Origin of the sequence: Nostoc sp. PCC 7524 (assembly GCF_000316645.1) — a bacterium.
In the GTDB taxonomy this organism is placed as follows: Bacteria; Cyanobacteriota; Cyanobacteriia; order Cyanobacteriales; family Nostocaceae; genus Trichormus.
Window position 1 is genome coordinate 3175587 of record NC_019684.1, and the last position, 57671, is coordinate 3233257.

Consider the following 57671-nt stretch of genomic DNA (forward strand, 5'->3'; position numbering starts at 1 on the left):
AATTATTGTTAGCAAGGAATTAGAAGAAATATCTCCCCACACTAAACCTATGAAATTTTTTCATGGTGAAAGACTACTTTTACCAGAGAAAGAGCAATACTTTCCAGAATTAGAAGCGTTACAATGGCATCGCCAAAATTTATTTCAAGCTTAATTACAACACAAGTGGCAATCCTACTTCTTTTGGTTCTACAAACTCACCAGTAAAATTAATTGTTTTATTTTCTACAGTTCTCCCATTAGCTAAAGCCTTGCGAAGTTCAGCCACTTCCATCCGATCCTGAAGTCCACCCAAGATATAAATTAATAACTTAGCAGCTAAATCTTTTCCAGCAACCTGCACCCGCTTTTTATTCGGGTCATATAATACTCCATACCAAAGAGATTGGGGATACTCCATACCACTAAAGCCCCCTTGCTGGTCAAACTTCCGTAACTTCTTAAAAATGTTGCTTAGGGACAAACCCTTTTTAAACACTAAAAATCCTAAAGCTTGCGCTAGAGCCACTTGGGCTACAGGACGAAAAAGTATATTTGCTTCCCCACCTCCTTTTTCAAAGCTAAACCTTCTTAAAACAGGTGTATCCTCATGTTCCAAAATTTTCAGACTAGGTAGGCTAGCCAAATTATCAAAAAGTTTTCTAAATTCCTCAATTCCCTGCTCAATTTCCTCATTTTCTGGACGCATGGGAATTAAACCTTTCTCGAACGGTTTCCAGTGGGGGAACTTTTGACCCAAATATCTCTCAGACATATCTTGTAATGCTTGTAGCGTCGTTAAAACTGTAGAATTCGTCGCCACCGTTGCACTGTTCCAATTAACGCGAGGATTGCGATTTGGTCTTTGTTCTAAAAGCGGATGAGTAACAGCAATTTTTCGCGCCACAATTGCAAAACCATCATCTTCATTTAGCTGTGCTAACTGACCTTTAGTTAACGGTGCAGCCATCAAGTTAACATGAACAAAAACTGATCTCACCCGCCGCCTGGCTTCGTTGCGAGTCTCCCCAGCATTCACTGCACAAATGAATTCAATACCAATTTTTTCCTTGGGTAAGTTATGTAAATAAGTAGGATCTACCTGATATTGGTCTATCAAGTCTGACACTTTGATAAAACTATCATCAGCCGTTTTATCCTTTTTGTATCGCTGGAGTTTACCAGTTTTGATTAACTCCATCAACCCTTGCACCCCCATCAGACGATGTTGACCATCTAGCGCATAAATGGTGACGTTCTCTTCCGAAACATTAAGTAACCCGACCTTACCATCTTTGTCTAGAGGAGTAAAATTAGTCGTAGATGTTTTCGCTCGTCCTTCACTATCCCACTCAGTAGCTTTCTGGTCATCCGCCCAAGGCTGATTAATTACTACCAGCACAGGTGGAAACTTATGATTTCTTCTAGCAGCTAAATACTGAACTAACGGTGCTTGACGCGACCAGTCAAGGGGACGCTGTTGAATTTCATCGATACTATCTGCGTCAATTTCAATATTATCGGTTTCTGGATTGTACTTTTTTTGCAGTAGAGGTAAACCAGAGGCGAAGTGAACCCGACCTGCAAACCATTCTAAAGTTACAGAACCGACATAAGCCTCAGTTCCGCCCATTTCGGTTTTTTGAACCAGAATATGGTCTTTTTTATCTAAAAAGCTGCTTAGAAGTAAAGACAATACTTCTTTCTCCTTATTTTCTCGTTCTAGATACTCTCTAGCAATATCTGAAGTTGGGTTAGATGCACTATCTCTCATATTAATTTTTAAAAACTAAGTGAAAGTATATAGATATATTGCCCAAAAAAGTAGATACTAAGTAAGCAGTTTTTAAAAACTTATTAGCAACCCGGATAGGTAAGTTCTTTATGTTTAGCCGTGAATGACCTTTGCCCGGATAGAAAAAATGAGTTAACGCCCATATGTCCAGAGGTAGGGAGAAATGAGTACAGCACAACAACCAGAAAATAAAGGTCAGCAGACACGTACTGTAGCAGAGTTAGTAGAATACATCCAAGCTCTTACCACTGAAATTCAAGAATTGTATTGTTTGGATGCGATACCCTGGGTTGTGGGCTATTCAGGAGGAAAGGACAGCACGGCGACTTTACAACTGATTTGGAATGCCATCGCCGGACTCCCACCACAAAAAAGACATAAGACAATATATGTGATTACAACAGACACTCTGGTAGAAAATCCTATTGTTGCTATGTGGGTACGCAACTCTCTAGAACAGATGAAAGTAGCTGCCAAAGAGCAAGCAATGCCAATTGAACCTCATTTACTACAACCAGAGATAAAAGAAACTTTTTGGGTAAATTTAATTGGTAAAGGTTATCCAGCGCCAAGAGGAAAATTTCGTTGGTGTACAGACCGTTTGAAGATTTATCCCTCTAACCGCTTTGTCCGTGATGTAGTTAGAGTTAACGGAGAAGTTATTCTGGCTTTAGGTACACGGAGGAATGAAAGCATCAAACGTGCTATCTCAATGGAAAAACATCAAGCAGGTAGTCTTAGGGATCGCCTCAATTCTAATTTAGTTTCACTTAACTCTCTGCTTTACCATAGTTCCAGCCTACCTAATTCTTTAATCTATAGTCCTATCGAAGATTGGCGTACTGATGAAGTTTGGATTTACCTAAATCAATGGCAAAACCCTTGGGGATACAGCAACAAAGATTTATTCACTATGTATCGAGGAGCAACAGCAGATAATGAATGTCCATTAGTTGTTGATACTTCTACTCCTAGTTGTGGTGATTCTCGTTTTGGCTGCTGGGTTTGCACAATAGTTAGCCAGGATAAATCGATGGAGGCAATGATCCAAAATGATGAAGAAAAGGAATGGATGCAGCCTTTATTGGATATCCGTAATGAATTAGATAATCATAGTGACCAAGATAAGAGGGATTTTCGCCGCCTTCGTGGAGTTGTTCAACTGGTTGAGCGTACTAAAGATGGAAAAACCTCTGTTGAACCAATTTCTGGCCCCTATACTAAAAAATGGCGCGAACATTGGCTTAGACGCTTATTAGAAGCAGAAGTCCAAATCCGCCGCACAGCACCAGAACATATGCGTAATATTACCCTCATCTCCATAGAAGAAATGAGTGAAATTCGCCGCATCTGGCTAGAAGAAAAACATGAATTTGACGATAGCTTACCCCGTATTTATCAAGAAGTGACTGGTGAAGAATTCAAAGATCCACGTCCTGGTGCTGATCTTAATCTACTAGGTAGAGATGAATGGGCTGTATTAGAAGAAATCTGTGCAGGTGATGCCATGCACTTGGAACTGATGGCAAAATTGTTAGATACAGAATACCAATTTCGGAAAAAATCAAAGCGAGTCGGTATTTACGATAGCCTAGAAAAATGCTTTGATACCAGTTCCCGTTCTCCTGAAGAAGCCATTAGAAATGCTCATTTAAAACGCGACTTAAGAGAAGCTGTTAGTCAAGGTGATATTGCCAAAGTTAGGGAAAAAGTTAAGCAGCTAACTTTAGGGGATGCTGTAGATGAAGGCGAGGCGGAAAGTAATAAGCAGGTAACTTGGGCAGGTATAAAATTCAAAAAATAGCTATGCAATGGGTAATAGGTGTGTATGTCTTCAAAACCCTTACACCCTAACATTATCCCATCGCCAAGACTATTGACCAAAACAGGGTGTAGGGTGCAGGGTGTGGGGTGTGGGGGAAGAAGAGAAAACTATATTATTTTTACACTCTGCCCCGAAACCACCTTCGAGTCAAAGCCCCTACCAAAATCTCCGATTTGGTGGTCTAAAATCAGTGGTGGGTCAAGCCCCCACTGATTTCCCCTACACCCTACCCCCTATACCCCACACCCTTCTTTTTGACCTCATTATCTTGAAAAAAATTGGTCTAAAATTTCTGATTTTTTTTGTTCGCTAAAGTTATATTCTCCAGATTCTAACCTGCCCACAGAAAAATAATCTAGGTTAATGTGTACAGTATTATCAGTGTTTTCAATTGCACCTGATTGGTTAACAGAAATATTATTGAATTTAGCTGTTTGTTGATTGGCTAATGTGGGTAATACTTGTGTTAGTAAGTTTGTTGCTAAGTTTGGTAAAACACGGCGTTGATGATTTAAGAAAAAGTCAAAGGTTAAGCTCCCTAAACGAATGCGATCGCCATCTTGCAATTTAACAGGCTGATACACAGGTTCACCATTGACAAATGAACCATTGGTACTGTTGCAGTCGATTAAGTAAAAGCCTTGATTTTCCAGATATTGGATTGCAGCGTGACAACGGGATAAATGTTGGTCATGGGTACAGATACCATTGCTGCGATCGCGTCCTATTGTCCAAATGTACTGCCCTTGTTGTAGAGTTTGTGTCTGATTATCACACAGATTAGTGATGACATAAACAGATGAATTATCCACTACACCCTGCACATAACGCGGCTTCACACCAGTCAAAGATGACAGAGAGAGATTTTCTAGCTGAAGAATTTCATCTAAAAGATGACTATGGCGTTCATATAAAGAAATGAATACCTGATACAAACTTAATCGCCGTTCTAGTTCTTGATTTTGCAATTTAGTTATCATAAATCTATAAGCTAATGAGCATTAAATTTGCATAAAATCAGGGCTTTAGCCCTTACTACAAGAGAATCATCTAGTAAACATAAATAACGATTAGCTTATATTCTATATTTGACGACCAACACATATAAATTTCTAATCTCGGTTAAGTATATTACACCTCAAACTATCATCAAATTGAGAGTAACTTACTTAATTCAAAAACTTAGTCTGACTTTTGAAATTACAACAAGCCTCGTTTACCATTGGGGCGGATTGTCATCCAATTAGTCTTTGCTAACGCTAATTGTTCATCAGAAATTTTTGCCCCTGTCAAATTAGCACCACAAAGATTTGCTCCCCGCAAATTAGCATGAGTCAAATAAGCATTAGTGAGGTCAGATCCTCGGAGATCTGCTCCTTCTAAATCGGCATGATTAAAGTAAGCTTTGTTTAAATTAGCATCCCTCAAATTAGCGCGAGTCAGACTAGCTCTACCAAAATCAGTATTTTGGAGATTAGCACCTTGGAGATTAGTATTTTGCAATTGAGCAGAATGAAAATTCGTTCCTGATAAGTCAGTACCTTGGAGATTGAGCAAGTTTAAATTATGTAGAGCAAAATCTCGTCTCCCTTTTAAATAAGCTGTGAGTAAAGTTTGAGTATCCAGTCTGCGTCCAACTTTAGATTTTTGAGTCTGTGAACCATTACTGTTAATGTTAGCCAAAGTTGTGGGTTTAGAAACTGGAACTCCTGGTTTTCCCCTCACATCTAATCGGGTGCTATCTGCATTTTTGGCTCGCCTAGCTCGAATTGCTGCTGCTACCTGTGCTACTCCTAAACCAGTAGCCGCAGCAGATGAGTTGCTACATAAAACCGCAGAATCTTCTGGACGATTGTGTGTTTGCTCTTTATTGTTAGTATCGGATTTAACTATCAATCCATTAGCCAAACTTTCTAAATACGGTTCTATCTCTAATGCTCTGAGAACTTCTTTTGCTGTCTGGTAGCGACTGCGAACGGAGACTTCCAACATTTTCCGCAGTACACTGATCAGGTGATCACTGGCTTGTACCAAGTGTTCCCACATTACTTCACCGGTTGTGGGATTGTAATCTAAGTCTTTAGGGGTTTTACCAGTTAGGAGATATACGCACGTTACCCCCAAGGCGTAAATATCACTAGCGTAAACCGGACGCATCGCCATTTGCTCTGGAGGTGCAAAACCAGGAGTCCCAATAGCATATGCAGTTAAGGCTGTATGTCCTGATTGGTTGGTGGTTGCTTGACTGACTTGGTTTTTAACTGCGCCAAAGTCAATCAGTACCATTCTGGCATCTTGAGTCCGGCGAATTAAGTTTGCTGGCTTAATATCACGATGAATGACCTTTTGCTCATGGATATATTGCAGTAAGGGGAGAATTTCACTTAAGAATTGTTTGACACCAGCTTCACTATAGGTACCATTTAGTTTCACCTCTTGCTGTAAGGTAGAACCACTAATATATTCCTGAACTAAGTAGAATTGCTCTTGCTCTTCAAAATAGTCCAACAATCTTGGTAATTGGGGATGATTTCCGATGGTGCCGAGGGTTCTAGCTTCTCGCTCAAACAGTTCTCGCGCCATCTGTAAAACGTGTGGTGTCGTTCCTGAAGGACGCAGTTGCTTGATGACACAACTTGGTTCTCCTGGCAAAATTTCATCACGGGCTAAAAATGTTGCTCCGAAGCCACCCTGACCCAATGGCTTCAACACTCGATAGCGATCGCGCAATAATAGTTGCGAGCCACAAGATTGACACCTTTGACTATATGCTACATTTTCTGGATTGGGACAGGTCGGATTTATGCAATAGCTCATGCACTGTCAACTCGCTGCACGAATAATGGCAAAGAGCGTTACACTCTGTTTTTATTATTGAGATTCAAAATCAACTCCTACCAGGAGAGTTTTGCGGGAAATCCTTTGAAGAGTTCCTAAAGTTGAATCTGGTTTACTGAAAGCAATGCTCAAGTTCAAATAACTTATTATACCTACACTTACCGGTTGTGTCGAGCTTATATCATATCTAGAAATCCACCACAGCGATCGCCTGTTTTTTTACGTAAAAATCTGACACAATCTATATTTTTTGATTCATTTTTTATATTTATGCTTACGTGTATCCACTATAGTTATTACTGCTTTTCTCCCAGTGGCTACACCAATACTGAGTGACAATTTATTTTAAGTTATATTAACCAATACTTGAATATATGTTCAGATATTGTAGTGTATTAGCAAGCAAGAATTAATGGAGAAAAATTATGACTACGGTAAATCAAATGAAGTGTGCCTGTCAGGATTGCTTATGTATCGTTTCTGTAGAAAAAGCTGTCAGCAAAGATGGCAAATACTATTGCTCTGAAGGTTGTGCTGAAGGTCATAAAACCATCAAAGGCTGTGGTCACAATGGTTGTGGATGTTGAGTGAGTGCTGAATTGAAAGTGCTGTTAACTTCCGCTAACAGCACTCAGCACTTATAGGCTAGATAGCACATCCCGTGCGATCGCTATGGTCTTGTCGATATCTTCTTCAGTATGAGCTAAAGAGGTAAAACCAGCTTCAAACTGAGAAGGCGCTAAATAGACACCGCGCTCTAACATACCGCGATGGAAGCGGCCGAATTTAGCTGTATCTGACTTTTTAGCATCTTCGTAGTTATGCACAGGGCCAGAGGTGAAGAATAAACCAAACATGGCGCTGATGTGACCACCACAGGCTGCATGACCAGTTTCTTGAGCAACTTGCAACAAACCGTCTGCTAACTTTTTAGTAATCCGTTCCAGATACTCGTAAGTACCCGGCTTTTGCAGTAACTCCAGGGTTTTGATCCCAGCCGTCATTGCTAAGGGATTTCCCGAAAGTGTTCCCGCTTGATACACAGGGCCAGCCGGGGCAATCATAGACATAATATCGCGACGACCGCCATATGCACCTACTGGCAAACCGCCACCGATAACTTTACCCATGGTAGTTAAATCGGGTGTAATGCCAAATTTTTCTTGTGCGCCACCATAGGCGATGCGGAAGCCTGTCATTACTTCATCAAACACGAGTAAAGCTCCATGCTCGTGAGTCAGTTCCCGCAATCCTTCTAAAAAGCCTGCATCAGGGGTAATAAATCCAGCATTACCGACAACCGGCTCTAGAATCACACCTGCAATTTGATCGGGATTTTCTGCAAATAAAGCTTTGACGGCTTCTAAATCATTAAAAGGAGCGGTCAGAGTGCTGCTAGTGGCTGATTTTGGCACTCCTGGGGAATCAGGTAAACCTAGTGTCGCTACACCTGAGCCAGCTTTGACTAGGAACATATCAGCGTGTCCGTGGTAGCAGCCTTCAAACTTGATGATTTTCTCCCGGTTAGTGAAAGCCCGCATCAGCCGCAATACAGCCATACAAGCCTCTGTGCCAGAGTTGACGAATCTCACCATTTCGATGCTAGGAACGGCATCAATCACCATTTCCGCCAGGACATTTTCTAGATATGAGGGCGCACCGAAGCTAGTACCTTTTTCCAAAGCTTCATGGAGTGCGCCAATCACCTCTGGATGGGCATGACCACAAATAGCAGGTCCCCAAGTTCCTACATAGTCGATGTATTGGTTGCCATCTACGTCCCAGATATACGCACCATTCACCCGATCAAAGACTATGGGTTGTCCCCCTACAGATTTAAAGGCACGGACTGGGGAACTAACACCTCCTGGCATGAGGTTTTGGGCAGCTGCGAAAATTTCTTGTGATTTTGTGGTTTTAATCGTGGTATTTACCAAGGTTCTCTCCTAACGTGGGCATTCAAAAAAAAGCTCTATCTTAGGATAGGGTTAAAAATTCCTTAGAACTTCTATCGTATAGAATTAAACGAACTAAAAAAATAACAATATGTTATACAAGTCCAATGAAGACTTGCCTTTAGAGATTCGTAACCAACTGTCTGAGGCATACCAAGACCTGTACCGGGCAGCTTTTAACTCAGCTCTTCATTGGTATGGTGAAGTGGCAAAAGCTCACCAGGTGGCACTTAGCGCAGTCCGAATGCAGTCGGCCATGGAAAAGAATGCTGTTCTGCAAAGGTAAAATCTGGGTGGATAGAAAAATCATGCCAGTTGCCCTATTCATTAATGATATCGTGAAACCAGGCATCATTTTTTTATTTAGAGCAGATTAGCTGGTATGTTTTCCACCGATTCAAATTCATTACACAATGCCATTCCCGTCGAAAAAATCCGCTACGACGAACGGGGTTTAGTGCCAGCCATAGTCCAAGACTATTTGGATGGTACTGTCTTGATGATGGCGTGGATGAATCGGGAGTCATTACAAAAGACTTTAGACACAGCACAAACTTGGTTTTGGAGTCGTTCCCGTCAGGAACTATGGCATAAGGGAGGGACTTCTGGGCATATCCAGAAGGTGCAAAGTATTCGTTATGACTGTGATAGTGATGCTCTGTTGATTGGTGTTGAGCAGATAGGAGATATTGCTTGCCATACGGGTGAACGCAGTTGCTTTCATCAAGTAGATGGGGCAATTACCGCACCTCCAGGGGATACATTATCGCAATTGTTTCAAGTGATATGCGATCGCCGGGATCACCCTACAGAAAGTTCCTATACCTGTAAGTTATTTGCGGGCGGTGATAACAAGATTTTAAAGAAAATTGGTGAAGAAAGTGCGGAAGTAGTGATGGCCTGTAAGGATAATGACCCAGAGGCGATCGCTGGTGAGGTAGCTGACTTGCTTTACCATACCCTAGTTGCTCTAGCTCACCATCAAGTAGATTTAAAGGCTGTTTATCGTAAGCTGCAAGAGCGGCGACGGTGAGGGATTGGGGATTGGGGATTGGGGACTGGGAACTGGGGACTGGGGATTGGGGATTGGGGAGAAAAACTAATGACTCCCACCTATTGCCTATTGCCCATTGCCTATTGCCTATTGCCTATTGCCTATTTTTGTAATTCTTATCATTAGGTAAAATTTTCCTCACTGATTCCACAGGGTTTCCACAGGTGTTTTCAAAGTTTTCCACAGTTGCTGTACGAACGAATCGGCTCTTGCAACCTTATTGGGGATTTTTGACTCCAGCTATATGGAAACTCAACGGACTGAGTTTTCATTAAGTAATGTAACGAAAAAGTATATAAAACCCTGATTGTTCCGTTCACATTTATTTTTTATACCAGCGTTTTTAACATTTCGCAGCATTGACAAACCCACCCCCTCTTATCGCACAATGAGGCGGCCGGGTTTTATATTTTGTGCGACTGCTAACATCAAAAATCACCTCAAATACCAGTGCGGATGTTGTCTGAAACTGCCTCACTGCCAGAAATTCCCCCTATTGACTAACCTTGGAGAAGAAAAATCACATGAACGCAACAGTTAGTATTTTTACTGAAATCCCCGAACCTCTCCATGATTCCTTAAAGACTTACTTAGAAACTCATCCAGATTGGGATCAAAATCGTGTATTAACGGCAGCTCTGTCACTATTTTTGCTGCAAAACGGAGATAGCGATCGCCGTGCTGCTCGTGTTTACTTAGAAACTTTGTTTCATCACTGCTAATTAAAACAGCCTTCGGTTCGCTAAAAATAGCTAATGTACCAGACACCCTTGAGTGCTGGTACAAATGTTACTTGTTTTACTTATACAAAAATTTGGGTACGTTATCCGTACCCGTGCATCGATATTATAGAGGACTTGTATTTGATTGTTGAACTACACGTAGGGTGGGCTTTGCCCGCTATATCTGGGTTTTGGTGGGCAAAGCCCACCCTACATTAGTGTCTTGTTCATACTCAGGAATTGGTTTCTAACTGGGAGTTAGTAGAAGACTCAAATTTATACCCGACTCCGCGCACAGTTTGAATTAATGCAGGTTGAGTAACATCAACTTCAATCTTTTTACGAATTTGACCAATATGTACGTCTACAACTCGCTGATCACCAACATATTCATAATCCCAGACTTCTTGAATCAGTTCTGCACGTCGCCAAACTCGACCAGGATGGCTAGCTAAAAAATGTAACAGGTCAAATTCTAAAGCTGTCAATGGTACAGGCTGGCTGTTGAGTGTTACCTCTCGCCGTACCGGATCAATCATCAGTTTTTCAAATACTAAGCGTTTTTGTTCCGCAGTGGTAACAACGCGCTGTCTTCTCAATATAGCTGCTACTCTGACTTCTAGTTCTCCCAAGCCAAAGGGCTTAGTGAGATAGTCATCAGCACCTTTAGAAAAGCCGCGAATCTTGTCAGCCTCATCCGCACGGCTCGTCAGCATGAGAACAAAAACACCATTACGACTTTGCATTTCTTGGCAGAGGTTAAACCCAATGACATCTGGCAAATTCACATCGAGAATTACCAAGTCAGGGTTAAATTGCTCAAATAAGGACAGAGCTGTCTTACCATCTTCAGCAGCCTCCACCTGATAGTTTTGCTTCAACAAAAAGCGTTGGATTAAATTCCGAACCGCCGGGTCGTCGTCAACTACAAGAATCTTGGCAGGAGCCATGACCATCACTTTGCACAAAATTAATTAAAATTAACAGCAGTGTTGCGTAAAAACGCGATTTTCACTTGGGAATTATTTAAGAAGCTACAAGGCTCAAAAATAAATTTCCTGATTACCCAGATCATAGTGTAATCAAGATGTTGGACAACGGCACTGGGAAGACTATAGTAGCCATTTTTACGGTTAAGTTCAGGTATTGTCATGAGTGAATTCATGTACAGTTACCTAATGTTAGGTTATGAGCTACAAATGCTTCTTCGTCCAAGAGACTTTTTGATTTTAATTCAGTCGTGATTTAAAACTGTCTAATTTTAAATCTTTATGTGGATTGATACCACTACTGAATTTTGAGCTAAATCATGGAAATTTCCTCAAGTTACGGTAAATTGCTAAATCTGAAACAAAAAGTTTTTTTCAGAAAAACAGCATTTTTTAGGTATTCCCGGTTCAAATTCTAGGTTAGAGCCAGAATTGGTTAACGACATGAGGGTATACACGGAGTTATGACAATATGTTAAAGTGGCTGTAGTTAAAATTCTTGGGTCAATCTGACTATGTGCTACTATCCTGGTAGAGCATAAAATTCGATCGATACATTTTGTTTTCGATCAAATTTAGAATCTAAAATTGTTATTCTTCAACACAAAACTGCCGCAGACTAAGGCTGAAGTATAAACTCCCATGAGCGATCAAAATCCCTACGAAAAACTTGGGGTGTCAGAAGATGCGAGCTTCGATGAGATTCAAGATGCCCGCAATCGTCTGATGGAGCAATATAGTGGCGATGCCAAGAGTCTAGAAATCGTTGAGGCGGCTTACGATGCGATTTTAATGGATCGCTTACGGATGCGCCAGGAAGGCAAAATCAAGGTGCCTGAGCGCATCCGCTTCCCAGAACTGAGAGTACAATCGCCTCCTAAAGAAAGCCCAACCCCTCGCGAACAGTCACCTGCGTGGCTGCAAAATATTTTAGATCAGCCCACAAAGGCAGATGTGCTTCTGCCCGGCGCTTGGTATGTGGGTTTGAGTACGATTAGTATTTTTTACCCAGCAACAGGCGATCAAGTGTTGCAGCTGGCATTAGTGGTTGGGGTAGGGGTAAGTATTTATTTTCTCAACCGCAAAGAAGGTAGATTTGGCCGAGCAGTTTTGTTTACTCTCATTGGGCTAATCATTGGCTTAATTGCGGGGGGACTAATTGCTGGCTGGCTCTCGTCACAAATATTGTTTCTCCATCTCACAGCCAATCAGTTTTCCACTGTGCTGACGTTTATATTGTTGTGGTTAGTCAGCAGTTTTTTGCGTTAAATACAACTCACAACCTAACTCAGCCTTTAGAGTACCGACTCATTCGCCAATTTCTGAAAAGCCCCACTCTTTTAGAGTGAGGGCATTTTTAGTAAAGGTATTGTATTCAGGAAGGGGTTTTTAGTTCACTTGGTCAATGCTACATCTGATACTGTGGATTTGAAAATGAAATCTACGGCAGTGCTTAAATTCGGCACAATCAAGTCAGGATGGTAAAGTTCTAATTGAGTGCGATCGCGGATGCCAGACTCGACGGCTATGACTTTAATATCATGCTTTTTCGCGGCGGCAATGTCGGCTTCTGTATCGCCCACCATCCACGTATCGGCTGCGGCTGGTAATTCCGCTAATGCTTTTGTCATTAATAAGGGTTTATCTTCAATATCACGGGTTTTTACGTAGTCATTACTCAGGCAATAGCAGCGATTTTCTGGAAAAAATTGGACTAAATCGTATTTTTGAAAGGCATAGTCTAATTCTCGTACACGGCGCATCGTCATGACTGCCAAATCAACCCCAGCCTGTTGAATTTTTAGCAATGCTTCTACAGCACCAGGGATGAGACTGTCGTAAGCAAAGTAAGGTTCTGTGTGTACTGTTTTGCGTCGTAATTGGGCAAACTCTTGGGCTTGTTGCTCATTTAAGCCAGAATTTAAGGCAATTTGCTTTTCAGGAACACGCGATCGCTTCATCTGCCAAAATTCAGCTTTAGAAAGTTGTTGCACCGCTTGATCAGGATATCGGATTTCCTCTAGACAAAATTGATAAACACGGTAGTATCTTTCAGAAACATCCATAATTGGGCCGTCGAAGTCAGTAATCAGTCTCAGCATCGGCGGAAGTCAATGTTAATTTTTATTAAAAATATTGTACCTTGGTATCAATAGTCAACAACAGGGTGTTGGGGGTAGGGTGTAGAGAAGACAGCATTGCTCAAAGCCGCGAAGAAAGCTCACAGCAATCTACTGTAAAGTTCCGCGTTTCATCTGCTCACTTTCAATAGCTTCAAATAAAGCGCGAAAATTGCCTTCACCAAAGCCTTGAGCCTGACGACGACGTTCAATAAATTCAAAGAAAAAGGTTGGTTGTCCAAAGATGGGCTGAGTAAAGATTTGTAACAATACTCCTGGATGGGAATTTGGCTGCCAATCTACCAAAATTTGCTGTTGGGCGATCGCTTGTAATTCTAGAGGAGATAAAGGTAGTCCTGGGCGCTGTTGGAGTTGTGAGTAGTAGGTTTGGGGAACTGTCAGTAAAGATAAACCACGCTGACGAAATTGAGCGATCGCACTGACTAGATTAGGTATTTGTAAGGCGATGTGTTGAATTCCAGGACCACGGTTTACGTCTAAAAACTCCTGAATTTGGGAATTTCTGGAGGCTGGCTCATTAATTGGTAACTGCACAGCACCGTTGCGGGAAACCATCACTTGGCTGTACAAGGCAGAGCGATCGGTTTGAATTTTAAAAGTCTGTCGGGGTTGAAAGTTGAGAATTTTTTGATACCAAGTCACCGCAGCCTCTAAATCGCCGGCTGCTACGTTCAGCACTATATGATCGATGGCGGTAATGGCGTTTGTTGATGAAGTTATGACTGAATCTTCATCTGGTGACGGTACTTTTTCGAGCAGGGTGTGAGTTAACCCACCCCAAGCAGCGATTTTGCTGCATTTGTAATTTATATTACTTACTTGGCGCTCCTCAAGGGATTGTAATATTGTCGCACCGTGAGCTTGAGCATGGGCGATCGCTGTTTCCACATCTGCAACGGTAAAGGCAACATCTGCTACACCAGGGGGGTGTTGACGCAAAAATTCCGCTACTGGACTGGTTGGTAATAACGGCGAAGACAGCAAGAACTTCACAACTCCACTTTTAACCGCTTCGGTGCGAGTGTGGAATGAACAAATACCATTGGCTATGGGCGTAAAACCCAAATAATTAACAAACCAATCCCGCCAGACTTTGGCATCTTCTACATAGAAGTGAACATGATCAATTTTCATAAATTCTCAAAGTCCAGCACCACAGCTTATCTAACTGTAAATTTTGCCTTTATAGCTAGATTTGCGAGTCTTTCCTAGGCAATAATTATTTAAGCACACTTTATGAGACGTAGTGACTCAGTAGACAGAGCTAAGAGCATTGCACCGACTATCACAACAATTTTTTTTTGCATGGCACTATTTACATTTCTTTATATATTTATTACATAATACTAAATTACAGGCTCAATTTAGGAAATCTACTCACTAAATAGGGGATGATCTTCAGCCTTAGTAATTTCGTATTCCCTGCCAGTGTATTTTAAAAGAAATTTAGAGGATGATTGTAAAAACTTGGTAAAACTGGAACCTAGTTTTAGTTTTTTGATAATTGTATTAGGTGATTGTCCAGAGAGTTTCTGTAATTCTGTACCTAGCTTTGACACAGATAATTTAGTCTGAGGTGATTTATGAATAATTTCTAAGAGTAAGTTCTCTAATACTTCTTGAGAATTAATAGTCTTGACAAGACGTTGTAATTGTGTGCAATCTGATGTCGCAGAATTTGACAATATTTTTTCTGGTTTGACTGGATTTTTCTGATTGAATTCTAGATGACATCGCTCTTGAAAAAGAGTGGCGATCGCTACTAATTTATTCAGTTTGTCCTCAATCGATTCTTGTTCCGCCTTAATTAAATTCTCGATTTTCTGCACCACATCTTCTAAAGAGGGAATTTCTATTGCTAATGAAAGGTCATAAAAAATATATTTTCCCGTGTTGCGGTTTTCTATATGCAAAATTTGCCCTTGTCTACGTACCCAATATACTGTCAGACCTTGATTTTGTAGTTCATTACAGAGGTGAGTTAAAATTCCATCTCCAGAGCAGACTAAGATTTCTTTCACGCTAGGATAAGAACGTAAAATACTGGCACCAATAGCAATCATTTTGGCATCAGCACCATCTTTGCCATCAGGTACATGAACAAGTTGATATCCCCGCTCATATAATTCTACATCTTGCTTACCAACGCTGGGATTTTTCCAGTTTGCGAAACCGATTTTAGTATTGAGAGGGTATTTACATACACTAGCTAAAAATCCTTCTATCTCACTATTGATTTTTAAATTTTCTACATCTAAAAGTAGGAGAGAAATCCCTATATCTTGTAACTTATTTTGAGTCTCTATTTGTTGTTTAATTGTATTAATAGCTTGGCAAACAATCGGTGAATCAAGCCACCCACTTGATAGGATAGTTTGTAGGATTTCTTCAAAAACATTTAAACTAAAAAATGCTGTAGTGGGTTCAGTAGCTTTTTTATCTAAAGAGTTACTTCCTAAAATCAGTTCTGTTGTGGGAAATACTGGTATTTGATTATGTTCACTACTCTCCGCAGTCAATTCATTGTTTTGGGTATGAGGTAAGGCAGACTCTAGAAATTGTTTACCACAATTCTTGCAAAGGTAATTTTGCTTGCCGTTTCGATGACCGTTTTTACGATATGAAGTTGATCCGCAGTGAGGACATTTCATCTTCTTCTTGAGTTTGTCATGTGCTGATGATTACCTCTGAGTATGGAATTTGAAAAGTGTACTTTACATTTTTTAACATAACTGTTACATAGTGTTAATCGCAACTAATCAAGGTAAAAATTTAATCGTAAATATGACTACAAATATTCCCCCAAAACTGCGGAAGTTACCAAATCAGGCGATAGGAGCTAAGATTTTTCACTCCATCAACATCGTTAGCTTGTTCCTCATGCTTACCAGTGGACTACAAATTTATAACGCCAACCCAGTGTTTGGTGGACGTACAGGTTTACATATCTCGCCGATATTTACATTAGGAGGTTGGTTAGCAGGTGGTAGACATTGGCACTTTGCGGCTATGTGGTTATTTTCCTTAAATCTGTTGTGGTATGGAATTTATATTTTCATCACTCGACGTTGGCGACATAGATTTGTGGGTGTGAATGACTGGAAAGCATTACAAAAAAGTCAAAATCCCAAGCGTCTAATTTATGCTTGGCATCGCATTGTCTACACATCGATAATTCCGATTTTGCTGCTAGCACTACTAACAGGTGTAGGGATGTATAAGCCAGCTCAATTTCCTTGGATTGTAGATATGTTTGGCAGTTGGCAAGGACTGCGGATTGTGCATTTCGCTTCAGTGCCACTGGTGGTAATATTTACAATTATTCACTCATTTTTAGGTCACAAAGCTGGTGGTGAACAACTCACAGAGTCAATGTTTTGGTGAAACTATAAAATACGTAAATTTCGCATAATTAAATATGAGTTTAATTCGCTTACGTCATCCCCAGTTAACGCGCCGTCAATTTTTGAAAATTTCCGGTGTTTCTAGCATCAGTTTATTGCTTGGTGGTTGTGGTACACCACTGTTTGAAGACTTGGTAGGTACGCTTTCTGAACCACTCAATCAAAAATTTGAGAAACTAATATTTAATGACCAAAAGCTAGTACCGGAATTTTCGCCTAGTGAAATTCAACCAGAGGCTTTGATAGTTAATAGCTTCCGTTACACACCAATTATTGATTTAGACAAATATCGTTTAGTCGTTGATGGCGAGGTGAATAATCCCTTGAGTCTCAGTATGGCAGAAATTCAGAGTTTACCCCTCACTTCCATGATTATACGCCATGTTTGTGTAGAAGGTTGGGCGGCGATCGTGCAATGGGGTGGTGTGTGTTTGAGAGAAATTATTGCTCTTGCTCAACCTAAGAATAATATCCGGTATGCTTATTTTAAATCGGCTGATGGCTATTATGAAAGTTGGGATATTGCTTCAGCTTTACATCCACAAACACTGTTAGCTTATCAAAAAAATGGTGAATCTTTGCCAGTTGAGAATGGTGCGCCCTTACGTTTAGCTTCGCCAATTAAACTTGGTTATAAACAAAGTAAGTGGGTAACTAAAATCATGCTCACCAGTCATTTAACAGCTTTTAAGGGTTACTGGGAAGACCAAGGTTATGAATGGTTTGCAGGAATTTAAATTAGGGATAGTCTAAGCCATAAGTCTGATCATTATTTGTTTTAAACTAATGAATTTTTTAGATAAATTACATCACAGCATTTCGCACAATCAAAGTTTACTATTTGTTGGACTTGATCCCAATCCAGAGATGATGCCTGCTGGCTATGAATCTCAAGATATCATTCATAGTTTATGGGATTGGATGCAATTCATTATTGGGGAAACTGCTGATTTTGTCTGTGCTTATAAGCCAACGTTAGGTTTTTATGAAGCTTTGGGTATTCCGGGTTTAGAATTATTGGCAAAAACTTTAGCCGCTATCCCAAAACATATCCCAATTATTTTAGATGCTAAACATAGTGATTTAAATACTAGCACTATGTTAGCTCGGACTGTGTTTACAGAATGGCAAGTAGATGCTATTACTCTTAGCCCATATACAGGGCAAGATCATGTAGCTCCGTTTTTGGTTTATCCTGATAAAGCAGTATTTATTTTATGTTGCACTTCTAACCCAGGTGCAGAAGCTTTACAACACTATCCAACAAACGAATCACCACTTTATTTACAGGTAGTAAAAGAGTCAAAAAATTGGGGTACTCCAGAACAATTGGCTTTAGAAGTAGGAACTAAAAATCCTGATGTTTTATCTCGAATTCGTGCAATTGCGCCTGAAAGGATCATTATGGCGCGTAGTATCTGGGCTGAAGGCGGTAACTTGAAGCAAATTCTAGAGGCTGGTTTGGATGCTAATGGTGATGGTTTATTAATTCCTGTTCCTCAAGATATTTTAGCCAAACCAAATTTATCTGAAGAAATCCAGTCTTTAAATACAGAAATTAATCAGGTGAGAAATCAGGTAATTCAGAATGGTGAGACTTGTCCTGTTTGGCTACCAGATGTTGTATCTGCAAATCACCATCCTTTACATGATTTGATTTTGCAGCTTTATGAGATTGATTGCATTATGTTTGGTAACTTTGTCCAAGCATCAGGAGCAATATTTCCTTATTATATTGACTTACGCAAAATTATTTCTAATCCCCAAATTTTTAGTCAAGTTATCAGTGGCTATGAGGAGATTTTACAGAATCTCACGTTTGATAGGTTAGCTGGTATTCCTTATGGTTCTTTGCCTACTGCTACAGGGTTATCTTTACGTCTGCATTGTCCAATGATTTTTCCTCGTAAAGAAGTGAAAGCACACGGAACTCGAAAATTAATTGAAGGTAATTTTGATCCCGGCGAAACGGTGGTAGTTGTTGATGATATTTTGATTAGTGGTAAAAGTGTGATGGAAGGGGCAGAAAAGTTAAAGTCTGCTGGCTTAAATGTGCATGATATTGTCGTTTTTATTGACCATGAGCAAGGGGTAAAAGATAGATTACAACAAAATGGGTATCGCGCTCATGCAGTTTTAACTATTTCTGAAATAACTAATGTTCTGCATCAATCAGGCAGAATTAATGATGAGCAATTTTTGGCGCTAACTGAAAGCTAACTCATATCTTGCACCGAAGCGATATTCCGCCTCGGAATAAATGGAGATTCTCATAGCCTAAGTCCGTTTTAACGGACTGAAAGATTGTTCTAGTCAGATTTATCGACTTGAGCTATACAGCCCAGAAATGTATTTCTAGGTGGTATGAAAATCTGGCGCAAGATATCAGGTAATTTTATTTTTAATTGATAAAGAACCTCTCATTACTACCTTGGCTATTGCTAAATATTATTTTTAAACGTTAATTAGTATAAAATTTGAAGTTTCTGTCATACTTAAAATTAAGAGATATGCAGATTTAATTTGCATAGTTCTTACTAATGATAGATGTATAATATTAGTTCTTAAATAAGTATTTTGAACTCAATATGATGAATATATCTCTAAAATTATTAATTAAATGCTTAATTGTCACTTTGTTATTTCCTCTAGTATTTCTCAATGGTTGTTTAGTTTTTCGATTTTTTCAATATTTCCAGCCCCTAGTGACAATTTTTATTTTAGCAACTTTACTGGCTTTTATTTTAAACTATCCAGTTTCACTACTCCAACAAAGAGGAATAAAGCGTAACTATGCTATAGCATTAGTATTTTGTGTAACTTTGCTAGTCTTAATCATGGTAGCTATTATATTAGTACCAATAGCATTAGAACAATTTCATGAAGTAGCAAAACTACTTCCTCAGTGGATTGATTCTAGTCAGGAGAAAATTCAAAATTATACTGATGCAGTATTAGGACAAAGATTTCAGGTTAACCTCAGTCAAATAATTACCAGGTTAATTGATAAATTACCAGATGAATTGGAGAATATTTTTGATAATTTATTAAGTATATTTATAGATACAATTGATAGCATTTCGGAAGCACTGGTAACTTTAGTTTTAACTTTTTATATATTATTAGATGGGCAAAGAATTTGGGAAAGTATATTTAAGAAATTCCCGTGGAATTTTGCTCAACAGTTAAGTCAGTCTATTCAGGATAACTTTCAAAATTACTTAATTGGTCAAGCAACTTTAGCTTTACTGATGGGGACTTCCCAAACCCTGATGTTTTTAGTTTTTCGAGTTCAGTTTGGGTTACTTTTTGGTTTAGGTATTGGCATTTCTAGTTTAATTCCCTTTGGGGATGTGGTGAGCTTAATTGTGATCAGTTTAATCATCGCGTCCTATGATTTTTGGTTAGCGGTGAAAGTTTTAGCAGTAGCGGTAATTATTGACCAGTTAATTGACCAAGCGATCGCACCCCGACTTTTTGGTAGTCTGACAGGAGTGAGGCCAGTATGGGTGTTGATTTCCTTACTGGTGGGAACTTACATCGGTGGGTTGATAGGATTGATTATTGCCGTACCTGTGGCGGGTTTAATTAAAGATATTATCGATGGCTGGGAGTCTGTATCTAGCGATGAGCATCAAGCTGTCGTTGCTGAAGCAGCGCCGGAAAAGTTATAGTTGGGGGCTGGGTTAATTGGGTTGACATTTTCTTGATCTACTTACGCGATTGTACTATGTTGCAAAAAAAGAATTAAAATTATGCAATTTTTGCATTTTCTCGGATGCGCTAAAGTCAAACAGATGGCATCCTCTATGAGTAGGAATAGAGTTGATGGCATACATAATCAGTACCCCGGTGGTGATAGCCGGGGGCTTTTTATTTTTTGGTACAAGAGTTGAGAGCCTAGAGCATCGATTCAGTAATGGAAAACCTAACCCCCCAACCCCCTTCCCTACTAGGGAAGGGGGAGCAAAACTCCCCTCTCTTTGCAGGGGAGGGGCTGGGGGAGGGGTTCTTCTAGGAATACTGAATTGGTGTTCTAGATGCTAGAAAGAAGCAGAAGCTAGAAAATGCCTAATCCCCAGTCCCCAATCCTTCATCAAATTTTGCCATGAAGCGGCGGTCAATCCAGTCTTTCCAGTGCCATAGGAGTGGGTGGGGTGGGAGAGTGAAACAGCCTTTGTTAGCGATCGCGCGTCCATCTCCTGTACCTATTAAACTTAAATATTGTTGCTGTGGTCTGTAGGGTTGGAGTGATTTACCGAATAACATCCGCCGCAGGTTTGCAAATAAGGGTTTACCCTGACGCACAGCAAAGACTCCCGCCTTTGGTAGGGGATGTTTCTCCATTGTGGCAATATCACCAGCAGCAAATACTTCTGGGTGGCTGAGAGATTGCAATGTATCTTTGACTAAAATAAAGCCTTGCTCATCCGTTGCTAACCCTGTAGTTTTTAACCATTGGGGTGCTGATGCTTGCGTTACCCAAAAAACTTTGTGGCACTCTATGGTTAACCCAGATTCACACTTCACTTCAAACAATGCTTCATCCTTGGCAGATGGTGCAATTTGAGCAACGGTTTCACCCAAATGTAACTTTACCCCACGTCTAAGCAACACCTGTTGCACCTGATGCTGCACAGATGGATGATGATCAGGCATGAGTTGACTGTGACGCTGGAATAGATGAATTTTTAGATTTGGGAGTGGTTGTTGAGCTTGTTGTAAGATGCGGTGGAGATGAGTTTGCATTGCTAGTGCCAATTCCACACCCCCAGCACCACCACCGACAATGCTGATAATGATTGGTTTTTGGGGATTTTGCGCTACATTTGCTAATAGTTGATACCAATGCTCTAAAAACTGGGCTACTGGTTTAGCTGCGATCGCATATTCTGCGGCACCTGATACAGATATTGTGGCTGGAGTGCTGCCAATATCAATAGAGAGCAAGTCAAAATCTACGGCAGGACGGTTAGCACAAATCACTTTGTGGTTTTTTAAATCCAGGTCAACTACTTTGTCAATATACAATTGCGCTTGAGCAAAATTAGCTAATCTTTCCAAGTCGATATGGCATTCGTCACGGCTGTAAGCGCCTGCAATATGTCCTGGGAGCATTCCAGAATAGGGTGTATCTGAAGCCGGAGTAATTAAAGTTAAACGTACTCCCGGTAGAGGTTTCATCCCAAACATTCTGAGTACAATGGCATGACTGTGACCACCACCTACTAAGACTAAATTTTGTGCGATCGGTTGTAAATTTTGTTGCATCTGTAAATTTCAGCAAATGCTGAGGCTACTTTTGCGCTGAGGAACTTATGCTGAAAAATGATAACTTCTAGGCAGAAATTTCTGGCATGATTATTAAATAATCTCAGGATTTTTTGTCTAAAAATTGGAACTTGATGCAGTCCTATTTGTATTTATTAAACCCTAGTAAGTGTTTATGTTATTCATTAATACTTAGTAATAGCATATCATTTTTGACTCAGATTAGAGAATTCTCACAAACACAAATTAATTAAAACCCTGTATTACTTGCTTATTGAGACATTTCCCATCAATTAAATCATGATATTTGTCACAATTAAAAATTATGTAAATAATTTTACCGAATACCAATACTTTGCATCATAATTACATAAATTTATGTTCAATTATCTTGGAGCAACGAGAGACATTTATCTTTATTGGTAGAAATATACATTATATTTAACAGGTTTCGACCTTGAAAATTTAGAAAAAATACGTAACACTAAATTCCTAAATATCATATTATTTATGTTTACTGAAATCTTTAATTTTTACCAATCAGTTACCAAGGAAATTAAAAATAATCAACATACTCTGACAGATATCTTTCCTAAGAAATATTTTTCGTCTGTCAGCTTAACAAATAATTTTCATTATGTGTTCAAGCAGCAAGTACAATTAGCTATTGAGTATTGGCACAATCAACAACTAGAAAAATGGCTAGAAACTATTTTTTATTTAGAGAAATTAGTTCAAGATTATCCCCAATATCAGGGAAGAATTATTGAGTTTCTCTGTGACTTTGTACGCAACAATGCTCCCTACATTTCTCAAGTAGCAAGCGATAATAGATCCACATTACCAATCCGGACAGAAATTCAAACTGTTTTAACCATAATTGCCAAAACAGACAGACACAAAGACTCAGAAACTGAACAACTAAATTTAAGCCACACAGACATGAGAGGAGCAAATCTCCAAGGAGCAAATCTAGAACTCACAAATCTCTATCATGTCAATCTTGCTGGGGCAAACCTGAGTCAAGCAAATCTATCTGGAGCCATCCTCAGTGCAGCCAACCTTTTAGGGGCAAACCTTTCAGGGGCAAACCTTTCAGGAGCTATCCTCAGTGCCGCTAATTTGAGCAAAGCGAATCTTGCAGGCGCTAATTTACGTAGAGCCAACCTTTATTTAGCTCATCTTCATTGGGCAATTATCGATGATGCTATATTTGATGACGCAAATCTCCGAGAAGCTCAGTTTGTAGTGATAGACACTACAAACAGTAATACATAAAATTTTGATACTATCCAAAATTATAATTTTTAATGGTAATTATTTTTGTTTTTACTATAGGCTATGAACTGTTGACTAACTCAAAGAAAAATTTTTAACTCTTGCGTAAGTCTTGATTAAATTTTCATAAAGTTGAGATGTATTTTATTTAACGGAAGCAATACATAACCGAATTTTTGCCGTAACATATTTGATTTTTCAGTTAAATGCTATATTATCTTTTTCAAGCCCCTAAGTAATATTGCTATTATGTCTGCCAATAAAACAGACACGTTGTGGCGATGGTTAATCACCACAGCAGTCGTGTTTGCTTTTTTTATTACACTGATTTTATTTACATCATCGCATATTGAAAAATTATCATTTCAGCAACAATTGCAATATAGGAATCAAGCATTAACCACTACTGCCATTGTTTTTTTAGGCTTGGGAGTCATGATTAATGCTTATTATGCAGCTAAACGAGTAGATGCAATCTATAAAAGTGCAGTAGCTGCTGAAAAAAATCTAGAAATTAATATTCAGAATGCCAAAGTTACTCAAGATAGATTAGTTTCAGAACGCTTGATGGCAGCAATCACTCAACTGGGGCATGAAAAAGTTGAAACCCGGACAAGTGCCATTTATGTATTAGAAAGAGTTGCTCAAGATTGTCCTCAAGAGCATTGGACAATCATGGAAATTTTGACAGCATTTGTACGAGAAAATGCTGTTGTCAATGAAGCAGCAGAACGCAGGGAAGAAGACTTACAGCCTTACTCTAGCAACCATAAAAACGGGGAGCGGCGAGTACAGCAGTTGGGAATCAATATCTCGGAAGAATCAACAAGAATTCGTCGGGATATTCAAGCAGCTTTAACTGTGATTGGCAGACGTAATTTCCAGCAGGAAGAGGAAAGTAAAACACTAGATTTAAGATACACCGATTTAAGACGAGCAGACTTATTGGGAGCTAATTTACAACGTGCAGATTTGCGCGGTTCTGACTTGCGGGGGGCTGATTTACGTAGCTGTAACTTAAGTGGAGCTAATCTGGAGAGTGTGAAACTGGCTGGTTCTATTCTTTATGAAGCCAACTTGTTGAAAGCCAATCTACAAGGCGCAAATCTCAATGGCACAAACCTTAATCGTGCGGAAATGTCTGGGGCGAATCTACGGGGTGCTTACTTGGTGGGTGCAAGTCTGCGTGCAGCTAACTTACAAGGGGCAAATTTATATAAAGCCAACCTACAACAAGCGACTTTGAAAGTAGCTAATCTTTCAGGTGCAAAGCTATTTCTGGCTAACTTACAGGGGGCAAAATTGGGGAAAGCTAACTTGTATCTTTGTGGTTTAATTGGAGCCGATTTACAGGGAGCAAACCTCAATGGTGCTAATTTGTCTGGAGCCAACCTCAATGCAGCTAAACTCCAACAAACAGAAATATTATTTGCTGATTTCACAGGGGCTAGTTTAACGGAAGCAGACTTGCATAAAGCCAACCTTATGGGAGCAAATCTACAACAGGTAACTCTCTATGAAGCTAATCTTACTCAGGCTAATTTAGTCGGAGCTAACCTGTCTGATGCTAACTTCTGTGATGTGAACCTAGAGGGGGCAATCTTGACAGGTGCGAAAAACTTAGAAGCTCAACAAATTTGTATGGCGGTTGGCGATCGCACGACTCGTCTACCTGATAACATCGAAGTACCAATACATTGGCGACAATCGAGTTGAGTTACCATCAAAACCAGGGACTATGCTCTTTATCCCAACACTGGTTGTTACTCCAATTTCTACCACTGTATTCACACTCAAATTGATTATTAATCCAGGGAATTGATGTAGGGTAGCTAGCTTTATGAGCAGGACTAAAGTAGAAGAATGCAGCTTTAGCTATCACACAGCTAGCAGTCAATAGAGCAGCTGAACAGGTAGTATATACTAACAACTTAGTAACAGCTTCTACATCCATCTTATCATTGTGATTATGTAGGCGATCGCCCATAGACTTTCTCATTGTTGCTGACAGTAGTAGATGACAGTAATCAAACAAGTTAGAAACGGAATTCTCTCTACTGTCTCAAAACTATTGTTTCCAAAAAAATTGAGATTTTCTGTATTTTAAGCTCTAGATAAATCATCTTAATTCCCAAAATATCGTTTATTACTAAAACAGAATTTAAAGTCTAAATAAAATTTTTATACACAAAGTTTTCAGCTAAATTTAAGCAATGAATATGATAAATTGTCCTAAAAAACAGTTCATAATAACAGATTTGTTAACAAACACAACAAATGGTTAATTTTTGCTAATTTTTAGCTGTAATTGACTAGGTTTAACTTGAAAGACTACTTGCTTACAGATTCAGTTTAGTATTTGCACTGCCCAGTATTTTTATTTTTTATGTAAAGAAAACATGATTTTCAGATATATTTGCCCTAAAAATCAGTATTTTTACAGAAATTAGACCCTAGTAGGTGGTTAGGAGCAAGTATCCCCTCAGTAATCATCATGAGGGAGAAAGGGGCTTTTAATTTGATGATTTGCTAAAAAAGAATAAACCTCAAATTACAAAGCTATATATGTCGTATCCGTTAGCACCTTAGACACTGACAGGCTATGCTATTCAAACATTGCATTTGATAAATATTGACCGAGTGCGCTCCTTAATTCCTCCAGAGTTAAAGATTATCACCCTATGGCCTGGTAAAACTATTGGCAGTGTATATCTAGCCTCCTACTGTTCTGGCTCAGTGCTAGAGTACAGTGAGTTGATTGTGGCTCCGGCAGTGGTGGCTTATAGGGGTAAAATCGGTGCTTGGATTTCCCACATTTACGTAGATAATTCTGATTCTATGGCTGGTGGTCGAGAAATTTGGGGATTACCAAAGAAATTAGCAGAATTTCAGGCAGAAAAAAGCAGATATATCACAATCCGTCAGGGAAACCAAACGCTGTGTACACTCAACTACACACCACTCAGTTTCGCTTGGCGACAAAAGTTAAGCATATCTACCTTCAGCACGTTGAATCACAACTTACTGATATTCCTGGCTCAATGTGAATCTTTGTTGGGTTTAGTTACTGCTCATCTAGAAATCCCTGCTGATAGCCCTTTTGCAGAGATAGGCTTAGGTAAACCTATGATCACTGTACGTCATGAGCAAATGAATTTGCAGGTTGAAGCACCAGAGATTGTTATGAGACGGTGACTCAGCACTACTAGACTAATCTACTGGTTTTTACTTAGAGTTTCTATAAATATTTCGTATAATTTCTGTAATTTCAGTTTATTTCTGACAAAGAATGTGATTATGATGACACCAAATCACATTTTTCAATGTATCAAAAATTTAGATAATTAGTAGGCGATCGCGTTTCATGAAAAAACTTGCTCTGTCCATGTTTTGCTCCACACTGTTGGTTAGTATCAGTTTGCATAATCTTCTACCAGCCAGTGCAAATCAACAGATATCATCAGTTAAATTTGCCAACACTTCGACTTTAAACCACAAGGATAATAATAAAGAAAAACCCCGTATTGCCGTCCTTGATTTTGACTATAGCAACGTTGCAGATAATTGGATTTGGTGGTGGACAAGTAGTGCTAAAGGTGTCAGCGATATTTTAGTGAATAAACTATTTGAAAGCGGCAATTTCCGCGTCATTGAACGCAGTAAACTTGATGCGATCCTTGCTGAACAAAATTTAGGTGCTTCAGGTAGACTTGATGCTAGCACCGCAGCCCAAATAGGAAAAATTTTAGGTGTTGATACAGTCCTGATTGGTTCAATTACTGCATTTAATATTGAACGTGGTAGTGGAGGTGTGAGTATACCAGGATTTGGACGTGTAGGAGGTGGACAAACTAGCGCCAATGTTAAATTAAATGTGCGTTTAGTCAATACTTCTACCGCCGAAATTTTGGCAACTGCGGAGGGAAGTGGTCAATCTAGTGATGGCTCAGGCGCTGTTAGTATCCGTGGATATAGTGTAGATACAAGTTCTCGGAAGGAAGCAACATTATTAACTAATGCTACAGTTGGAGCCATCGATCAAGTAGTGCAACAACTTAATAGCAATTCTGCCAAGTTAGCAACAACACTGACAAAAAACCCAACTGTCAGTGCAGTAGTTGCTGATGTTTCTGGAAAAACAATTATTTTAAATAAAGGTACAACTGATGGCTATCGTCAAGGATTGAAACTATCAATTCAAAGAGTAACTAGAGAAGTCAAAGATCCTGTTACGGGTAAAGTCATTCGTCAAATCACTCAAGATGTTGGCACAATTGAAATTACAGAAGCTGATGCCCAATCAAGTGTAGGTAAGATTATTTCTGGTACAGGATTGAAAGTGGGTGATATTGCTAAACCTGTTAAGTGATGAGTTCTGAGTAAAAATACCAGTTCCCAGTAGTAGGGTGCATTATGGCTTCAGCCTAACGCACTACCATATAATACGGTGCGTTAGGCGCTTTGATCATATTTTGAATGACAAATCATCTCAAAAATATGCGACTAACACACCCTACCGTAATTTTATTTTTACTTGATAAATCACCTCTGAATGCTGAGTAATTTTTGATTTACTCAGCACTGTAAAATCTAGGGCTAGTTTTGGGAACAATTGATGTAGTCGGGTGAGTGTTTGCCAAATAATTCCATTAACCCAAGCATTTCTACATCAATTATGAAATGTATTAAACCATCTCTATATTTATCTATTGTCACCTGTTCCCTGCCTGTGTATTTCTACTGCTTCCCTGTTGCTACCCTAGCAACACAAAAAATCCAGTTGCACTCAGAAAACACAAGACAAAATGGGCTAATTAGTCAGACATTTAAGCCGCCAAAACGGGGAAGTCCACCTGTAAGTGCTGGTGGTTCTACCCGTGGTTCTTTTTGCATCAGTGGGAAACAACTCGTTACCCCCCTCATCCCTGCAAATAAATTAGGACTGACGTTTGCTGAACGTCCCAAATTTTTCTGGTATGTACCGCAAACTTCTGTAAAAACGGCTAAGTTTATCTTGTTGGCTGACAAAGACCAAAAGGTATTTTATGAAACTACCTTAACCCTACCTAATCAACCAGGAATTATTAGCCATACTCTCCCAGAGAGTTCACCTGCATTAACAATTGGTAAAACTTACCATTGGTATCTAACTCTGGTTTGTCATCCGCAGGACTTTAGCGCCAATCCTAGGGTTGAGGGATGGGTGGAACGTATTCAGCCGGAATCATCATTATCGGCAAAGTTAGCTTCAGCAGAGGTGCGAAAATTGCCCTATCTCTATGCAGAAGCAGGAATTTGGTATGAAGCGTTAACTGCTGTTGCCCAGCTACGCTACAGTGAACCTAAAAACTTACGTTATGTCTTAAATTGGCGACAATTTTTAAGATCAGTTGGTTTAAATGCGATCGCCTCTCAACCATTGCTTGATTGTTGTCAAGCTGAAAATTCAGCCGCGAAATAATCATGCTAGGGAAAAAACTTAAACCCGTTATTTGGCAATGGCGGGGTGTAATATTTGCAGTACCTAAAATTACAGTTCTGGTCATCATATTACGCTTGACAGGACTGTTACAACTCCTGGAGTTGGCTGCACTAGATCAATTTTTTCTACTGCGTCCACCAGAACCACCAGATAGGCGCATTGTCATCGTTGAAATTAACGAGGCAGATATCCAAAATCTGGGGAAATGGCCGATGTCTGATGAAGTATTGGCTAGTGTTTTGGCGACTATCAAACAACAACAACCAAGGGCAATTGGTTTAGATATTTATCGTGACTTACCTGTAGATCCTGGACATGAAACTCTAGTCAAACTATTTGCCAATACCCCCAATTTAGTTGGTGTGCAGAAAATTTCTAACAGCTTTGATAGTGCGGCTGTAAATCCACCGCCAGCACTCAAAGAACGTCAACAAGTCGGCTCAAATGATTTACCTTTAGATGGGGATGGGAAAATTCGCCGGGGTTTGTTGTATGTCAATTTCAATGAAGAAGATGTTCTAGAAAGTTTTGCTTTAAAATTGGCATTGCTTTATTTAGAAGCTGAAGGTATTACTGCCAAACCATCAGCTAATAATCCTGATTATTTACAACTGAATCGGGGTATCTTCCCAATTTTTACAGCGAATGATGGCGGTTACATTCGTGCTGATGATGGCAGTTATCAAATATTATTAAACTATCGCGGTAGGATGCAGCAGCAATTTTCTAGCATCTCGCTTTCCCAACTGCAAAACAACCAGATACCCCCAGATTTCATGCGGGGTAAGGTAGTATTAATCGGGGCAACTGCGGAGAGTTTAAAGGATTTATTCTACACACCTTATAGTAGTAAAGTATTTGCTGCTCCAGAACGGATGGCGGGGGTAACAATTCACGCTAATTTAATTAGTCAAATTTTGAGTGCGGCTTTAGATAATCGTCCATTAATTAAAAATTTACCTGAACCGATAGAATTACTCTTAATTTTATTTTGCTCAATTATTGGTGCTGCTTTGTGTTGGCAACAACGCCATTATATTAACCAAAAAACATTCTTGGCAGTCAACGTAATCTTTGCAGGTGGCGTTTTAATTGGCAGTAGTTTTGTGGCTTTTCTTGTAGGTTGGTGGCTTCCCGTTGTGCCTTCAGTTTTAGCCTTGGGAGGTTCAGCGATCGCAGTGACACAATACATCGCCCAAAGTGCTGGCGAAATGCGAAAAACCCTAGGACGATACCTCACTGATGAAGTCGTCGCCAATTTATTAGAAACTCCGACTGGTTTAAAGATAGGTGGGGAACGCCGCCAAGTCACATTAATGTTTTCTGATTTACGCGGATTTTCAGCGATTTCAGAACAATTACCTCCTGAACAAGTGGTACAAATTCTTAACCTCTATCTGGGCGCAATGACAGAGGTAATTAACCAATATAAAGGCACAATTAATGAGTTTATTGGTGATGGTATCTTTGTCATGTTCGGTGCGCCCATTAGTCGCCTTGATGATGCAGAACGGGCGATCGCCTGTGCTATTGCTATGCAATTAGCTATGCAGCAGGTAAATCAACAAAATCAGCAAATGAACCTGCCAAAGCTAGAAATGGGGATTGGTATCAATACCGGTGAAGTTGTCGCTGGTAATATTGGTTCACAAAAACGCGCCCAATATACAGTCATCGGCAGTCATGTAAATTTAGCTGCCCGTATCGAAACCTACACCGTAGGAGGACAAATTTTAATTTCCGAAAATACTTACAGAAACGCCAAAACTGAACTCAAAATTACCGGACAATTACAAATCGAACCCAAAGGAATTAAAGAACCCATTACTATTTATGACATTGGTGGTATCGGTGGTGAATATAATCTGCATTTACCAAAAGAAAATGATGTCATGGTGAGTTTGCTATCACCAATCCCTGTAGAATTTACAGTATTACAAGGTAAACAAGCCACAGGGAGATTATTTTCTGGTGAATTGGTGAGTCTTACAGAAAAACAAGCGCAACTCAAATCTGCACATTCTCTAGAACCCCTCAACAACCTCAAACTCAGATTAATTGATGCACCAGACATAGACATTTATGCCAAAGTCATCAAACCAATCGATACAGATTATTTTTTGATTCGATTTACCAACATTCCACCAGAGGCGATCGCAATTATTAATTCACTGGATAAATCTCTATAATGGCGGTTTTATGTGCATTTTTCCTAGTCCCTCATGGTAAAATCCCCAACCAAACCTAAATAAGTATTTCTCCTACACCCTTAGTTCTTGATCATATAGTTCATGTAATTCCAGTTAAGAATTTTGCAAATATCCATAACTAAATCTTCCGGTAGAAAAGGTTTAGTAATTATCCCCTCTATACCTAAATCAAGGAATTCTTGTTGTTCGCAACTTTGAGCTTTAGCTGTCAGTAAAATAGCAGGAATATCACAAGTTGCCGTAATTGCCCGTAGCTGCTTAAAAGTTGTCGGGCCATCCATATAGGGCATCATCACATCTAACAAAATCACATCAGGATGCTGAGATTGGGCAATCTCTATTCCTTCTCTACCAGAAGATGCAGTTAATATCTCCCAATTAGTCGTTGACTCCAAGGAAATTTGAATAATCTCCCTTACCCCATCTTCGTCATCAATTACTAAAATTCTTTTTGTCATCGTTCTTATCCCTGATTAAATAAACTTTTTGGGCAGAAAATATTCAATTTAACTCAAAATATATTCATTATTCTTTATATCTTGGACTAACTGAATCAGAGTCCCAGAGCCTCCCTTGTATTTCTATATCCAAAAGGGTAAATAATAATTGTGAAGTAGTTGTGAATTAGTCAAAATCAAGCAATTTCAGATCAGACAGAGAATCTCTCATGTCTGAAGATGCTTTTAAACTTGATAATAAATGGCAGAATATTAATAAAAACTTATATATATAATTGATTAACCTTGAAAATACTTTTAGTAGAAGACGATACAAGTATTATTGAATTACTGAGGACAAAACTGACAGATCAGCATTATTTAGTAGAAGTATGTACCGACGGTCAAAAAGCTTTAGAGCTAGCTTTGGCGACTGATTACGACTTAATTTTGCTGGATGTAGTATTGCCAAGGGTTGATGGTATAAATATTTGCCAGCAACTACGCGCCCAAGGCTGTCTCACTCCCATCTTGTTATTAACAGCTGAGGATAGTCATACAAAGAAAATTAAGGGATTAGATGCTGGAGCAGATGATTATGTCATCAAGCCTTTTAACTTAGAGGAATTATTAGCTAGAATTAGAGCTTTATTGCGCCGTAGCAGTGAGACAACTACACCGATAATTGAGTTAGGAGCTTTGCGCCTTGATCCTATTAGCTGTCAGATAACTTATCAAGGCAAACTGTTGCGTCTGACTGCTAAAGAATACGCTCTATTGGAATTATTCTTACGCAATCACCAGCGTATATTTAGCCAAAGTTCTCTATTGGATAATTTATGGTCTTTTGATGAAGCTCCCACCGAGAATACTGTCAGAGCGCACATCAAAAGTTTGCGAGCTAAACTGAGGGAGGCTGGTGCTAAGGCTGATGTAATTGCCACTGTATATGGATTTGGATATCGGTTAAACACTCAAGAATTAATCAAATCAGCAGGAGAACAAAAGCTAGCTAGTAAAAAAGCAAGCCAACATCAAGTTTCTTCTTTTATTCAACACTCAGTCCCGATCGCAAATTCTAGAGGTAAACAAAAAATGACCTCTCAATTAGCGGCAATTTGGGAACGAGTTAAGGATAAGTATGCGGCGCGAATGAGTGTGATTGAGCAAGCAGTCACATCTTTGTTAGAAAACGCTTTAACTGAAGATTTGCGACAACAAGCACAACAGCAAGCACATACTTTAGCCGGTTCTTTGGGTAGTTTCGGCTTTGAGAGTGCAACTTGCTTGTGTCGTGACATGGAAAACATCTTGAAATCAGCAGCAAAATTAAATCAAGTACAAGCTAAACAATTGCAAACACTGATTTTGGAGTTGCGCCACGTATTAGAGCAACAACTTATAGAAATTCCGGAACAGCCAGTCATTCAACCCTCTCATTTAAGCCAAGAATACCGATTGCTCATTGTAGATGACGATATTACATTGGCGACACAAGTAGCCACAGCAGCTAAATTGTGGGGAGTTGAGGCTGTAGTTGCTGATTGTATATCTGCGGCTAGGGAAGAAATGACTCGTACTCGGCCAGATGTAGTCTTACTGGATTTGTGCTTTCCGGAATCAGCAGAAGATGGTTTTGCTCTACTAGCAGAATTAACAGCATTGCATCCCCCAATACCAGTATTAGTATTTACATCTCAAGAGAGTTTCGCCCAACGGGTAAGAGTAGCGAGAATGGGAGGCAAAGGTTTTTTACAAAAGCCTGTATTTCCCTCCCAAGTCATGGAAGCGATCGCCTCTGTTTTACAAAAATCTCATCCACCAGAAGGCAGACTCTTAATTGTCGATGACGATCCACAAGTATTAGATATTATCCGCACATTACTAGAACCTTGGGGATTTACATTAACTCTGCTAGACGATCCGCGCCAATTTTGGGACACCTTAGAAAAATCAGTCCCCGATATGCTGATTCTGGATGTGGAAATGCCAAACTTCAGTGGGATTGATTTGTGTCAAGTAGTGCGAAATGAACCCCGTTGGAGCAACTTACCTATATTATGTTTATCTGCACACACAGATGCTCAGACAGTACAACAGGTATTTGCAGTTGGTGCTGATGATTATGTTAATAAACCAATTTTCGGGCCGGAATTAGTCGCTCGTGTTCTCTGTCGGTTAGAACGCAGCCAATTTATTCGCAAATTAGCAAATATTGACCCCTTAACTGGAATTTATAATCGCCGCAAATCATTGCAGGATATCACTCGATTGCTGCATTTAGCAGAACGTCAAGGAAAATCTTTTTATTTTGCAGTTTTGGATTTAGACCACTTTAAACAAATTAACGATCAGTATGGTCATGATATCGGTGATCAAGTTTTAAGTGAATTAGGCAAACTCTTCAAGCAGTCATTTCGTGATGAGGATGTTGTGGCGCGTTGGGGAGGAGAAGAGTTTGTGATTGGACTGTATGGTATTACCTCGAAAAATGCTTTAAAACGACTCAATAATTTATTAGAAACTGTCAGCCAGCTACAATTTAGCGGGATTAATCATCAAACCTTTAGTATTACCTTCAGTGCAGGTATAGCGGAGTATCCCAAAGACGGTCATGATGTGCAAATGCTGTATCGTGCTGCCGATGCTGCATTATATCAAGCGAAAGCAGCAGGACGAAATCAGATCTTTCTCTCACCATAAAATTTGAGATTTGTAAACGTAATGTATTGACTCACAAATTCTTCACAAAGATTGTGTAGCTTAATGCTATAAGAGTAATTTCTGTTTGTAGTAAGGACTTTAGTCCTGAGTATTTATTGTTATTCCTATCCAATAAGTATTTAGGTGAAACATGAATAAAGCAAAAAACGATACACATATAAAAACAACCATGCTCGCCAAATGTCCAACAGGAATTCAAGGATTAGATGAGATTACTTTTGGAGGATTACCGCAAGGAAGACCAGTATTACTGTGTGGTAAAGCAGGGTGCGGTAAAACCCTGATAGCAATGGAGTTTTTAGTGCGGGGTGCGACGGAATTTAACGAACCAGGCGTATTTCTAGCCTTTGAAGAAACTGCCGAAGAATTAGCACAAAATGTTGCCTCTTTAGGGTGGGATTTAGCAGAACTAATCAACGAAAAAAAACTCGCCATTGATCATGTGCGTGTTGAGCGGAGTGAGATTGAGGAAACAGGAGAATACGATTTAGAAGCACTGTTTATTAGATTAGGTTTTGAAATTGATGCGATCGCCGCCAAAAGAGTTGTGATAGATACGCTAGAAGTGTTGTTTGGTGGGTTGGAGAACGCCGCGATCGTGCGATCGGAATTGCGGCGGTTATTTCTCTGGCTGAAATCCAAAGGTGTCACAGCCATAATTACCAGCGAAAGTGGTAAAAATAGCCTCACAAGACACGGTTTAGAAGAATATGTTTCCGATTGTGTAATCCGACTTGATCAGCGTATTACTAATGAACTCTCAACTCGGTGGTTACAAATTATTAAATATCGTGGCTCTAGGCACGGCTCAAACGAATATCCATTTTTAATTAAAGAAAATGGAATCTCGGTTCTTCCCATTACCTCAGTCAGCTTAGATTATCCAGTCACCACCGAATGGATTTCTAGTGGAATCAAACGCCTAGATACCATGTTGGGAGGAAAAGGTTTCTTTCGCGGTAGTAGCATCTTAATTTCTGGTACGGCGGGAACTGGTAAAAGTTCATTGTGCGCTCATTTTGCTGATGCTACTTGTCAAAGAGGAGAAAAATGCTTGTTTTTCGCCTTTGAAGAATCTGCACAACAGATTATTCGCAATATGCGTTCCATCGGTATTAATTTAGAGAATGCTGTTAATCAAGGATTACTCAAATTCCAAAATTTACGCCCGACATTTTACGGCTTAGAAATGCACTTAGTGAATATTCTGAGTACAGTTAATGAATTTCAACCTGATGCAGTTATTTTCGATCCCATATCTAATCTCACTTATGGCAGTAATGATGTTCAGGTTAAATCATTTATGACACGATTGATTGATTATCTCAAAACCAAAAATATTACAACCTTATTTACAAATTTAAACGAAGGTAATAGTGCTTTCGTAGAATATACAGAAATAGGAATTTCTTCATTAGCAGATACTTGGATACTACTACGAACTGTAGAAAGTAATGGCGAGCGCAACCGTTTAATTCATGTACTGAAATCTCGCGGTACATCCCACTCTAATCAAGTGCGGGAATTCCTTTTAACAAACGAAGGAGTGCAATTATTAGATGTTTATCTAGGAGCAGAAGGGGTACTCACAGGTACAGCCAGAATTATCCAAGAAGCTAAAGACAAAGCGGTTGCTTTAGTCCGCCAGAATAAAATTGAGCAAAAACAGCGTGATATAGAACGCAAACGTTTACTCATGGAGGCACAAATTAAAGCTATAGAATCCCAATTTGAAATTGACAAGCAAGAAATTGAAAGACTAATTGCTATCGAAGAAAATCAAGAAAGTTTTTTCATATCAGAAGAACAGAAAAGAGCAAGGTTGCGACAAGCTGACTCTAATTATTCAGGAAATATTTAAGTATGGAATCCATAGATTATCACGAGCAATATAGCGAGACAGAAATAGATATTTGGGAATTACGGTTGTATGTAGCAGGACAAACACCTAAATCTCTAAAAGCTTTTGCTAATCTCAAAAAAATTTGTGAAGAACATCTTGAAGGTAGGTATCGCATTGAAGTAATTGACCTTTTAGAAAATCCTCAATTAGCTAAAGGAGACCAAATTTTAGCCATACCTACTTTAGTCCGAAAACTACCGGAACCTGTCAAGCAAATTATTGGAGATTTATCCAATACACAAAAGGTTTTAGTCGGTCTAGATTTACGTCACGTTATCTAAATGTCAGCCAAGGAGAGCCATGAATACTTCAAACAAAACTAATAATGATTCTGACGAGATAATTATAGAATCCACAGAAGCTTTTGAACAAATGCTAGCAACAAAAGATTTGCAAAAATATGTTTTGCGTTTGTATGTTGCTGGTAATAGTGTCCGTTCCATGCGTGCTATTTCTATTTTGAAAAACATTTGTGAAAAATACTTACCAGGACGCTATGAAATGGAAATTATTGATATATATCAACAACCTGAAGTTTTAGAAAAAGACCATGTATTTGCTGTCCCTACTCTGATCAAGGAACTACCGCCACCTTTACAGAAGTTAATTGGTGATCTGACAAGTATTGATAAAGTGATCATTGCTTTAGATATTGTTTAAAAAATCCTGATGTCCGAATGTAGGTTGAGAGGGTGATTGCAGTGAAAACACTCCAAGAACTTGAAAATGAGAATATAGCTTTACGTCACCAAATACAAAATCTAGAAGAAACTTTTAGAGCTATCAAAATGGGTGAAGTAGATGCTTTGGTTGTATCTAGTCCCCAAGGTGAAAAAGTTTTTACCTTGCAAGATGCTGATTATCCTTACCGTGTTTTTGTTCAAGAAATGCACGAAGGCTCTGTAACTCTTGATGAGTATGGAACAATTCTCTACTGTAATCATCATTTAGCAGCAATGCTCAAAAAGCCGTTACAGAAAATTATTGGTTCTAACTTTGAAGAGTACATAGCACCATCAGAAAAACAGGTGTTTAGAGGATTATTTCAACAAGCAAAACAAGTAGTTAATCGCGGTGAGTTAAAATTAATTGCTGATGATGAAACTCAAATACCTGCTTATTTGTCTTTTAAACGTTTGCAAATAGACAATGTAGCAGTTACTTGCTTAGTAGTAACAGATTTAACAGAGCAAAAACGTAACGCAGAAATTGTTGCGTCGGAAAGACTAGCAACTTCGATTCTGGAACAAGCCGTTGAAGCCATCATTGTATGTGATGAAAATGGAAAAATTACTCGTGCAAATCAAGCAGCACAACAACTTTGTGGACAGAATCCATTATTTCAACAATTTGATGTAGCGTTTCCACTCGAATGTAATCATTGTAGTGGTCTTCAAAGGATAGAATCATGTTTGTTTATTAATAGTCAAGAAGTATATCAACAAGAAAATAAACCAAAATTTTTACTATCCAGTTTGCTGAAAGGACAATCTTTTCAAAGTGTAGAAGTATTATTAAATCGAAAAGATGGTAATAAATTCAGTTTACTGTTGGGTGCTTCTGTGCTATTAGATGCAGAAAACCAAATCATTGGTAGTGTGATCACACTAACAAATATCACAGAACGCAAGCAAGTAGAAGAACAAATAGCACAGCTTGTAATTCGTGAGCAAGCTGCTTGTGCAGAAGCGGAAGCGGCTAAACAACGCTTATCAAATATTTTAGAGAGTATTAGTGATGCTTTTATCGCTGTAGATGGTAATTGGTGTTATACCTACGTTAATCAAAAAGCAGCAGAAATTTTTGGTAAAAAACCAGAAGATTTAATTGGTAAAAATATTTGGCAAGAAGTTAGCGAAGACTTCAGACAACGTTATTATCAAACTTATTCTCAAGCTTTGAATGAGCAAAATTTTGTGCAGTTAGAAGCGTATTATCCATCAATTCAGCGTTGGTTTGAAAATCGCATTTATCCGGCTGGAGATGGGATATCAATATTTTTAAAGGAGATAACTCAGCAAAAGCAAACTGAGATGGCTTTAAAAGAAAGTGAGGAGCATTTAAGGCTAGCATTAGAAGCGGCTCAGATGGGAACTTGGGATTGGAATATTACTACTGGCTATCTCAAATGGTCAAACCGTCAACAGCAATTATTTGGTATTACTCCGGGTACTTTTGAAGGTAATTACGAAGCTTTTCTCGCCTGTCTGCACCCAGAAGATAGAGCAGCAATTCACCAAAAAGTCACGGATGCTAAAGATAATAAAACTAAATATTACGTGGAATTTAGAGTTATTTGGAGTGATGCTAGCATTCACTGGATTGCATCTAAAGGCAAATGTATCTATGACGATGAAGGTAGACCAGTACGAATGCTTGGTATTTGTTTGGATATTAGCAATCGCAAACAAGTAGAAGAAATTCTCCACCGTTCCAAAGCAGAATTAGAAATTCAAGTTGCACAGCGAACTGCTGAATTATCACAAGCCAACACACACCTGCATAGATTAATCAATGTCTTAACCACAACTATTAATCAACAGACTAAAATTGAAGCTCAATTGCGTGAAGCAGAACGTCGTTGGCGCAGTTTACTAGAAAATGTGCATTTGTTAGTTGTAGGACTTGATAGTACAGGTAAAGTTGAGTATGTCAATCCTTTCTTTTTAGCATTGAGTGGGTACAGTGAGGAAGAAGTTTTAGGTAAAGATTGGTTCAGTGAGTTTATCCCACAGGAGGAGCAACAGCAAATACACAATTTGTTTGGAGAAATATTAGAGCAAGGATTACATATTCACCATCAGAATCAACTTTTGACAAAATCACAAGTAGAAAAAGTAATTGCTTGGAACAATACACTACTGCGAGATTCACAAGGGCAAATCATCGGTACTATGAGCATTGGTGAAGATGTTACTAAACGTCTGGCATTAGATAAAATTAAAAATGAGTTTGTATCAGTTGTTAGTCATGAACTTCGTACTCCGATGACCTCAATTCAGGGAGGGTTAAACTTGCTTGCCAAAGGTCTAGTCAAACTTGATTCTGATAAAGGTAAACGCATTATTCAAATTGCTTCAGAGAATGCCGAACGCCTAGTAAGATTAGTTAACGATATTCTAGATTTAGATAGGTTACAATCTGGGAAAGTAACTTTAGTTAAACAAACGATTGACGCTAGTGAATTATTATCCAAAGCAGCAGATTTAATGCAATTAATGTTCCAGAAAGCTGAAATTAATTTATCAGTTTCAACCCAATCAATGGAATTATTAGTTGATAAGGATCGTATGATTCAAGTCTTAACAAATCTCTTGAGTAATGCTATTAAGTTCTCTCCTTCAGGTTCTACTGTATGGATGACTGTAGAAAACATTCCAGCAACAGATACTGAAGTTGCATCTGCGTTATTTAAAGTACAAGACCAAGGTAGAGGGATTCCGGCTGACAAAATAGAAGCTATTTTTGAGCGTTTTCATCAAGTAGATGCGTCTGACTCCCGTAAACAAGGAGGAACGGGTTTAGGCCTAGCGATTTGCCGTAGTATCGTAGAGCAACACAACGGACAAATGTGGGTTGATAGTACGGTAGGAGTTGGTAGCAGTTTTTACGTTAAGCTCCCTCTGGGATTAGGGGTTGGCGACAGTTGAGAAGGCAGGAGGCAGAGGGCAGAGGGCAGAAGGGAAACCCCATAAATCAATTTAGGGGATTCACTAAGGACGTAGTATTTCTTGCACTGCGCGTCGCACTTCGTGGCGCTTCTCTACGAGACGCTACGCGTAGCTTGCTTCCACGAAGTGGTACGCTAACGAAATACATATTTTTTGTTTTTTTCATAAATAAATGTAGGGACTTGAAACCCTTTTGGCAGAGGGGAAAAATTATATTTTCTTCCTCCTGCCTCCTGCCTCCTGCCCTCTGCCTTTCTTCGGTAAAAGTTTTCGGAAATTGACAGAACAGGGATAACCACTAACTATTGACTTCCTGCACAAATTCTGTTAAGAATCTGAAAGCCTTGAGAATATAACTGGTGCATTCTCTGGGGGATGTGTTGTAGAAATGTCGCCATGCACTGGCTTTATCTTCATCATAGCGATCGCCTCGTTCTGGATGTCCATCTAACCAAGCTAAACGGACTGCATGACCGATTAACACATCTAAAACGATGTATTCTTCGATTTGGAGGCTGGGGTTTTTAGCAGCGATCGCCGCTAATTCCATGAGTGCTTCAATATTGACGCGGCGATACTCTGGGGCTTCAATTTTATTTAACAAATGCTCAACTAACAGCGCAAAATTCTTTTCCCCAGCCGTCATCTCAGATAACATCACATCACTTTCTAAACGATTGCGACGCTCAAGTTTATCGCCAATGACTACACCTTTGCAGTGTTGCATTAATAGCCACACCTGCTGAAAGAAGTTTTTCGGCACCCGGTTTAATGCACCCTCCGCTTGGCGGAAGCGTCGCCAACCACCCACCGGAACCTCTTGTGCTTCTACTTCTTCCTCAATGACAGGTAACACTACCCAATCAATATCACTTTCTTTTTGCTTGACGTGCAGAGATTCCTGCTGACGCAACAGATTACTCATGCCTGTATAGGCTGTTAATACTTGATGTAAACGGGTTTTGACTTCAAAAGGTGCTAGTTCCATTAAACGTTCATAGGCTTCATCTTGAGTTACCTTTAACTCTCGTGCTAGTTCGCTGGTAATTAATAAGATGAGATAGCCGACTCTCAGAGTCAGTAGCCCTTGAAATAATTCCGGTTCTGATCTGATCAGGATGGCGAGATAAATCAGGATTTCTTGTGTGATCACGCGATCGCGGATATCCTCACGACAGAAGTTGTTAATCTTCTCGAAAATCTCATTATGGGGCATGGGGACATTAATCAGCGATGCTTCACTATAAGCCCTACCGACAGCAATTTGTTTACCCCTCACCAAAATACTCGTCACTGCATCGGACAAACCAATATCCACCATCTGCAATAAACCAGCCGCCCGCCGCACTATCGCCCACAAACCCAATTCTCCGGCTTTGGTGTAGACTTCATCCAATAAATAGGCGACTGTCACTGGATAATCCGTCCCCCCAAACCCGGTGTCAAATTCCAATCCTTGCAACCGAGTTAAAGTCTGCAATAACTCAATTTGCTCGTAGAGATTTTCTGATGAACGCAGAGATGACAGCAAACAACTCAAGTTAGTTTCATATTCCATTTGGAATTCTTGAGTATGCCCCAAACGCCAACTTTTGCCAGGATGATAAGCCAAATAATAGCAATGAGGTGCAGCATCTTGCATCGCTGACTGAGCAAAATCTCCTGAAGGCAGAAAATCAATTCTTTGTATTCCCGCCGTCAGCATCAGTTGATTTAGCCGCCCTAATTTGACTTGCACCCCATTACATACTCCTGCTTTCAACTCCTGCATGAGTTCTAATAAAGCCTGAGAACCAGTTTCTAAGATGGTGTGCGTCAACATTAAAGTTAAAGTGGGACGACCTAAATCACTCCAGTATTTTTGAATATAGGCCAGTTCACCTTTAAGTTCATCCACCAAAAAATGGTGATCAAGAGTTAAATAAAACTGCTGGGAATCCAAAAACGATGGTAAAAATACCACTGTTTCATCTTGAATGCGGAAGATTCTAGATGTCGTCAAACTTCGCAGTCGGCGTATTGGCCGCCCAGTTAAACCGAGTTTATCATTGCGTCCAATTTGGGTGTAAATATGTGAAAGTTCCCCAGCTTTTCTAACTTGAATTGGTTCTACTTGTTTAGGTGTTTGTGTTTCAATGCCATAAACTTCTAGTTCCGCTTGTAAATCCTCATCTTCTGCTAACAGAGCAATCTGCACTACAGCTTCCCGATTTTTACCGACACACAAATGTCTACCTAAAGGGTCAATATCTCCAACCGCCAGCAACCCTTCACTCAACATTTGACCGAGAAAATATAAGCTTTGCGCCCATACCAAGGGGATATTTTCATTCGGTAAACGCGGCTGACTTTGGGGAACTAACTTTTCTGCTTCAACATTTTCGGCGGGAACATAATATAGTTCTGGCAATAAACGTAACCCATCGCGTTCAATGAGTAAGTTTTCTAAACGCTCTTGGTAATATTTAACTTGCTTTTTATCACCACGAAATAACCCATCCAAAGCTAAATAAGTAAAAAACAACGGCCATTCACATTCAATATGCTCAAATTGCTTGAGTTCCCAAGGCTCATAATGTAAGCGGTTGGTGTCTTCTAAAACCGTTTGATGTCCATCCCGCAAAAAGCGTTTACAGCCGTATTTGCCTTGGAGTTTGTTGATAATATCATTGAGAGTGCGTTCTCTTAATGGCACATCTGCCACCGCAAAAGCCGGATAGCTGATAATACTCAACAAAGCCGCATCAATTTCTTTAGAAGCAGATTCCCTCGGTAATAGTGATTCTAAAGTAATGCGAGCGCGAGCAATTTCATCTGGCAAAACATGAATGACTGAAGCTTGGCTTCCCCACACTCCAAATAAATCCAGTCCATTCATTGCTTCTAAGGCAGCTTTCGCCATCCCTACAGAACTAGCGTTTAACTCAGCATTACCGTGATTAATTTTATTTCCCCGTTCCCAAATACCATAATCGGGGGTGCGGTAAGCTCGTCCAATGTAATAAACCAAATTTTGGACGAAATTTACCTCATCAACGGTGTAAGTTATCTGCAATCCTGAAGCGGTCATTTGTGCCAACATCAACAAAAATATAGATGTAGCATCTAATTGCAGATGTCCCCATTCGTCATCACCAACTACAATATCGCCGGTAGTTGTGTTGTATTTGGCGTGTAAGCCATCTAAGAGTGACTGAGTATGTTTAAACTGCTCTACTTTGTGGGATTGTCGCATCATAGCAAACAACAACCCACGCATCAGCTTCACTACACTGTGTTCTAATTCGTAGGTGCGTCCCTTGTCTTCATCCACCTTGCGATATGCCAGGGCTAAACCCCAAACTGCCAAAATGCTGTAAACATTGTCTCTCACCCAAGCGTCTGTATAATCACCGTGAGCCGTGATTGCTGTACTCGCAGGTAGCAACCCAGTGATGGGATTCTGACGCGTCAGAATAATAGATTTGATTTGCTGGTAGTAAAACTCCAGTCGAGCTTGTAATTCGGTGGCTGTTTTCATCATCTCATTGATTGCAGCTTGCGGAATTCGACCCTGTAGCCGTTAATTGAATTATGTCAGCCAAGCCAGAACAAGTTCTGTAATGGACGATGGTATTACAGCTGAGGTCGATGGGGATTTTATATTATCTCTTGTTCGTGAGCATTTAGTTACAAAATTGTTAAGAAGTCTTGAAAAAGAGGGGTTGGGGATTGGGGATTGGGGATTGGGGATTGGGGACTGGGGACTGGGGATTGGGGATTGGGGACTGGGGATTGGGAAGACTCTCCCTTGTCTCCCTTGTCTCCCTTGTCTCCCTTGTCTCCCTCATCCCCCTCATCCCCCTCATCCCCTCTGCTCCCCTGCCCCAATTCCTCTTCTTCTCCCAATGCCCCATGCCCACTGTTCCGCAGATTTGGTATCAATTGTGCTAAGACAGGGGGAATACAAATATTGAATCACCATGCAACAGCAAAAAAATCAATTCAGCCATCTCACGGCTATTGAAAGGAATTACCTGTCATTTCCTGCCCAGTTTTTATTAAGTCAAAACCTGCTACAAGGTAAAATCCTAGATTTTGGTTGTGGTTGCGGTAATGATGTGAAATTATTGCGTCAAAAAGGCTGTGATATTACAGGCTATGATCCTTATTATTTTCCACAATATCCCCATGAGCAATTTGACACTATCATGTGCTTTTATGTCTTAAATGTTTTGTTTCCTGAAGACCAAGTTAATGTCCTTATGGAAGTGTCGCACTTATTAAAACCAGGCGGTAAAGCTTACTATGCCGTCAGAAGGGATATCAAAAAAGAAGGTTTTAGAGAGCATTACGTCCACAAAAAGCCTACTTATCAGTGTATTGTTAAACTGCCGTTTCATTCAATTTATGTAGATGAAGGTCGAGAATTATATGAGTATATTGCTTATAATTACCAGCGTCATTCATCTCATAATTGTATATTTTGTAATCCCCGTAAAAATCTTAAGCTATTAACTGAATCGGCAAACGCTTATGCTATATTTGATGGTTATCCTATCAGCAAAGGTCACGTTTTGGTAATTCCTAAACGTCATGTGAGTAATTATTTTGAGCTACCCTTCCCAGAACAATCCGCTTGCTGGTTGATGGTAAATAAAGTCCAAGAAATGCTTCAAGCCGAATTTGCTCCTGATGGTTTTAATGTAGGTATGAATGTTAATCGAGCCGCAGGACAAAATATTATGCACACCAGTATCCATATCATCCCTCGTTATCAAGGTGAGACTGTCGGGACTAAAGGTGGTATCAGAAATGTCATTCCTCAAAGGAAATAGTTTGTTTTGTAAACGCTGAAACGCAGACAAGCTAGCACAACTGAAAACTCAGACTTGGAAAAACTTCATCAATACTTAGAATTATTGATACCTATTCTTCATATTACTGTTGTTAAATCTAAAGAATGACCAACAATCATTCCCAAGACTCAATAGCATTACTAACTAATTAAGTAGATTGTAGATATGGCGACCTTTTATACCAATTCACGAAAAGTATGATACAGATAAATAAGGAATAAATATTAACGAGCAAAGATGGCTGGAGTAACCAAAGTAGAAATAAAAGAGTCAGTAGAGGAATTACATGAGTTGCTCTTAAAACAAAAAACAGCATCAAGTTTTGAACGGATTCAAGCTTTGTATTTGCTGAAAATAGGACAAGTGAAAACAATACAAGATGTAGCGGTGGTAGTAGGAAGGGCAAGGGTAACGGTACAAAGATGGTTAAAAAATTATCAAGAGTCGGGAATCAAGGGTCTATTAACAACTCTAAAGAGTCCAGGGCGACCTGCAATAATTAGCTTACAAGTAAGAGAGCAGCTAGACAAAGAGCTTCAAGAATCGGAGGGATTCAAAAGTTATGAGGAAATCCGAACATGGTTAAAAGCAGTAGAAGGGATAGAAGCATCATATAAAGTAGTACATGATACAGTGCGCTATCAAATGAAAGCAAAGCTAAAAGTGCCGCGAGCAGTAGGTATTAAATACGATAGCGAAGCAGAATCAGAATTTAAAAAAACTGCCACAATACCTAGAAGTAATAAAAAACACGTCATAGCACCAGTAGATAGGCAAAAAACAATGAGATATTGGTGTGGGGACGAAAGCCGTGTGGGATTGAAGACTGAAGCTGGGAGACTAATTACTAAAAAAGGAGTCAAGCCCATCGGCATTATGCAATGGAAGCGGGATAATTTTTACTTATATGGATTAGTGGAACCCTTAACTGGAGAGTATTTTATCTGGGAATTCTCTCATTTGAATACAGCCTGTTTCAATATTTTTTTAGCTTGAACTGACAGAAGCCTCTCACTTACCGCAATAGCGGAAGTGATGAGATGAATGGCAGGGCGGTGAGGAGTCCCACCCCCGACCAATAACGACTATCACTCGTTGAGGGAGTGGGGTGGGCGACGAATCGCCAAACTTTGGACTAAGGTTCTCAACGCTTCAGACATCGGGATATCCAGAGTCTCTGCGAACTCTTTTAAAAGTCCCAATTCCCTGTCGTTAAGTCTTGTTTCAACCCTGTGTTTTCTTGACATAATTACGACAAATCACCGTAACCATGATATACTTAAGTCGTACAGGTTTAATCAAATTAATAGCTAACCGCTTCCTGTGCGCCGAACCTTGACAACTCAGAGTATGGGGTTCTACCCAGTAACAGACATTTGTTTGTCGCTTCTGTGGGTAGGTAAAACTCTGACAGTACAAAGGATTGAACATTTTTGTACTTGTTCAAGTCTGCGGAGGGGCATCTCGTGGACTCAAAACAAAGCTCATCGCCTCCGTTCGCGTAGCGTCTCCGTCAGGAGAAGCAATAGCTGGATTGGATGAGAAGCCCACACTGTATGCTTGCATCAGTGTGGGAGTATGTCACTAAAAGTAGTTTATTCTCAAGTTAAAGTAAACGGCAAAATCGAGTTAATACCTCTAGAACTATACGCCGATGGTTCACTCAAGCGGTCTATTGGTTAAATACAATTAGGGACTTCCAAATCAGACAATATCCCATATATATGGTGCGTCAGCCAGAAAAACCCTTGACACACAAAGAAATTACTCATACTGACGCACCCTACTAACTCCAGATTTAATGGATCAGGAACTAATATTTTTGACAAAAAAAAACCAGCACTCATATGTGTGCTAGCCAGGATTATAGCTGTAGCCAATGAGATTAGGACATTAGGAAATCATAAAACCATTACCATCAGAGGCTTTTAAACCTATCACCTGTCACCTATCACCTGTCACCTGTCACCTGTCACCTGTCACCTGTCACCTGTCACCTGTCCCCTGCCATAGCTGCTGGATTTTCATTTTTTAATTTTGCCACCTTGCTGAGTATCAATCGGACAAGGTGACTTTTAACATCCTAAATTCAGTCTTCCATAGCTACTGTGTCATCTTCGTCATCTAAATATTCTTCCTCATCGGATTCTTGGAATGCAGCAGTGACTTCTTGAATGATTTCTTGTGCTTCTTCATCCTTGAGTTTCAAGGCTTCTTGGAGTTTTTTCAGGTAAGGTTGCTTGTCTTGGGGAATTACCAGTTCTTCTGGATCTAAGAGTACCACCACTCCAGCCGCGAAACCATCCCAAATCATGTCTTCAGATAGGACTTGAGTGGCTGTATTTAATAAAGCCCCAACTCCCTCCTCTTCTGCACTGGCAATGAGATCGTCAACTATTTCGACGATCTCGTCTTCTGTATATTCTGCAAAAACCTCGAATTCCCAAAGAATACCTGCTAAACCTTCGGCATCGACTTCATCAATAGAAGAGTCAGCGATCGCACTCACAACTGCGATCGCCGCTACTGCTTCCTCTGAACTCAATGATTCTTCTAGGGTCTGTGTTGATGCAAAAACCTGCTCATAATTAGACATAATTGCTTCCTTTTGCGAAAAAATACACAAAGGCTCAACTAGCTCGCACAAAAAACCTGGGGTTATTTCACTATGGTATTTGTACGGTCTTAGCAAATCATTACTACCATACCCTCTAGGTTTTATTCTCTAGCAGGTGAATTATTTTCTGAAATATTTAGTATCAGTTACTCGTTAGGGTGTAGGGGTGTAGGGGTAAAAGAAATGATGATTTCGATGTTGGTTTTATGTGATCACCCATTCCTTGATTAAAAACTCTCTTCTAATACCCAGTCCCCAATCCCCTACTAAACTAGCCAAGCTCTCACCCTGGCAGATAGGAAGTCAATGGTAGCAGTGGCAACTATTAAAATAATTAAAATGGCGCAAACCTTTTGATATTGGAATGATCCGAAGCTCTGATATAGAGAAACCCCAATTCCTCCAGCACCGACAATGCCTAAAACAGAAGCCGATCGCACATTGGATTCAAAGCGATATAAGGTAAAAGAAGTCCACAAAGGCAAAACTTGGGGAATGACACCAAAGATTACTTCTTGCAGTTGATTTGCACCAGTCGCCCTAATGCCTTCAACTGGTCCCGGATCAATTGCTTCGACTGCTTCTGAAAATAACTTTCCTAAAGCTCCGGCTGTGTGGACAAATAACGCCAATACCCCAGCAAATGGCCCCAATCCCACAGCTACGACAAAGATGAGTGCGAAGACAATTTCGTTGATGGCACGCATGGCATCTAAAACGCGGCGTGTCGGTTGTACAATCCACACAGGACACATATTACTTGATGCTAAAATTGATAAAGGAACAGCTGCGATCGCCGCTATTAAAGTTCCCCAAATCCCCATTGATATAGTAATAATCGTTTCTGATAAATAATACTTCCAATCGCTAAAGTCTGGTGGAAAATATGCACGGATATATTCCACCATGTTATTTCCGCGTTGCAGCAGTACAGGGAAATTCAACTCACTTTGATAATAGGCAAAAATCAATACAGCAGCGATCGCTACAAGAAATAAAACTTTTTTGGTAGTTAAAAGTTTTGCTTCCTGCTCTAACATTGCTACTACCGTAGGCGATGGGTTAGTAATAATATGATTTCGTGACTGCATTTTTATACCTATAAATTTAGTTTATTGAATTTCTTTCAGTTGCTGATTGAGTTCTGCTATTTTCTGCTGTTTTTCTTGCTCACTAAGATTTTCTTTGGCTTGAGTCTCTTGGATTTGTTTGGCAATTTCCAACTCTCGAATTGTGTGCCAATTTTTGTCTTCAGCAGGTACAAAACCAGAAATTTCAAATGGTTCTAAAACTTTAGCGTCTTTGTAGTTATAGAAAAAATTTTGCAATTTCTTTTTGATATCTGCTGGTAAATCTCGACGATAAACAATTGGATCACTAGGAATTAGCGGTGATTGCCAAATGATTTCAATCTTCTGTCTAGCTGTAGGATTGGTTCTTTCTAGACGCTTTAATGCTTCATTACTAACGGTAGCTACGTCTACTTGTTTATTTGCTACAGCCAAAGCACTAGCTTCATGACTACCAGCAAAAATTAAGCGTTTAAAAGCTTTTTTGGGATCAACATTATTTTTATTAAAAACATAGTAACTGGGAACTAAAAATCCAGAAGTAGAATTAGGATCATTAAATGCAAAAGTCAGCTTGGCAGCGTTTTGAATTACATATTTATCGCCGCCTGCTGCTATAGCTTCTGCTGTGATGGGGTTATCTTTATTAGCAATTAAATGTGAATAGTAACCCTTACTACCATCTGCACTGACAACCTGAGCAAAAGCTTCAGCCTCAGCAACTTTTGCTGCTTCAATATAAGATTTGCCACCTAACCAAGCTGCCTGCACTTTCCCAAAGCGCATGGCTTCGATGACTGCTGCATACTGTGTAACATAAAAGGGTTTAATAGGAATCCCAATCTCTTTTGACATAGCAGCAGCAAAAGGTTCCCATAAAGGTTTTTGATTAGACTGAGATTCTGTAGACAGAACCCCAAAGTTAATTTCTTTAATTGCTGCGTCACTGTTATCAGTATTAGAAGTACAAGCTGAAAGTATCTTGGCACTAGCCAAAGATATGGTAAACAAAGAACCCTGCTGAATAAATAACCTTCTGTCCATAAATTTATCTGTGGCATTCCAGTAAAAATATCAAGACTACTGCACATATAGTTATTGTCTGCAATAGTCATCAAAACTAAAACTAACGTCTTTGTAATGCGCGTAATTGATTATTGAGATTATTTAGTTTCTGCTTCTCCTCATTACTCAATCTAGGTTTAGACTGCAATTCTAAAACCTGTTTAGCAATGTCTAGTTCTCGAATAGGATTCCATGTTTTATCATTAGCTGGAACTAAAGCTGACCACTGCAAAGGTTCAAGAATCTTTCTGTCTTTAAAAGTGTAGAAGAAATTACGCAATTTCCGTTTAATATCTGCTGGTAAATCCTTGCGATAAGCAATGGGATCACTAGGAATAATTGGTGATGTCCAAATAATTTCAATCTTTTTATATGCGGCAGGATTAGTTTTTTCTAATCTCTCTAAAGACTCATTATTATTTGTAGCTACATCTATCTGCTTATTAGCTACTGCTAAGGCTGTTGCTTCATGACTACCAGAAAAAATTAACCGTTTAAAAATTTTCTTGGGATCAACTTTATTTTTGGCGAATACATAGTAACTTGGTACTAAAAATCCAGAAGTGGAGTTGGGATCGTTGAAAGCGAAAGTTAACTTAGCAGCATTTTGAATGACATACTTATCACCACCTTGTCTTTTCGCTGCTGCTGCGATGGGATTATCTCGATTAGTAATTAAGTGAGAGTAGTAGCCTTTCTTGCCATCTGTGCCAACAGTTTGAGCGAAGGCTTCGGCATTAGCTATTCTGGCAGCTTCAATATAAGATTTACCACCATACCAAGCTATGTGTACTTGACCAAAGCGCATAGCTTCAATTACGCCTGCATATTGGGTAGCATAAAAGGCTTTAACGGGAATACCTATAGACTTTGATAAAGCAGCAATAAAAGGTTCCCACAAAGGTCTTTGATTAGCTTGAGATTCTGTAGAAATAATCCCAAAGTTCAGTTCTTTAATTGATGCTGCTTGTGCTGGTTCAATCCAGTTATTGGTAATAGTAGAAATCGTTTGAGTTCCTAAGAAAGATGCACCAAATAAGGCAGATCGTTCTAGAAATATTCTTCTTTTCATAGCTAATTCCTAGTTAATTAGATGTTTTAGGCAAAAAATATCTAAAACTTTGCTTCTAGTGGGAATTACACAAGCAGTTCCCCATGTCCTCGCAGCACCAATTCTTCTGCGGCTGTACCGTAAATTTCATTGAGTTTATGATCATCAAGTTCTACGGTTGCACCATCAAACATGACTTCGCCATCTCGTAGCGCGATCGCTCGATCAAAGTAGCGCCGCACCATCTGAATTTGGTGGAGGGAAACGACTACGGTAATTCCGCTCTGGCGATTTAACTGCACGAGTAATTCCATGACTTTCCGCGCTGATTCGGGATCGAGAGAGGCGATTGGTTCGTCTGCCAGGATGATTTTCGCGCCTTGGACTAAACAACGCGCGATCGCTACTCTCTGCTGTTGTCCCCCAGACAACATGGAAGCTCGTTTATAAGCTTGTTCTAAAATACCTACTCTCTCTAGTGCTGCCAGAGCTTGCAGTTTTTCTGTTTTACTAAATAAATGTAATGCTGAACGTATAAAAGATAATCTTGCTAAGTTTCCCACTAAAACATTTTCAATAACGGTCAATCTATTGACTAAATTAAACTGTTGAAAAATACAGCCTATCTGACTGCGTAAATGCCTAATTCTAGAATGCAATTTACCCTGACTTTGCAGAACCATACCAAAAACGAAAATAGCTCCGGCATCTCCAACTTGCAAGCCATTGATATGCCGCAGGAGTGTAGATTTTCCTGAGCCAGATGCACCTACAAGCGCCACCATTTCGCCCTCATTGATAGTACAGCATACTTTCTGTAGTGCTGACTTACCTTTAAAACTTTTAGACAGGTTACTAATTTCTATAGCCACTGTGTTCGCCATTTTTCGACATTATTTATGCCCTTCAATTGACGGTAAAGTTATTTGGTTAAGACGTAATTAAGAATAGGCTAATTCTAGATTTAGATAGGATAACTATCTATCTAAAAGCAGAGTTAATTTCTTACTATAGCAGGATAGACATTGATAGTCTAAAAGTCAAACTTTCTTAAATTGATAGAGATAGATTATTTTTAAATTAAGCTTTGGTTAACTAAAGGTAAAGCTTGCTATTAATTATATATTTTTTTATTTGTATAAATTATGTAATTTATCTCATCTAGTTACTAGAGCGTTTCTCCCAGCTAATGATTGATGATTGCTATACTTAACATCTTGCAACATTGCCAATTTTATCAGGTGGGCAATGCTGAAAATTAACTCCAGCCACGATTTTTACATCGTCGGCATTGCCCAACCTACGATGATTGAGAATAGTGCAAGATATTGGCGTAGATAAAGTTTAAGAAAAAGTTATCTTTTTGATTAAAAATAGGTAAAGTATGCTAATTATCTTTATTTAATAACAAAGAGAAATATCAATAAACATTCTTGTTTTAAGGCTGTTAAAATCAAACTTGTCAAAACTGAATAACCAAGATTAAATTCCCTGACACCTAAATTTTAGTTGTTGTTATGGAAGATAAAACTACAATTCACTTATTTGCTTCATTGTGCATCTAATGTGGATTTACCAACAATTTTAGGCTGCACTTAATTGTGGGAGCAACCTTGATATTTCAGCAGTCAATACCAGGTGTGAGGATATTTTCATGCAGAAGTTTTGGTTAAATTCTTTGTTATTTAGTCCAACGATTCTGAGTATATTCATAGTTGCAGTTCCAGGAATTACATCTGAAGTACCTACAAATCAAGTTTCTAGCAACGCAGACAGCCTGGGACAAGTAACTTCAGTATCCCAATTGTCCGATGTCAACCCATCCGATTGGGCATTCCAAGCACTACAATCTCTCGTTGAGCGATATGGTTGCATTGCAGGCTATCCTAACCAAACTTACCGAGGTAATCGTGCTTTAACTCGCTATGAGTTTGCCGCCGGTTTAAATGCTTGTCTAGACCAGATTAATCAACTAATTACTACCAGTACAGGTGAACTAGCAACTAAAGAAGATTTAGCAACACTGCAAAAACTGCAAGAGGAGTATGCAGAGGAGTTGCAAACTGTGCGAGGTCAAGTTGATGCCCTAGAAGCACGTACCGCCACTTTAGAATCTCGGCAATTCTCTACAACTACTAAACTGCGGGGAGAAGCAATTTTTGGACTGGCTGGTGTGTTTGGTTCAGATAGAGCCATTAATACCGATGCCCAAAATCGTGGTACTACCAGAACAGACCTTGATGAAAATGTGATTTTTGCCGATCGCATCCGGTTGAACTTTGACACTAGCTTCACTGGTAAAGACCGGTTGAGAGTGAGGTTACAAGGAAGAAACATCACCCCGTTTAATACAGCCGTAACTGGTACTAACCAAACTCGTTTAGGGTTTGATGGTAATGAATCCAACGATGTCAGCATAGCAACTCTATTTTATCGTTTTCCCGTCAGCGACTCCACAACCCTCAACATCGCAACCGAAGGGTTGGAATATATTGATGAAGTACCTGCTCTCAGTCGCAACTTCGACTCTAGTGGTTCAGGTGCGCTATCTCGTTTTGGACGTTATAACCCAACTTATCGCGCTACAGAAGGGCCGGGTATCATTATTAATCACAAATTCAATGATGCTCTGACTCTAACTGCGGGTTACGTTGTGCCGTCGGGTGTTGGTAATGACCCCAGTAACGGCAGAGGAATGTTTAATGGTAGTTATTCCGCATTAGGACAACTGACTTTCCAGCCAAGCTCACAATTAAGTTTGGCTTTTACTTATGTCAATGCCTATTACACCAACGGTAGCGGAGTCACAGGTAGCACTGGTACTGGTTTTGCTAATAACCCATTCAACGGGGCGCGAACCTCTGTGAATAATTACAGTGTTAGTGCCAATTACAAATTCAGTCCTAAATTTACCCTCACAGCTTGGGGCGGTTACACCAATGCTCAAGCTGAGAATACAGCCGTTGCTAGGAGCAATGCAGATATTTGGAACTGGGCAGTGCAGCTAGGCCTTCCCGATTTTGGTCGGGAGGGAAATTTTGCTGGTATTGTGTTTGGTGCGCCGCCTTACGTTGCTGAAAATCAGTTCGTGAGTGGTGCTAATCGCCGCCAAGATGGTGATGTCTCTTATCATTTAGAAGCCTTCTATAGATATAAGCTGAATGACAACATTGCTATTACTCCAGGATTAATCACTATCTTTAATCCTGAAGGTAATAGCGAAAACCCTAACATCTATGTGGGAGTAGTGCGTACCACTTTTACCTTCTAGGGTGAACAAGGTGCGTCAGTCAGAGAAACCCTTGATATACCGATAAATTATTCGTACTGACGCACCATACATATTGGATATTTTTGATTTGGAAGTCCCTGAGCGTAAAAATACGGCGATATTTGTAAACAAGCTACAAATATCGCCGTATTTATATCTAAATGCTCTAGAAATTATGACTGTATTCTGCTAAAAACAGCCTCAATATTAGGCTCGTTAAACTGATTATTTCAGGCATAAATTCTATTAATGTAGCCATGCCAACAATTTTTATAACCTCATTAGCTTAGAATGATAAATTGTGTCCAATTAGGGAAGATTGCCGACTAAATTTTTAGATAGATTTTTTAGTCAAGTTTTACTTATTTGGTCTAATATAGAATAACAGCAGTTCCAAAAATAGTGATCATAGTCATTGGCTAAGAAATGCTAGCTACCTGGTTAATGCTGCTGAACTATCCAGCAGTTGAGGGTTAGCAGCATAGACAAAGCTTTGGTGAAAAGCTAGTCAAAAACATGACCAGTGTAATTCATCACTGTGACTTAGCCGCCTACCTCAACAGAGTTGGGGGACGTTTACCGATAAAAAAGAATGGGCTACGCCTAGACTTTGCGAACAGCAGCCAGAAGTCATATTGAAATCTGTGCTACTGATAATTCGTTATAGGTATATGTTGGCATCAAATCTAATATTTGATGATCTAGCTAACGAGAATTGCTTCCCAAAAAGGGTTGTATTTGTTCTCTTTTGATGAAAACTTTTGACTTTTGTTCAAAAGTTGCATTTATTTTTCAGGTCAATCGATGTTCTAGATTGTCTGAGGTGAGTTACATCTAGACTAACCTCTAACTAGAAGCTTCATCAGTATAGTGACCTAATTATCATTCATTCATCCAAATTTTGGGTGAAAAGTTGTTTTTGCTGCATTTCAGTTAGGGAATGTACTGTTTCAACTTGTCATAATTTTACTTGTTAACTTCTCACACACTCTAATTTCCCTAAAGGTCATGAATGATTTTGAATTTATATCTACTATCTGTATCGTAGCCGTAGTCTACCTTTCCAGCGTTTACTTGTGGCTCTCACTTTCTCAGCACTTAAATGAGTGAACCGACTGTTGTACAATGCACTATAAATCATGATTAGGTCTCTAATTATTAGAGATCCTTCTTCATGTCATGGCAAATAATGTAGAGATTTGCCAAACAGTTGCTTGTGCCATAATTGAGATAAATGTTGACTTTTTTACCAGAAATTCTGACAAGTGGAGAGCTACAAATTGGTTTACTTGGTCTAGTGGGAGGATTTTGTATATTTTTAGGAGGACGTTTATTTATTGACCAAATCAAGATATTTTGGCAGAATCTATTTAAACTACAACTGAGTGACCCTTATCAAAAGTTAATCAAGCCAAATGAGGGCTTAATCACTGTCGTTAGTATAATTGGTATTATTGAGACGATTACAGTTATTTTTCCCAAAAATCAGTGGACTAATTCCTTTGAAATTATCACTAGCTTAATATTAGCGATCGCAGCCAGTTGGTTAGCATCACAATTATTTAAAAACTTCTTTGATTTCTATCTATTAAACGCTGCCTTCAAGAGTGGGCAAAAAATCAGTAGCGAGTTACTAATTCTCTTCAAGTGGTTAGCTAATCTGATTATTGTCTTCTTAGCCATTCTCATTTACGCCCAAACACATCAAATTAATGTTTTCGGCTTACTAGCGAGTTTAGGAATTGGTGGTTTAGCAGTAGCCTTTGCCGCCCAAAAAACATTAGAACAAGTTTTAGGGGGAATTGTTCTCTATCTGGATAGACCTTTTGTAATTGATGATTATATTGGTTTACCCGATGGTACTTTTGGCAGAGTTGAGTCTATAGGCTTGAGGTCTACCCGCATTAGAACTTCTGGGAAAGGCACATTAGTTATAGTTCCCAACAGTTCCTTGACACAAGTGAATATTGAAAACTTCACTGGTGCTAAGAAACTCATGTCTATTCTTTATTTAAAATTCTTTCGCGTGATTAGTAGTGAAGAAAGAGCCTTAATTCGTCAGGTAATTATCAATAGTAGCAATGATATTTTCGGTATCGACTCCCGCAATACAGAAGTTACTTTTAAAAATATTAATTCCTTAGCAGATGTAGAGATTACCCAAGCACAAGTTGCTTTCTTTATTTTAGGGACTGGAGATGTATCAATGGAATTGCGTCGTCAACTGCTAGACTTGGCTACTCAAAGCATCACTCAATATTTAAAAGAATATGGTATTGCCTTTGAGATAGAAGAACCAACAATTTATGTTGACTCACCGATTACAATTTAGCAATGATGACAGAACTTTCCAACTTTATTCTCAAATTTCTCCAACGTGATACAACAATCTATGCTCTGACTAAATTTGGCATATTTCTTTTCTTTATCCTCATATCATGGTTAGTAGGACGCTACACTCCCAGCTTTGTGCGAATTGCTATTCAGCGTTTTGCACCCCAGCAAGTTGCTAGTATTTATAACAACTTAATTGAACCCATTAGAAACTTATTTAAAATCACAGGGACATTAATTCTCGTTTCCCTATCCTTATCATGGATTGAAGAATATACATCAGTCTACAGATTTTTATCACCAATTGTAGATTTAGCTGTGATTATTAGTCTGGCGTGGCTAGCATCAAGCTTATTCCGTCAATTTATTCGTGTGTATGGTATTGAATTAGTACGAAAGTTTGGCAGAGAAGTAGACGAATTACTTTTGGTATTTGAGACTCTGGCCAACGTCATCATTGGATTTATTGCTGTTTTGGCATTTGCTCAAAGCCAACAGTTTAATTTAATCGGGTTATTAACTGGTTTGGGAATTGGGGGTTTAGCCGTGGCTTTTGCGGCTCAAAAAACCCTGGAACAATTGCTAGGAACAATAGTGTTGTATTTAGATAGACCTTTTGTTCCTGGTGAGTATATTCGGTTGCAAAAATCTGGACAAATTCCCGAAGGTTTATTTGGCAGGGTGGAATCAATTGGGATTCGTTCCACTAAAATTCGGACAGCTGCTAAAAGTACCTTGTTTATTATTCCGAATTCTATCTTGGCAAATTTAGAGATAGAAAATATTACGCGCGGTAAAAAAGTCATGGTTTTACTTTACCTTGACTTTTTACATTTCCTAGCAGATAAAGAACAAGCCTTAGTGCAGCAAGTAATTGTTGAGAGTACCAACTCTTTGTTTGGAATTGACCCAGGTAGCACCAGTATTACTTTTTTAAATCACCATTCATCCAAGGAAACCACCCGTACCAGAGTGACATTTTTTATTTTGGGTTCCAGCGATAACTCATTGCAATTGCGTAAGCGTCTTTTAGAGTTGGCAAATGAAAAAATCTCTAAAAAATTAATCAATCATGGCATTGAGTTCACCATGCAAGAACCAACTATTTATGTGGAATCACCTGTGACTATTTGAGCATAGGGCATTGGCTTAAAATCTCCTCTGCCCCTCTGCTTTTCCTAAACTTACTGCAAACGTACAGCCACACTACCAGCATGGGCGGGTAAACCTTCGGCTTCTGCTAAAGTGACCGCTGCTTGACCGATTTCCTGCAATGCAGCTTGATTGCATTCTAAATAGGTAATGCGCTTGATAAAGTCGTAAACACTTAAACCAGAAGAAAAACGGGCAGAACGGGCAGTAGGTAGCACATGATTGGGGCCGCCTAAATAATCGCCAATGGCTTCTGGGGTGTAGCGTCCTAAAAACATACTGCCGGCGCATTTAATTTGGCTAGCTAGTAATTGGGGATTGTCTACGCACAATTCTACGTGTTCGGGAGCTAGTTGATTGAGTAGGGGGATGCTGTCTGCTAAATCATTGACGATAATGACTGCTCCATGCTTTTCCCAACTGGTGCTGGCGGCTGCTTGGGTGGATAGTTGAGGAATAACTTGGTCAACTGCGGCGATGACTTGTTGGGCAAAGGTTTCAGAGTCGGTAATTAAAATAGACTGGGCGCTGGGGTCGTGTTCTGCTTGGGAGAGTAAATCCCAGGCTATCCATTCGGGGTTGTTTTTATCGTCAG

At 39.4% G+C, this 57671-nt stretch carries 46 protein-coding genes and 1 pseudogene (2 of these 47 cut by a window edge); 27 read left to right on the forward strand and 20 right to left on the reverse strand.

Translation table 11 applies throughout. The features are described from left to right. Positions 1–154: the 3' portion of an HNH endonuclease gene (locus tag NOS7524_RS12675; protein WP_015138878.1), read on the forward strand. 788 nt of this gene lie to the left of the window's left edge; 154 of the gene's 942 nt are visible here — the last part of the coding sequence; the start codon falls outside the window, past its left edge; the stop codon is at positions 152–154. On the opposite strand, the gene NOS7524_RS12680 is transcribed toward NOS7524_RS12675, so the two are convergent. Then, entirely contained in the window at positions 155–1753 is a 1599-nt protein-coding gene (locus NOS7524_RS12680) for a DGQHR domain-containing protein (protein WP_015138879.1), read from the reverse strand. 184 nt (positions 1754–1937) lie between these two features. On the opposite strand from NOS7524_RS12680, the gene dndC reads away from it, so the two are divergent. Then, positions 1938–3578, forward strand: coding sequence for a DNA phosphorothioation system sulfurtransferase DndC (gene dndC / locus NOS7524_RS12685; protein ID WP_015138880.1), 1641 nt, complete (start codon positions 1938–1940; stop codon positions 3576–3578). 284 nt (positions 3579–3862) lie between these two features. On the opposite strand, the gene NOS7524_RS12690 is transcribed toward dndC, so the two are convergent. Both NOS7524_RS12690 and NOS7524_RS12695 read right to left on the reverse strand, forming a co-directional pair. Beyond that, complete coding sequence (locus tag NOS7524_RS12690; protein ID WP_015138881.1) at positions 3863–4579, reverse strand: FHA domain-containing protein; 717 nt, start codon at positions 4577–4579, stop codon at positions 3863–3865. 220 nt (positions 4580–4799) lie between these two features. Beyond that, a complete protein-coding gene (locus NOS7524_RS12695) occupies positions 4800–6416 on the reverse strand; it encodes a serine/threonine-protein kinase (protein ID WP_015138882.1) in 1617 nt (538 codons plus the stop codon). 446 nt (positions 6417–6862) lie between these two features. Here NOS7524_RS12695 and NOS7524_RS28640 point away from each other — a divergent pair, with 446 nt between their 5' ends. Further along, positions 6863–7024, forward strand: a complete 162-nt coding sequence (locus tag NOS7524_RS28640) for a metallothionein (protein ID WP_015138883.1) — start codon at positions 6863–6865, stop codon at positions 7022–7024. Positions 7025–7075: 51 nt separating this feature from the next. On the opposite strand, the gene hemL is transcribed toward NOS7524_RS28640, so the two are convergent. After that, positions 7076–8374: a glutamate-1-semialdehyde 2,1-aminomutase gene (gene hemL / locus NOS7524_RS12700; protein WP_015138884.1), complete on the reverse strand. Its 1299-nt coding sequence runs from the start codon at positions 8372–8374 to the stop codon at positions 7076–7078. Positions 8375–8483: 109 nt separating this feature from the next. On the opposite strand from hemL, the gene NOS7524_RS12705 reads away from it, so the two are divergent. The 3 genes from NOS7524_RS12705 to NOS7524_RS12715 all read left to right on the forward strand — a co-directional run bounded on the left by NOS7524_RS12705 (position 8484) and on the right by NOS7524_RS12715 (position 10168). Beyond that, positions 8484–8678 (forward strand): ChaB family protein, encoded by a 195-nt coding sequence (locus NOS7524_RS12705; RefSeq protein ID WP_015138885.1) that lies wholly within the window; start codon positions 8484–8486, stop codon positions 8676–8678. A gap of 96 nt (positions 8679–8774) precedes the next feature. Continuing rightward, positions 8775–9425, forward strand: a complete 651-nt coding sequence (gene hisIE / locus NOS7524_RS12710) for a bifunctional phosphoribosyl-AMP cyclohydrolase/phosphoribosyl-ATP diphosphatase HisIE (RefSeq protein WP_015138886.1) — start codon at positions 8775–8777, stop codon at positions 9423–9425. 545 nt (positions 9426–9970) lie between these two features. Beyond that, complete coding sequence (locus NOS7524_RS12715; protein ID WP_015138887.1) at positions 9971–10168, forward strand: DUF2811 domain-containing protein; 198 nt, start codon at positions 9971–9973, stop codon at positions 10166–10168. A gap of 233 nt (positions 10169–10401) precedes the next feature. Here NOS7524_RS12715 and NOS7524_RS12720 read toward each other — a convergent pair whose 3' ends face one another. After that, a complete protein-coding gene (locus NOS7524_RS12720) occupies positions 10402–11118 on the reverse strand; it encodes a response regulator transcription factor (protein WP_015138888.1) in 717 nt (238 codons plus the stop codon). A 681-nt stretch (positions 11119–11799) separates the two neighbouring features. On the opposite strand from NOS7524_RS12720, the gene NOS7524_RS12725 reads away from it, so the two are divergent. Next, on the forward strand, positions 11800–12426 hold the full coding sequence (locus NOS7524_RS12725) for a CPP1-like family protein (RefSeq protein WP_015138890.1): 627 nt from the start codon (positions 11800–11802) through the stop codon (positions 12424–12426). Positions 12427–12551: 125 nt separating this feature from the next. On the opposite strand, the gene NOS7524_RS12730 is transcribed toward NOS7524_RS12725, so the two are convergent. From NOS7524_RS12730 to NOS7524_RS30715, 4 genes and pseudogenes are all read right to left on the reverse strand, one after another. Continuing rightward, positions 12552–13259: an HAD family hydrolase gene (locus NOS7524_RS12730; RefSeq protein ID WP_015138891.1), complete on the reverse strand. Its 708-nt coding sequence runs from the start codon at positions 13257–13259 to the stop codon at positions 12552–12554. Positions 13260–13388: 129 nt separating this feature from the next. Beyond that, positions 13389–14432 (reverse strand): 4-hydroxyphenylpyruvate dioxygenase, encoded by a 1044-nt coding sequence (gene hppD, locus NOS7524_RS12735; protein ID WP_015138892.1) that lies wholly within the window; start codon positions 14430–14432, stop codon positions 13389–13391. A 239-nt stretch (positions 14433–14671) separates the two neighbouring features. Further along, positions 14672–15817, reverse strand: coding sequence for an NYN domain-containing protein (locus NOS7524_RS12740; RefSeq protein WP_235622450.1), 1146 nt, complete (start codon positions 15815–15817; stop codon positions 14672–14674). Positions 15818–15844: 27 nt separating this feature from the next. Further along, a pseudogene (locus NOS7524_RS30715) lies at positions 15845–15949 on the reverse strand (IS1/IS1595 family N-terminal zinc-binding domain-containing protein); the annotation flags it as partial. Positions 15950–16082: 133 nt separating this feature from the next. Here NOS7524_RS30715 and NOS7524_RS12745 point away from each other — a divergent pair. From NOS7524_RS12745 to NOS7524_RS12760, 4 genes are all read left to right on the forward strand, one after another. Beyond that, positions 16083–16682, forward strand: coding sequence for a cytochrome b/b6 domain-containing protein (locus NOS7524_RS12745; protein WP_041555736.1), 600 nt, complete (start codon positions 16083–16085; stop codon positions 16680–16682). Positions 16683–16716: 34 nt separating this feature from the next. Next, positions 16717–17439 carry a molybdopterin-dependent oxidoreductase gene (locus tag NOS7524_RS12750; protein WP_015138895.1) on the forward strand — a complete coding sequence of 241 codons (723 nt, stop codon included), beginning with the start codon at positions 16717–16719 and terminating at the stop codon, positions 17437–17439. A 49-nt stretch (positions 17440–17488) separates the two neighbouring features. Further along, positions 17489–18922 (forward strand): bifunctional orotidine-5'-phosphate decarboxylase/orotate phosphoribosyltransferase, encoded by a 1434-nt coding sequence (locus NOS7524_RS12755; RefSeq protein WP_015138896.1) that lies wholly within the window; start codon positions 17489–17491, stop codon positions 18920–18922. A 371-nt stretch (positions 18923–19293) separates the two neighbouring features. Then, positions 19294–20376 (forward strand): AI-2E family transporter, encoded by a 1083-nt coding sequence (locus NOS7524_RS12760; RefSeq protein ID WP_041555298.1) that lies wholly within the window; start codon positions 19294–19296, stop codon positions 20374–20376. A 397-nt stretch (positions 20377–20773) separates the two neighbouring features. Here the strand turns inward: NOS7524_RS12760 and NOS7524_RS12765 are convergent, their stop codons facing one another. Continuing rightward, positions 20774–21973: an FAD-dependent oxidoreductase gene (locus NOS7524_RS12765; protein WP_015138898.1), complete on the reverse strand. Its 1200-nt coding sequence runs from the start codon at positions 21971–21973 to the stop codon at positions 20774–20776. 510 nt (positions 21974–22483) lie between these two features. Here NOS7524_RS12765 and NOS7524_RS12770 point away from each other — a divergent pair. Both NOS7524_RS12770 and NOS7524_RS12775 read left to right on the forward strand, forming a co-directional pair. Continuing rightward, positions 22484–23251 carry a pentapeptide repeat-containing protein gene (locus tag NOS7524_RS12770; protein ID WP_015138899.1) on the forward strand — a complete coding sequence of 256 codons (768 nt, stop codon included), beginning with the start codon at positions 22484–22486 and terminating at the stop codon, positions 23249–23251. A 249-nt stretch (positions 23252–23500) separates the two neighbouring features. Further along, entirely contained in the window at positions 23501–24967 is a 1467-nt protein-coding gene (locus NOS7524_RS12775) for a pentapeptide repeat-containing protein (RefSeq protein ID WP_015138900.1), read from the forward strand. Positions 24968–24974: 7 nt separating this feature from the next. Here NOS7524_RS12775 and NOS7524_RS12780 read toward each other — a convergent pair whose 3' ends face one another. Beyond that, positions 24975–25250: a hypothetical protein gene (locus NOS7524_RS12780; protein ID WP_144050864.1), complete on the reverse strand. Its 276-nt coding sequence runs from the start codon at positions 25248–25250 to the stop codon at positions 24975–24977. Between the two features lie 623 nt (positions 25251–25873). On the opposite strand from NOS7524_RS12780, the gene NOS7524_RS12785 reads away from it, so the two are divergent. From NOS7524_RS12785 to NOS7524_RS12800, 4 genes are all read left to right on the forward strand, one after another. Further along, positions 25874–26446: an acetoacetate decarboxylase family protein gene (locus NOS7524_RS12785; protein WP_327084610.1), complete on the forward strand. Its 573-nt coding sequence runs from the start codon at positions 25874–25876 to the stop codon at positions 26444–26446. 169 nt (positions 26447–26615) lie between these two features. Next, positions 26616–27620 (forward strand): CsgG/HfaB family protein, encoded by a 1005-nt coding sequence (locus tag NOS7524_RS12790; protein WP_015138903.1) that lies wholly within the window; start codon positions 26616–26618, stop codon positions 27618–27620. Positions 27621–27926: 306 nt separating this feature from the next. Further along, positions 27927–28712: a DUF928 domain-containing protein gene (locus NOS7524_RS12795; RefSeq protein ID WP_015138904.1), complete on the forward strand. Its 786-nt coding sequence runs from the start codon at positions 27927–27929 to the stop codon at positions 28710–28712. Between the two features lie 2 nt (positions 28713–28714). Continuing rightward, the gene (locus tag NOS7524_RS12800; protein WP_015138905.1) at positions 28715–30922 is read left to right on the forward strand and encodes a CHASE2 domain-containing protein; all 2208 of its coding nucleotides are present in this window, start codon (positions 28715–28717) and stop codon (positions 30920–30922) included. An 80-nt stretch (positions 30923–31002) separates the two neighbouring features. Here NOS7524_RS12800 and NOS7524_RS12805 read toward each other — a convergent pair whose 3' ends face one another. Beyond that, positions 31003–31401 carry a response regulator gene (locus NOS7524_RS12805; RefSeq protein WP_015138906.1) on the reverse strand — a complete coding sequence of 133 codons (399 nt, stop codon included), beginning with the start codon at positions 31399–31401 and terminating at the stop codon, positions 31003–31005. A gap of 285 nt (positions 31402–31686) precedes the next feature. Between NOS7524_RS12805 and NOS7524_RS12810 the strand changes: the two genes are divergently transcribed. The 5 genes from NOS7524_RS12810 to NOS7524_RS27815 all read left to right on the forward strand — a co-directional run bounded on the left by NOS7524_RS12810 (position 31687) and on the right by NOS7524_RS27815 (position 39657). Then, complete coding sequence (locus NOS7524_RS12810) at positions 31687–34083, forward strand: response regulator (protein ID WP_015138907.1); 2397 nt, start codon at positions 31687–31689, stop codon at positions 34081–34083. A 151-nt stretch (positions 34084–34234) separates the two neighbouring features. Then, on the forward strand, positions 34235–35965 hold the full coding sequence (kaiC, locus tag NOS7524_RS12815) for a circadian clock protein KaiC (RefSeq protein WP_015138908.1): 1731 nt from the start codon (positions 34235–34237) through the stop codon (positions 35963–35965). 2 nt (positions 35966–35967) lie between these two features. Then, positions 35968–36288 (forward strand): circadian clock KaiB family protein, encoded by a 321-nt coding sequence (locus NOS7524_RS12820; protein ID WP_015138909.1) that lies wholly within the window; start codon positions 35968–35970, stop codon positions 36286–36288. Positions 36289–36307: 19 nt separating this feature from the next. Beyond that, positions 36308–36667 carry a circadian clock KaiB family protein gene (locus NOS7524_RS12825; RefSeq protein ID WP_015138910.1) on the forward strand — a complete coding sequence of 120 codons (360 nt, stop codon included), beginning with the start codon at positions 36308–36310 and terminating at the stop codon, positions 36665–36667. A 41-nt stretch (positions 36668–36708) separates the two neighbouring features. Then, positions 36709–39657 (forward strand): PAS domain S-box protein, encoded by a 2949-nt coding sequence (locus tag NOS7524_RS27815; protein ID WP_015138911.1) that lies wholly within the window; start codon positions 36709–36711, stop codon positions 39655–39657. A 319-nt stretch (positions 39658–39976) separates the two neighbouring features. On the opposite strand, the gene NOS7524_RS12835 is transcribed toward NOS7524_RS27815, so the two are convergent. Then, positions 39977–43198 (reverse strand): glycoside hydrolase family 15 protein, encoded by a 3222-nt coding sequence (locus NOS7524_RS12835; RefSeq protein ID WP_041555299.1) that lies wholly within the window; start codon positions 43196–43198, stop codon positions 39977–39979. A gap of 442 nt (positions 43199–43640) precedes the next feature. Here NOS7524_RS12835 and NOS7524_RS12845 point away from each other — a divergent pair, with 442 nt between their 5' ends. Both NOS7524_RS12845 and NOS7524_RS12850 read left to right on the forward strand, forming a co-directional pair. Further along, on the forward strand, positions 43641–44495 hold the full coding sequence (locus NOS7524_RS12845) for an HIT family protein (RefSeq protein WP_015138914.1): 855 nt from the start codon (positions 43641–43643) through the stop codon (positions 44493–44495). A 258-nt stretch (positions 44496–44753) separates the two neighbouring features. Further along, positions 44754–45512, forward strand: a complete 759-nt coding sequence (locus tag NOS7524_RS12850; protein ID WP_015138915.1) for an IS630 family transposase — start codon at positions 44754–44756, stop codon at positions 45510–45512. Positions 45513–45604: 92 nt separating this feature from the next. On the opposite strand, the gene NOS7524_RS30025 is transcribed toward NOS7524_RS12850, so the two are convergent. From NOS7524_RS30025 to phnC, 6 genes are all read right to left on the reverse strand, one after another. Continuing rightward, positions 45605–45763: a hypothetical protein gene (locus NOS7524_RS30025; protein ID WP_171815336.1), complete on the reverse strand. Its 159-nt coding sequence runs from the start codon at positions 45761–45763 to the stop codon at positions 45605–45607. An 842-nt stretch (positions 45764–46605) separates the two neighbouring features. After that, positions 46606–47112, reverse strand: coding sequence for a hypothetical protein (locus tag NOS7524_RS12860; RefSeq protein WP_015138916.1), 507 nt, complete (start codon positions 47110–47112; stop codon positions 46606–46608). A 287-nt stretch (positions 47113–47399) separates the two neighbouring features. Next, a complete protein-coding gene (gene phnE, locus NOS7524_RS12865) occupies positions 47400–48224 on the reverse strand; it encodes a phosphonate ABC transporter, permease protein PhnE (RefSeq protein ID WP_015138917.1) in 825 nt (274 codons plus the stop codon). A 21-nt stretch (positions 48225–48245) separates the two neighbouring features. Beyond that, the gene (phnD, locus tag NOS7524_RS12870) at positions 48246–49247 is read right to left on the reverse strand and encodes a phosphonate ABC transporter substrate-binding protein (RefSeq protein WP_015138918.1); all 1002 of its coding nucleotides are present in this window, start codon (positions 49245–49247) and stop codon (positions 48246–48248) included. 82 nt (positions 49248–49329) lie between these two features. Then, the gene (phnD, locus tag NOS7524_RS12875) at positions 49330–50340 is read right to left on the reverse strand and encodes a phosphonate ABC transporter substrate-binding protein (protein WP_015138919.1); all 1011 of its coding nucleotides are present in this window, start codon (positions 50338–50340) and stop codon (positions 49330–49332) included. 65 nt (positions 50341–50405) lie between these two features. After that, complete coding sequence (gene phnC / locus NOS7524_RS12880; protein WP_015138920.1) at positions 50406–51203, reverse strand: phosphonate ABC transporter ATP-binding protein; 798 nt, start codon at positions 51201–51203, stop codon at positions 50406–50408. A gap of 770 nt (positions 51204–51973) precedes the next feature. Here phnC and NOS7524_RS12885 point away from each other — a divergent pair. The 3 genes from NOS7524_RS12885 to NOS7524_RS12895 all read left to right on the forward strand — a co-directional run bounded on the left by NOS7524_RS12885 (position 51974) and on the right by NOS7524_RS12895 (position 57058). Beyond that, complete coding sequence (locus NOS7524_RS12885; RefSeq protein WP_015138921.1) at positions 51974–53590, forward strand: iron uptake porin; 1617 nt, start codon at positions 51974–51976, stop codon at positions 53588–53590. A gap of 1234 nt (positions 53591–54824) precedes the next feature. Then, positions 54825–55922, forward strand: a complete 1098-nt coding sequence (locus tag NOS7524_RS12890; protein ID WP_015138922.1) for a mechanosensitive ion channel family protein — start codon at positions 54825–54827, stop codon at positions 55920–55922. A 5-nt stretch (positions 55923–55927) separates the two neighbouring features. Further along, entirely contained in the window at positions 55928–57058 is a 1131-nt protein-coding gene (locus NOS7524_RS12895) for a mechanosensitive ion channel family protein (protein WP_041555301.1), read from the forward strand. A gap of 50 nt (positions 57059–57108) precedes the next feature. Here the strand turns inward: NOS7524_RS12895 and hisD are convergent, their stop codons facing one another. Continuing rightward, on the reverse strand, positions 57109–57671 hold the end of the coding sequence (hisD, locus tag NOS7524_RS12900) for a histidinol dehydrogenase (protein WP_015138924.1). It continues 718 nt past the right edge of the window; only the last 563 of its 1281 coding nucleotides appear in the window; its start codon lies off the right edge, out of view — the gene reads right to left on this strand; it ends in the stop codon at positions 57109–57111.

Bases quoted from the DNA above. Each gene is read 5' to 3' on its own strand.
- NOS7524_RS12680 (WP_015138879.1), bottom strand. From the start codon at position 1,753: ATGAGAGATAGTGCATCTAACCCAACTTCAGATATTGCTAGAGAGTAT.
- dndC (WP_015138880.1), top strand. From the start codon at position 1,938: ATGAGTACAGCACAACAACCAGAAAATAAAGGTCAGCAGACACGTACT.
- NOS7524_RS12690 (WP_015138881.1), bottom strand. From the start codon at position 4,579: ATGATAACTAAATTGCAAAATCAAGAACTAGAACGGCGATTAAGTTTG.
- NOS7524_RS12695 (WP_015138882.1), bottom strand. From the start codon at position 6,416: ATGAGCTATTGCATAAATCCGACCTGTCCCAATCCAGAAAATGTAGCA.
- NOS7524_RS28640 (WP_015138883.1), top strand. From the start codon at position 6,863: ATGACTACGGTAAATCAAATGAAGTGTGCCTGTCAGGATTGCTTATGT.
- NOS7524_RS12705 (WP_015138885.1), top strand. From the start codon at position 8,484: ATGTTATACAAGTCCAATGAAGACTTGCCTTTAGAGATTCGTAACCAA.
- hisIE (WP_015138886.1), top strand. From the start codon at position 8,775: ATGTTTTCCACCGATTCAAATTCATTACACAATGCCATTCCCGTCGAA.
- NOS7524_RS12715 (WP_015138887.1), top strand. From the start codon at position 9,971: ATGAACGCAACAGTTAGTATTTTTACTGAAATCCCCGAACCTCTCCAT.
- NOS7524_RS12720 (WP_015138888.1), bottom strand. From the start codon at position 11,118: ATGGCTCCTGCCAAGATTCTTGTAGTTGACGACGACCCGGCGGTTCGG.
- NOS7524_RS12725 (WP_015138890.1), top strand. From the start codon at position 11,800: ATGAGCGATCAAAATCCCTACGAAAAACTTGGGGTGTCAGAAGATGCG.
- NOS7524_RS12730 (WP_015138891.1), bottom strand. From the start codon at position 13,259: ATGCTGAGACTGATTACTGACTTCGACGGCCCAATTATGGATGTTTCT.
- hppD (WP_015138892.1), bottom strand. From the start codon at position 14,432: ATGAAAATTGATCATGTTCACTTCTATGTAGAAGATGCCAAAGTCTGG.
- NOS7524_RS12745 (WP_041555736.1), top strand. From the start codon at position 16,083: ATGACTACAAATATTCCCCCAAAACTGCGGAAGTTACCAAATCAGGCG.
- NOS7524_RS12750 (WP_015138895.1), top strand. From the start codon at position 16,717: ATGAGTTTAATTCGCTTACGTCATCCCCAGTTAACGCGCCGTCAATTT.
- NOS7524_RS12755 (WP_015138896.1), top strand. From the start codon at position 17,489: ATGAATTTTTTAGATAAATTACATCACAGCATTTCGCACAATCAAAGT.
- NOS7524_RS12760 (WP_041555298.1), top strand. From the start codon at position 19,294: ATGAATATATCTCTAAAATTATTAATTAAATGCTTAATTGTCACTTTG.
- NOS7524_RS12765 (WP_015138898.1), bottom strand. From the start codon at position 21,973: ATGCAACAAAATTTACAACCGATCGCACAAAATTTAGTCTTAGTAGGT.
- NOS7524_RS12770 (WP_015138899.1), top strand. From the start codon at position 22,484: ATGTTTACTGAAATCTTTAATTTTTACCAATCAGTTACCAAGGAAATT.
- NOS7524_RS12775 (WP_015138900.1), top strand. From the start codon at position 23,501: ATGTCTGCCAATAAAACAGACACGTTGTGGCGATGGTTAATCACCACA.
- NOS7524_RS12780 (WP_144050864.1), bottom strand. From the start codon at position 25,250: ATGAGAAAGTCTATGGGCGATCGCCTACATAATCACAATGATAAGATG.
- NOS7524_RS12790 (WP_015138903.1), top strand. From the start codon at position 26,616: ATGAAAAAACTTGCTCTGTCCATGTTTTGCTCCACACTGTTGGTTAGT.
- NOS7524_RS12795 (WP_015138904.1), top strand. From the start codon at position 27,927: ATGAAATGTATTAAACCATCTCTATATTTATCTATTGTCACCTGTTCC.
- NOS7524_RS12800 (WP_015138905.1), top strand. From the start codon at position 28,715: ATGCTAGGGAAAAAACTTAAACCCGTTATTTGGCAATGGCGGGGTGTA.
- NOS7524_RS12805 (WP_015138906.1), bottom strand. From the start codon at position 31,401: ATGACAAAAAGAATTTTAGTAATTGATGACGAAGATGGGGTAAGGGAG.
- kaiC (WP_015138908.1), top strand. From the start codon at position 34,235: ATGAATAAAGCAAAAAACGATACACATATAAAAACAACCATGCTCGCC.
- NOS7524_RS12820 (WP_015138909.1), top strand. From the start codon at position 35,968: ATGGAATCCATAGATTATCACGAGCAATATAGCGAGACAGAAATAGAT.
- NOS7524_RS12825 (WP_015138910.1), top strand. From the start codon at position 36,308: ATGAATACTTCAAACAAAACTAATAATGATTCTGACGAGATAATTATA.
- NOS7524_RS12835 (WP_041555299.1), bottom strand. From the start codon at position 43,198: ATGAAAACAGCCACCGAATTACAAGCTCGACTGGAGTTTTACTACCAG.
- NOS7524_RS12845 (WP_015138914.1), top strand. From the start codon at position 43,641: ATGCAACAGCAAAAAAATCAATTCAGCCATCTCACGGCTATTGAAAGG.
- NOS7524_RS12850 (WP_015138915.1), top strand. From the start codon at position 44,754: ATGGCTGGAGTAACCAAAGTAGAAATAAAAGAGTCAGTAGAGGAATTA.
- NOS7524_RS30025 (WP_171815336.1), bottom strand. From the start codon at position 45,763: ATGTCAAGAAAACACAGGGTTGAAACAAGACTTAACGACAGGGAATTG.
- NOS7524_RS12860 (WP_015138916.1), bottom strand. From the start codon at position 47,112: ATGTCTAATTATGAGCAGGTTTTTGCATCAACACAGACCCTAGAAGAA.
- phnE (WP_015138917.1), bottom strand. From the start codon at position 48,224: ATGCAGTCACGAAATCATATTATTACTAACCCATCGCCTACGGTAGTA.
- phnD (WP_015138918.1), bottom strand. From the start codon at position 49,247: ATGGACAGAAGGTTATTTATTCAGCAGGGTTCTTTGTTTACCATATCT.
- phnD (WP_015138919.1), bottom strand. From the start codon at position 50,340: ATGAAAAGAAGAATATTTCTAGAACGATCTGCCTTATTTGGTGCATCT.
- phnC (WP_015138920.1), bottom strand. From the start codon at position 51,203: ATGGCGAACACAGTGGCTATAGAAATTAGTAACCTGTCTAAAAGTTTT.
- NOS7524_RS12885 (WP_015138921.1), top strand. From the start codon at position 51,974: ATGCAGAAGTTTTGGTTAAATTCTTTGTTATTTAGTCCAACGATTCTG.
- NOS7524_RS12890 (WP_015138922.1), top strand. From the start codon at position 54,825: ATGTTGACTTTTTTACCAGAAATTCTGACAAGTGGAGAGCTACAAATT.
- NOS7524_RS12895 (WP_041555301.1), top strand. From the start codon at position 55,928: ATGACAGAACTTTCCAACTTTATTCTCAAATTTCTCCAACGTGATACA.